Here is a 56,546-nt window from a genome sequence, read left to right as displayed (position 1 = left end):
CGCTGGAGCACTTGTCTATTCTGGATATGATCATGGTGGGGCGCAAGACGGGCATCCCCTTAGCCCGCATGCAGCATTGCTTCGCGTCCCCGAACGCGGCCGAGCATGCCAAGCTCCTAAGCGAACAGCGGGCGGCCGTGCAAGAGCAGATTCGCGAGCTTCAGCACATTGAGCAGCATCTCAACGAGCTGTATCCCATGGTGGAAGACGCAAGCCGCAACCCCAAAGGCCGCGCCTTCACTTTGGAGCACAACATCTTTCTGGAGTGCGTAACAGTCGCAGACCTCTTATCAACCGACGTCGCGGAAAGCCTCGCAGAACGCGACGAGCTCCTCCTCTTCGAGCCCGGCACCTCCGGTGAGTTCCACGAAGACGAGACGCGCGCCTTCTACCCTTTTGCGCCTGGGCACACCAGCCACGAGCCCGCGGCTGTTATCAAGAAGGGTACCCGTTGCCACACCTTCCAAGGAACGCTGAACGCCATCCGCCATCGCGTGGCCACACTGCGGAAAGGTGCGAAGCAGCCGGTCTTCGTGCGCTTCGACTACTGTCTGCCCGCCTCCGACCAAGACCATCATTACCTGTGCACGATATTCGCCTGACCACGATCATCTCATCATGACAAGGCGTTATCTGGAAACCCACGACGATGACGTGCGCCGCTTCGCCAACGTCATCGAGCAACGCCTAGCCGACAGCGTGGATATCGACGACCTCATCGCCGATAACGAGCGCATCCTTGCCGAATGCCGAAAGCACAATCTGCCATTCTGCCTCATCGACGATGACTACGAAGAGGCCCGAGACGGCATCTCCCTGACGAATTACCGGATGAAGAAAGCACTTTAGCGGAGAGGAGCCCCATGCAGTACACCCATGAAGAACTGGCTGAAGCCAAGCGGCAGATCGATTCGCTGCTCCACAAACTTCGGGAGACCCACGCCTCGCTCAGCGCCAAGGAAACCGCCGACAGGCTGAAGCCCCAGATCACGCTCGCCGCCCGCAGAATCGACGCGCTGGAAGTAGCGAACGCCCTCATCGAGCGAGAACTTGCTTGCTGCAACGATGCAGTCTAACTATCTTTTTACCGCCAATGACGGTAAAATAGTGGCGGTAAAAAGAGAGGAGCAGCTATGGCCTACGAACCGCCCTTTGAGCGCAACGACCGCATCGACTCTCTTTCTATGGAAATCGCCGAGCTCGTCGGCATGCTGTCCCCGGAAGCGCCGTTAGCGAAAAGCCCCGTGCTTCATCGTGAACTCAGGATCAAAACCATTCATTCATCACTCCTTATCGAGGGAAACGGCCTCGACGCAAAGGCCGTGACCGCCATCCTCGACGGCAAGCGCGTCTTGGGAGACAGGCACGATATCCGTGAAGTTGAAAACGCGAAGCGAGCCTACGATCTTATCCCCGACCTTGATCCCACTTCCCTCGACGACCTTCTCAAAGCCCATCGCATGATGATGGATGGCCTCGTTTCCGAAGCGGGCCGCTTCCGTTCGGGCAATGTTGGCGTCTTCGACGGCGAAAGGCTCATCCACGCAGGCACGCCGGCAGCATATGTTCCCGAGGTGATGTCGAATCTCTTCAACTGGCTCAAGACCACGACTATGCATCCGCTCCTCGCCTCTTGCGTATTCCATTTTGAATTCGAGTTCTGCCACCCCTTCGCCGACGGAAACGGCAGAACTGGGCGACTCTGGCACACTCTGCTGCTCGCGCGATGGAGACCCGTACTGGCTTGGCTTCCCGTCGAAAGCGCCATCAGAGAGCATCAGTCCAGGTATTACGAGACGCTGGCAGAAGGAGACGCAACCGGAACCAGTGGGGCGTTCGTGGAATTCATGCTCGAGGCGATTAAAGAAGCGATGCTCCCCTTTGCCAGGCCAATGAGCGAACAGGAGCAGACAAAAGCTCGAACCCTCGCCTTCTTCTCCGAGCATCCGGCAGGAAACATAACTCAGTTGGCAGACCATCTCGGTCGTCCGAAAAGGAGCGTCGAGCGCATAGTTGCCGATCTGAAGGAAGAAGGAGCCCTCGTAAGGGAGGGCAGCCCACGTTCTGGGGTCTGGCGCGTTTATCGTTAGCCGGCGCAACAGAACGTTGCTTGAAAGAGGACGCCTCGGCAGCCAGAATGAAACCAGCTGAGAAACCAAGAGAAAAGAGGCGACCATGCCGTTCAAAGAGACCCTTGCCGAAGCGCGGGAGCAGCGCGGAATGACCCAGCAGGACCTGGCCGAGAAACTCTATGTCACGCGCCAGGCGGTGTCGCGCTGGGAAAACGGCGAGACCGAGCCGTCCGTGGACATGCGCAAGCTGATCGCGACCGTGCTGGATATCCCCGTTATCCAGCTTTTCGACATCGACGTAACCCAGCTGTGCCAGTGCTGCGGCACCCCCTTCACCGTGCCCAACATGCCCCATGGCACCGATGCCGACGGCGCGGAGAACGCGGCGTACTGCAAGTGGTGCTACGACGACGGCCAGTTCGCATATCACGACGAAGACGAGCTCATCGAGAAGACAACCCCCTTCCTCATGGAGGCCACGGGCATGTCGCAGGAAGAGGCCGTCTCGTTCATGGGCGTCATCGTCCCCCACCTGAAGCACTGGCAGAAGTAGCGCTGGGGTAGCACTTGCGACCTCTGCAAGTGCTACCCCAGATCGTAGTGAGCGAGCGCGTACTGGTCGAAGAACGGCAAGAGCACGCGCACGTAGCCGCGCTCGTCTCCGGAAATGATGCCCTTGCGTATAAGGCGTTGGCGGTAAGGATTAAACTCGTTGGTGCTCAAGCCCAGCAGCTCGCGTATGTCGCCAATGCGACCGGACTTCACCTGGGCAATGCCGCAAAGGACCTCGCGATCCTTTCGCGAGAGCTCGGACCACACCTTGTCGTAGGCATACTCGTCGAGATACTGTCGCGCGAGCTGCCGAGCCGCCCGAGGATCGTCGGCGTTCTCCCAAGCAAAATAACCGAGCACCTGGAACGCAAACGAGTACCCTTTTGTCAGCTTCGCAAGAGCCAGCCCCTCCTGCTCGCCAAGCCCGAGAACCGACCGGTAGTCTTCGGCAATGGTGCCAATGTTCAAAGGGCCGAGGTGAATTTTAGGCGCCCGATAGAGGAAGGTCAGGCTCTTCTCGTCCTGAAGCGCGCTCACGTTCTCGTACAGCCCCGTCATCAGAAGATAGACGGGGAGATCTTGGCGCAGAAAAATCTGGAAGGCGGCAGCGAATGCTCTCATCTGGGGAGTATTGGTAACTTCATCAACGCTGATCAGCAGGCGCTTCCCCTTCTTTTTAAGGCTAAGGAGCATTTTTTGAAGTGCCGTCTCTATCTCGGTAATAGGGGCGGCACTCTTGACATCCAGTCCGAATCCGAAAAACGAGAGATTGATCTCAGCCGACTGAAAAAGACGCGCGAGCTCGTTTTCGCTGGACAGCTTCGCCGCAAGGCTCGTCAGCAGATCGCGCTCGGGATTGAGCTCGACGCTTATCCAATCCTTCTGTGAGGCGATTTTCCGGGCGATTTCGGTCATGAAGACCGTTTTGCCCGATCCTCGGATACCGGTGACCATGTACACCTGCTGGGCGCTCGGCTCGCCGAGAAAGGCATCGATGACCTGCTGCGACTGGGCCGCCCGCGCAATGAGCTGGGTGGGTTCCTTGCCGAATGTCAGAGTGTAAGGATTCTGCTGCTTCATAGCGCCTCCCAGAGTTTTACTGTTTTAGAATTCTTTTACTGTCGTTTACTGTTTCTGACATTTTTTACTGTCGTTTACTGTTTTGTCAAGAGGCCACCGGCATGCCCCACGAGGAGGCCGTCTCGTTCATGGGCGTCATCGTCCCCCACCTGAAGCACTGGCAGAAGTAGCGCGCCCGCGCGCACTGTGCGCGAGCTCATTGCCAGTGGCGCGGCGAATCGTTAATATGGAGCCTCAATCCCTCGCCGCCCCCGCCCCTCCGTTCTTAGGAGCGCCCATGCTTGAACACACTCCCACCGATCAGGAGCTGATAGCACTCGTCGGTGAGCCTCTTTTTGAGGTCTGGGCAACCCTCTGTTCCGCCATTGACGAAAGGTACGATATGAATCGCCAATGGGCCAGCGGCGGCAAGGCGTGGGAGTACGAATACAAGTATCGCCGGGGCGGCAAGACGCTGTGCGCTCTATATGCCCGGAAGAACTGCGTCGGCTTCATGGTCATTTTCGGAGAGAGCGAGCGCGCGAAGTTCGAGGCAGACCGTGATACCTTCTCCGAGGAAATCCAGAGAGCCTACGATGACGCACGGACGTACCGCGACGGAAAATGGGTGATGTTCGAACCGTCGGACACCTCCCTTTTCGAAGACTTCATGCGTTTGCTCGCAATCAAGCGAAAACCGAACGTTTCGCGAAAATAGAGGAGGGGCATCGTGCGGTTCAACATCGAGAACGTTGAAATTGGCGGCGACACGGGGCTCCTCGCTGAGCTGGTGGCATGCTGGCGGGCGTCGGTAGAGGCGACGCATACGTTCCTTACGCCGGATGATATCGAGCGCATCGCGGGCTATGTGCCGGACGCGATCACATCCGTCGCGCACTTGGTCGTTTGCCGAGACGGCGCCGGCGCGGTTGCGGGCTTTCTCGGCGTCGACGGCGCCATGGTGGAGATGCTGTTCATCGATCCGGCCCTGCGCGGACAGGGGCTAGGGACGCGCCTTCTCGACTACGCCACAAACGAGCTTGGCGCCACGCTGGTGGACGCGAACGAGCAGAACGACCAGGCCGTCGGCTTCTACGAACACTACGGTTTCCGCACGTTCGACCGTTCGGAAACCGACGGCATGGGAGACCCCTTCCCCATCCTGCACATGCGCCTCGCATAACGGGTGCGACAGGGGCCGGCCGCTGCGCCGCAACCCGCCGCGCTCGCAACAGAAGAGCCGGGTGCAGCGACAAACGCGCCGCACCCGGCCCCTACCTCAACCCGAAAACCAGCCGCGCGCTACTGTTGCCTACCGTTCGACAGGAACCTCGGCGGATTCCTTCGCAGGGACACGACGCACAGGATGGCAACCGCGATGAGGCCGAGGCCGCCGATGATGCCGGTGCAGGCGGGGCCGATGAAGGGGTTCGGCGTCACAGCCATGAAAAGCACCGGCGCGGAGACGCAGCCGTTCAGGGCTCCGTGGGCGAACGTGGCCGGCAGGCAACTGCCTGAGCGCAGGGTAAGCCAGCCGAAAAAGGCGCTCAGCGCCGTACAGAAGCAGATCATCGCGAAAATGCCCACAACCGGCCACCCCGGATAGCCGAGGCCGTAGTTGTGCCCGAGCACCGTGATGGGCGCGTGCCACAGGCCCCAGACAACGCCCACGACGACGATGCCCCACGTCGCAGAATGGCGCTCCATCAGATGCGGGAGCAGGTAGCCGCGCCAGCCCCATTCCTCCCCGAAGCACGTGACCACGTTCAGCAGCGGGCAGACGAGCACGAGTGCCAGCTGCATCCCCATCAGGGCCTGCGCCTGCGCCTCGTCCAGAGGCGGCTGGCCGGCCGCCGCCAACTGGGCGTTGAGCGTTTCCCGGAACAGCGGGCACGACGGGTCGAAGTCACCCGGGAAGATGAGGAAGAACACGACAGCGCCCAGCGCCACCAGCAGCATCGGACCGAACCACCCCGCAACCCAGTACTTCCATGTGCGTCGGAACTCGCGCGGACGCACCCACGCGCCACGGAAGCCCTCGCCGGTCAGCAGGCGCGTCAGCACAACGCCAATGGCCGGAAAGAACATGCCCGCGCCGACGAACAGCGTTACCGTCGGTCCGCTCAAGGGGTTTTGCCCGGCCTGCAGCAGCGGAATCGCCGCAGGGTACACCGTCGCGAACCAGAACGCCCAGGTGAGAGCGAAGGTCACGACGCAGAAGGTGCCAGCCCGATGGGCGGCCAGAAACGCTCTCAGTCGGCTCATCGCGCACCTCCCTCGTCCGCCGCGCACGCGCCGTGGGTGCAGGTGCCGGGCACGCATTCGCCGCGACCGACGGCAAGCGGCTCGGCGTGGAAGCGTTCGACGCACCAGTTCTTCTCGCCGCAGCACGGGCAGGTAAGCTTGCGCGTAGTGGGGGTATGGCACGCCACGAAGAACGCACCCAGATTCGGCCGGAAATCGGCCCGGCACGCCGGGCACAGATAGGTCGTGTGGTCGTTGAAGTGAACGACCAGCCAGAAGCCCGCAGCCGCCACTGCCACGAGCGCAATGGGGAACGGCCACCACACGCCCGTGAGTATGCCGAGCACCAGGGTGCCGATCCACGCCACATCCATGAGGATGCCCACGAGGATCATCACCGCATGCCAACGCCTTTCCGCTCGCTTGTCTTCCATTCGCCTCACCATGGCGAGCTTGCTTGTTGCCGTCAGAGTGCCGTAGCGCCTGATGTCATCGCCCATCGCCTCAATGGCGCGCAGCCGACTTTGGAGCTCTTCGGCCTCCTCGCGCAGCGACCGCGCACTCTCGTCCAGCAAGTCACCTAGGATGACGTGACGGTGCGGGCTTTCGAGAACGCCCTTAATCTGCGCCAGGGAAAGCCCCAGCGCCTTCAGCATGAGAATGAAGTGGAGCTGGCGCGCATCGTCGGCAGCATAGAGCCGCCGGCCACCCTCGGAGTAGTCCGAGGGCGAGAGCAGCCCCTTGCCATCGTAGTACTGCACGGTTCGCACCGTGGTCCCGCACGCCTCGGCCAGCTCGCCGGTGGTATAGCGGGTCGCTGCTTCCGAGGCTCGCGCGCCGAGCCCAGCCGCGCCGCGGCGTTCCTCGCATCGTGCTGTTTCGTTCTTCTCGACCATGGTGGCACCTCCTTTCCTCCTCGTTTCTACAACACGACGCTGCGTCACGAGCAAGAACTTTTTCGGAAAAACCGCGTACCGCGCCTAGGCGCGCTCGCAAAATGCCAGGCGCTCCGCCATCTCGCCGAGCGAGTCGCACATCATCGTGGGGTTCTCGGCGGCAAGGGCCTCGCGCGAGAACATGCCCCAGAGCGCGGCCACCGTGGCGCAGCCGGCGGCGTTGCCGGCCTGCATGTCGAAGGGACTGTCGCCCACATACAGGCAGTGGGACGCATCGAGTCCCATAAGCTCGCAAGCACGAAGGATGGGCCCGGGGGCCGGCTTGTGCTCGGGCCAGTCATCAGGCGCGATGAGCACGTCGAAGAGGTCGCCGATACCGCTCATATCCAGCCCGCGCTGGGCGAGCGCGTGACGCTTCGAGGTGACGACGCCCATGGGAATGCCGGCGGCCCGCAACCGTTCCAACGCCGCACGCGTGTCGGGAAAGGCCCGCACGCCGGCATCGTGCACGGCCACGTTGTGCTCGCGGTACGTGCCCAGCAGGTGCTCGGCCAGAACCTCGTCGCCTTCCGCGAAGCCGAGCATCTGGTCGTACAGGGGCGTGCCCACCCCCGCCATAAGCGCCTCATCGGGCAGATCGCGCCCCAGCACGTCGTTGATGGTGTAGCGCATAGAGGCGAGAATGATGTCGTAGGTGTCAATCAGCGTGCCATCCGCATCGAACAGCACGCCCTGGATATCGTTCATAGGAGCCTTCCGGTTAAGCCCATCAGTCGGTAGCCATTGTAGAACAGCTGGGACGTGTTACCTACAGCAGCGGCAGAATGCCCTCTTCGAGGCGCTTTCTCAGAAGACGCTTGTGCTCCGCGCGCATTGGCTCCGACAGGAGAACGATGCCATAGGCTTCCTCTGGCATGCTATCTATGAGCGCGTCGACGGCATCCACATTCACCGCCGCCGCGAAGCGCGCAATGGCGGCGGCCAAATCGGGATTGGCCGTTTTCGCCATGTACTCGAAGGGATGAATCGCGGCGCTGCCGCCCTCGCCATCCGAGAGCCGATAGCAAGAAATGTTCGTCCCGAAAGCGTCCTCGTTTTCCGCCGTCTCGTCCCCCAGCCGACGCGCCGCCACGCTGGGACTGCGCTTGCTGAAGAGCGAGCTGCCCATGTCGTAGACGGGCGCGAGCTCGTAAGCCATCGGCGCCGTCATGAGAACGCCCCAGTTCCCGTTGTTGCGATCGGGGTTCTTAATGAAGGCATCCACCACGAACATATCCCAAAAGCGCTCGCGCACGCCCGGCACCGTCTTCAAGACATCGGATGTCTCAATGGCGGCGAGCACATCGCCAAGAAGAATGACCTCTCCATCCGATGGCGCCGAGCTGAAGCCCGCATTGTCATCGGAAAGAGCGTTCTTGATCTCCTTGAACTCGAAGAGGCGCGCGTTCGGGAAAGTGAAGTCGCGGCACGCGCACACGATCTTGCCGGCGCGGTACCCGAGCATCGTCTCATGAACCGGGACGCCCAACAGCCCGTAGATATGCGAGCCCAAGTATTCGGAAACGGGGCTCGAAGTATAAGACGGCAGATGCTTGCCCGCCAAATCGCGCGTCGTGCGCGGATACTTGGCTATCCAAGGCTCCCCGTTGATGAGAATTCCCTCTTTCTGTCCCGCCCGGCCGCCGTAGAAAAGGCCACTGGGGGCGCAATCGCGAAGATCGGCGATTTCTATCACGAAGACCCTCCTTCAACGCCGGCGGAAACAGTGGGAAACATTGTAGCACGGCGGAAAGTCGACCCGCATACCCGCAGTATAATCTGGAGGTCAACGAGCAGCGTGCACCAGAAAGGTCGCCCCTTCCATGAATCCCCAGAGCCATAGCGCGGCACTCCGAGGGCCCCGCCCGCAATTCGCCTTTGGCGACGGGGGCGGGGCCAACCGCTTAGCACGAACCCTTCTTGCTCTCGGGTTAGCGGCGCTCCTGTGCTTACCAGCTTGCAGCTTTACTCCCGACGAAGCCGAGAGCGCGTCGTCCCGCAATACGCCCGCCGCCGAAGCCACCTCGCACCTCACCTTCCGCACCGACGAGAAGTTGCAGCAGCACTTCGAGAAGCACGGCTGGGAAACCGGGTGCGCCACCACCGAGGAGTACCTCGCCGCCGCCAATGCCGTCATCGCCGACCCGGCTTCCCTGCACAAGCTGCAAGCCGAAGACGGCGACGACCTCTACTTCCTGGAACGCACTGGGGAATTCGTTGTGGTGTCCCCCGCCGGCTACATCCGCACCTACTACCTCACCGACCGCGACTACTTCGACCGACAATAGGGCGCAGCCCACACCGTTGCCCATGGAGCATCAAGGAGAACCCCCACAAGAAGCGTCGGCTGGGTCGCGCTGGGTGGCCACTCTGGCTATGCGACGCCTCAGTCGTACAGCGCGTCGCGCAACAGGGAGAACAGCGTCTCATCGAGAGGCTTTTTATGGCGGGCAGCGTCCACCATGGTCTCCCACACCAAATCGCACACACGATCGGGCGTCAGCGCACCCACCAGCTTCTCGCGGCAAACAGCCGAATCACGCTCAAGAGCCACCTGCAGTCCGCGGCGCACATGAGCGAAACTCGCCGCTTCGCGGCGACGCGCCACGGCCAAATCGTACGAGCCCAGCGCGGTGAGCCCATCAAGGAAGTCGGCACGAAACTCTTCCAGAGCCCGGCTCATCTCGCCAGACAACCGACGGCAGAACGCCACGAAGTCATCGCAGCCGGAAGCTGCCGCGTCGCGCGCCCCAAAATCGCCGACATCCCCCGCTACCTCGCCTTCCGCGGCCTCGCCCGCCACGCCCATGCAGCCGGACAAAGCTCGCTGCCAGAACCGTCCCACCACATCGTTGACCAGCTCAGACTTCGTGGGATACGAGTTGTACACCGTGCCCACCGCCACTCCGCACGCTGCCGCCACAGCGCGAATACTCAGCGCGCCCAGACCCTGCGTCGTGGCAATCTCGTAGGCAGCGTCCAAAATCTGCTCTTTGCTGACAACGGGGCGATTCCCCATGGCCCGTCCTTTCCGGCGCGCAACATGAACAATGCTCATTATGAATGTCCGCAGCGTGACAAACCTGTGAAAACCTTGCGAATCCGCACAATCGCCCTTGCCCCTGCCATCAGCGCCCTCTATTCTGAACATCGTTCATTAATGAACACTGTTCACTTTAGCAAGCCGGCGTACGCGCCTTATCTGAGAAAGGAACCTCATGTCCGTCGAACTCATCGTATCCACCGTGGCCATTTCGCTGGCGCTCCTCTTCTACACGTGGGGCGTGTTCGGCGAGCGTCGCCACGGATCGCTTAACCTTAAGTACGTCCTGCTGTTCTGGGCGGGTCTTGCCTGCGACACCACGGGCACCCTTATCATGAGCAACATCGCCAGCCAGTCGAACGCCACCGGCTTCGGCATCCACGGCCTCACCGGCACGCTTGCCATCGTGCTCATGATCGTGCACGCGTTGTGGGCCACCGTCACCTATCTGCGCGGCAGCCAGCAGGCGCGTCGCCGCTTCCACACTTTCAGCACCGTGGTGTGGCTGCTGTGGCTCGTGCCCTACATCATCGGCATGCTCGTGGGCATTCCAGCCATTCACCTGAAGGCCGTCTGCGCCATCGGCACGGCCATCGTGGTGGTGGGCCTTTTGGCCGCCTACCTGTTCGCCCGCGATCGTAACGACGACAAACCCCGCCCGTCGGGCCGCGGCCACGGTCCCGCAGCATCTCGCTAGTTGGCAATGCGAGCGCCCATCCCGCAATTCGCCTGCGCAATAGGATGGGCGCCCAGCATCAACGACAAAAGAGGCAAGCCGCCGCGAATATGCCCGGTATCACCCTCAGCTCCGCAGTCTGCGCCGCGCCATGATACGGGAACGGCAACGCCCCCATCTAATCGTCGAGCGCTTTCTGCACTCGCAGGCCGAAAAGGGTTCGGCAACGATGCCTCAAAGCGCCGTTCCGCGCCTGGGAAGGTAAAGACCGCCCGCATCAACCCCTTCGTGCTCGAACAGCCACATCTTGCGCGCCAAGCCGCCCGCGTAGCCCGTAAGGCTGCCGTCGGCGCCAACCACGCGGTGGCACGGAATGATAATCGAAAGGGGATTGTGCCCCACGGCTCCTCCCACCGCAAGGGCCGACGCCTTGCCGCGCTCCTCCTTGAGCGCCTGTGCGATTGAGCCATAGGTTGCCAGCTCACCATAGGGAATATCGATGAGCTTTCGCCACACCGCCTGCTGAAAGTCGCTTCCTCTAGGAGCGAGGGGCACGTCTTCTATCGCGGGTCGATTTCCCGCAAAGTAGCCGTCAAGCCACGCGCGAAGCTCGCTAAAGCCCGCCGCTGAATCATCGCGCACCAAAGCTTCGGGCACTGTGGCCCCGTGGTACTTCTGCCCCTCGAGCCAAAGGCCGCAAACCGCCGCCCCGTCGCTCGCAACCGTGAGCACGCCCACCGGCGACTCATATTCACTGTAGTAATACATGCCCCTCCCTTGTCTAGCATCGCCCAAGGTGCAAACAGTCGCTCACTCCGAAGGGACTTCTCCGCCTTCTCATATAAGCGACACCCCAATTGTAACGCCTGCGACGGATTCCGGCGGCAAAGCGGCTGCTTCCGCAAACCAGCTATCAGCCTGCGGAGCACTCCAGCCCTCCGTTTGCGCGCCAGCACCAACGCCAACGCCAACACCAGCGGCCGCTCGACGTCGACGCTTCTCGAGCTTTCGGCAAATCGGCCAAATAACGGCGATATGGACACTGCGAAGCTGGTCTTGGGCAGTTTTCGGAATGTTCCGCCGAAGAAACACCGGGTCAAAGCCTCGCGGATTTTCAGAACTGCGAGCGGCCGTGTCCATATCGCCGGTTTTTGCCCGAATTTCTCGACTCGATGCCAAATAACGCCGATTTGGACTGCTCGCCAGCGAAACCCGCCGCGATTCTTACGTTTCTTTTCGCGGCGGCCACAGGTCGGTGGCAACGGAGGCAGCGGGCGAGCCGCGACGCGTCCGAGGGCCTAGGATAGTTGTCGGGCGCAGACACGGCCAAGGCGGTGCGGCGCCTTCTCTACCCCTGCGAGAAAGGAGCCGTCATGGCCACTATTTCCGATCCGTTTGTTATGGAAGTACCCCGCAAGCTGACCGACCAGGAGCTCATCAACGCTATCCGCCAGGATATCATCGGCGAGCTCGAGGCCATCCACGAGTACGACGCCCACGTTCAGGCGACCGACAACGAGGACGCCAAGAAGGTGCTGGCCGACATCCGCGACGAAGAGCGCGAGCACATGGGCGAGCTGCTCGAGCTGCTCGAGCGCCTGGCGCCCGACGAGAAGGGCCTCCACGACGAAGGTCGCGACGAAGTGCGCGCCATGCTGGGCAAGTAGCGACACACCCCTCTAAACAAGTAGACAAGCGGCACGGGCAAACAAGCTCGCGCCGCTTTTGCATTGCGCGCAAACCTGCATCGGTCCGCAGCCTCGGCTCAGCCCCTACAATGCTAGCCTGTCCGCTCGTTCTCGCCGCCAAACGCTCACGCCTCGATGCGCAATTCCGACTCGGCAAGCCTGTTCGCATTGCTTTTCGAAGCGGCGCCGGACGAGGCCGACGCCGCGTGCCATCGCAAGCCCACCGTGGTCGGCGGGTCCTTCCGGTTCTTCCCGCCGGCCCCGCTTCTGCTACCATGGCAGAAACGATCAAGGAGGCATCTGTGGCTGACGTGCTGTTTGTGGAACACCCGAAGTGCTCGACGTGCCAGAAGGCGAAAGCGTGGCTGGACGAGCACGGCATTGCCTACGACGACCGCGACATCGTGACCGACAACCCCACAGCCAACGAGCTGCGCACCTGGCACAAGCGCAGCGGGCTGCCCCTGAGGCGCTTCTTCAACACGAGCGGCATGCTCTACCGCGAGATGGAGCTGTCGAAGCGCTTACCCGAAATGTCCGACGACGAGCAGCACGCCCTGCTCGCCACCAACGGCATGCTGGTGAAGCGCCCCCTGCTCGTCACCGCCACGACTGTCATCCCTGGCTTTCGCGCCCCCATCTGGGCCGAAGCCCTTGGCGTAGCAGAGTAGCCGCACGCTTTGCGTTACACCTTACTTGCTTTCCTAGAACCCTCGTACCGACAAGGCAGGCTTTCATGGTTTCCTTCGAAAACGATTACTCGACGGGCGCCCATCCGCTCATTTTGGAGGCGCTGGCCGCGACGAACCTCGAGCCCGCGCCGGGCTACGGCACCGACCGCTTCTGCGCCAGCGCCGCCGAACGCATTCGCGAAGCCTGCGAGGCTCCCGAGGCTGACGTATTCTTCCTCGCGGGCGGAACGCAGACCAACGCGGTGGTGCTTTCGGCGCTGCTCGCTGGGCACGAGGGCGTGGTTGCCGCTGAGACCGGGCACATTGCCGTGCACGAAGCGGGCGCCATCGAAGCCACAGGGCACAAGGTAATCACCTTGCCCGAGCACGATGGCAAACTGGATGCCGCCGAGCTGGAAGCCTGCCTGGAAACCTTCTACGCCGACGACACTCACGATCACATGGTGTTTCCCGGGACGGCGTTCATCGCCCATCCGACGGAGCTGGGTACGTTGTACTCGCTTGCCGAGCTGGAGGCGCTGTCTGCCGTCTGCCACCGCTTCGACATGCCGCTTTACCTGGATGGCGCTCGCCTTGGCTACGGGCTAGCCGCCCCCGCTGCCGATGTTACGCTACCCGATATCGCGCGCCTGGCCGATGTCTTCTACATCGGCGGCACGAAATGCGGCGCCCTGTGCGGCGAGGCCGTGGTGTTCCCACGCGGGAACATGCCGAAGCACTTCCTCACCCATGTGAAGCAGCACGGCGCCCTTATGGCCAAAGGCCGCCTGCTCGGCATCCAGTTCGATACGCTGTTCACCGACGAACGGTACGAATCAATCGCCCGCAATGCCCTTGAGCGCGCCGAAGACCTCAAGAGCGTGTTGGCTGCTGCCGGCTGCACGTTCTGGCGCGACTCTCCCACCAACCAGCAGTATATTGTGATGGAAAATGCCCAGATGGCCGCCCTTTCCGAGCATGTTCGCTTCAGCTTCTGGGAGCGCTTCGACGATACCCGCACCGTCATCCGCTTCGTCACCAGCTGGTCAACCACCCCCGAGGACATCGCCGCTCTCAAAACCGCCCTAGAGGCAATCAGCTAGCAACCCCACCGACAACGCCTTCTTGAAAGGCCCCGCATCTCCTCGCGCGGGCCTGCGCCCAATTATGCCGCTATTCGTCGATAGCGGCGCTTGCTCCCCTTTCCGTTGCTCTCGCGACTATTATAGGCTCGCACGGAAACACAGCCTCTTGACCCTCACGCTTCGTGAGGCTTTACACTGCTTTGCGGCAAGAGCGAACGGCCGGATGCGCCCACGCTCGGACGCACGCGAAGACGAACTTCGGAGCAATTCGAAAGACAGAGAGGACCACATCTTTGAAAAGCCGCACCTATACCGTCGGCGAGCTTGCCCGTTTAGCCGGGGTGACTGTCCGCGCACTTCATCATTTCGAAGATACGGGGCTGCTGCAGCCCGAGCGCGCGACCAACGGTTATCGGCTCTACGGTCACGACGATGTCGTGCGCCTCCAGCAGATTCTCCTGCTTCGCTCGTGCGGCCTTACGCTGGCGGACATTCGCAGCGCGCTTGAGAAGAACGCCTTCGACTACCGCGCCGCCCTTGAACGCCACCTTGCCACGCTGCGCGCACAGCAACAGGAACTCGACAAACTCGTAGAGACGGTGGAGAAGACCATCGCCTCACTGGAAGGAAGATGCACGATGACCGATAAGGAACGGTTCGAAGGAATGAAAGCGGCTCACATCTCCGAAAACGAGAAGCGCTTCGGGGCCGAAGCGCGCGCGACCTACGGCGATGCGGCCGTAGACGCGGCCAACGCCCGCGTCGCCTCGCTGACCGAAGAAGAATGGGTCGACAAGGAGGCGCTCGAGGGAGCGATTATCGACGCCCTGGAGAACGCCATGGCCGAAGGCGATCCGGAAGGGAACGCCGCCCAGGAACTCTGCGCCATGCACGCGCGCTGGCTGCAGCTGCACTGGGGCGAGGGAACGTATTCTCGCGAGGCCCATGCGGCCCTTGCGGAGGCCTATGTTGCCGACCCGCGCTTCACGGCCTACTACGACGAGCGCGCTGGCGAAGGCGCAACGCGCTTTCTGCGAGATGCGCTGAAAGCGTGGTGCAGCAGAGAGCACGGCGTAGCTGAGAATGCGGTTGAAGCTGAGGGCGCAGTCGCTCGACCAGTCAGATGCACCTCCCGCAAACGCTACCCCAACTGAATGTCGCGGCGCAATGCGTACTTCAGCACGCAGTAGTAGACGACGCCTACGAGAATCCACGCGCAGCCAACCACGAGGGCCACATCCTTCACCGACAGCATGATGGCGAAGCAAATGACCGCACCGAGCGCCGGGAAAATCAGGTGGCGAACCACCGCCCGCACACCCTTGCGCTGCTTCAGCTGGAACCAACACAGCACGATGACGCTCACGTTCAACAGCACGTAGGTGGCCAGTGCGCCGAAGGTGTTGATCTTCGCGATGGTGTTCATGTTGATGCCCGCGAAATGGAACACCAAAATCAGCACCGCCGACAACACGCTGATAAACAGGATGGCGTTAATCGGGGAATTCGTGCGCTTGCTCATCTTCCCCATGAACTTTGGAAGCGTGCCACCCCGGGCCATGGTGAACATAACGAAGGCGATGGACGCCTGCTGGGCGATAGCCGTGAACAAACCCTGAGCCAACGCCACGCCCACCGCGCACAGGATGGACAGCCATGGACCGGCTACCAGGCGGGCAATCACGTAGAAGGCATTATCGGTGTTGTCAGCGAAAGCGGCGCCCGTCGGGTCGACGCACGTGGCGACAAAGCACTGCAGCGCATACAGCGCGGCCAGCACGAACACCATAATCATCATGGCGCGCCCAGGGCCCCTCGTGGGGTCCTTCGCCTCCTGCGTCAGCGTGGCAATGGCGCCGAATCCCACAAAGGACATGGCTGCCAGCGACACCGACGACATGGTGCTGCTAACATCGAACGCCTTGGGGTTGTAGAAGTTCGTCGCCGAGAAGCTGCTCGTCTCCGGGTGCCCAATCACGTAGGCCACGCCGAAGCCGACGAACAGCGCCAGGATAATCAGCTGCGCCACCAGGGCAATGCGATTGACCGCCACGGCCGTCTTCATGCCAATGAGCGACACGACGCTCACCACGATAAGGAAGGCGAAGCACAGCGCGAGCACGGGCAGCTCGGGCACAATGGAGTGAATGGCGATGGCCGCAATGAGATACACGAGCGCCGGCGCCACCAAATACTGCAGCAGCATGAGCCAGCCGGCAATGAAGCCCATGAACTTGCCCATCACGTGGCTTACATAGGTGAAAATAGAACCCGACGAGGGAAAATGCCGAATCATAATGGCGAAAGAGAACACGGAGAACAGCACCGCCACGAACCCGACGAGGAACGCCAGCGTCGGCATGCCGTTCGAGTCGGCGAACACGCCGCCATAGATTGCCATCGGCGAGATGGGCACCATGCAGATGAGGCCCCAGACCACCATGTCCTTCACCGTGAAGGTGCGCTTGAACGTGTCGCCGCCCGCCTGGCTCGGCGCAGCGGCCACGGTCCCGGCGCCTGCCTTCGCGGGCGTTCCCGTCGCACCGGCGTTTTTCGGCGTCGCTAACGGCACCGGCGTCGAACCTACCGTCGATGCCGTTGGCGCTGTTTTTGCTGTCGTTGCGTTTCCTCTCATGGCGATCACCTCGTTCGGCGCGAATAGGAGCCTTGGTCGACCGAGCGAACCCTGTCCCGAGGCCGCTTTTCATAATGAACGCTTTAAGGTCACCAATCGCTCTCCTCCCCGCTATGTTGACGCCGCGTTGCACGACGGTTTTCCGCTATTCACCAGGTATCACTCAGGACGTCTTCGTCGTAGCCCAACTTCACAGTCTGCTTTCGAATGCCGAAGGCAGCGCAGGGTATCGCGCGGTCGTGGCATCATGGGCACTGCATCGAAACCGCCGGAGCCACGCATTGCGCAGCAGCCTCGGCACGACACCCGGGAGGGCATCATGGACAAGTACATCTGCGACGTTTGCGGCTACATCTACGACCCCGCAGTGGGCGACCCGGACGGCGGCATCGAGCCCGGCACCGCCTTCGAAGACATCCCCGAGGATTGGGTTTGCCCCGTGTGCGGCGTGGACAAGAGCAACTTCTCGCTCTACGAGGACTAGCTCCTCGCACGGCGGGCTCGCAAAACCTATAGCCCACTCGAACTTGCAGGGCGGCCCTTCGGGTCGCCCTTTCCTTTTCCGCTTGCCCTTTTCTGCACGCTCGCTACACTGAACTCGGCTGGCAATACGAAGCGCCGCGCGCACCGAAGGGGGAGCCATGTCCCAAGCCAAACCGCATCGCCTGCTGTATTTCTTCGTGGCCTTTGTGCTGCTCATGTTCTTCGGGCTCATTTACGCCTGGTCGCTGTTCGTCGACCCCCTGGAAGAGGAATTCGGTTGGGACCGCTCGGCCACCTCGGTGGTATTCACCCTCTCCATCATCACGTTTTGCGCCGGCATGCTGGTGGCAGGCGTCCTGGAAGAGCGCACCTCGCCACGCATCGTCATGCTCATCACTGCCGCGTGCCTGGGGCTTGGGCTTGTCGCCTCGGCGTTCACCGAATCGCTGCCGTTCATTTACGTTACCTACGGAATTCTCGTTGGGGCCGGCGTGGGGCTTGGCACCGACGTGGTCATGTCAACGACTCTGAAATGGTTCCCCGACAAGCAGGGCCTGGCCTCGGGCGCCATGCTCATGGGCTTTGGCGGCGGCACCATGTTGCTCTCCTCCATCGTTACCGCGATGCTCGGCGCATTCGGCTGGCGCATGACCTTCGGCGTGCTCGGCGCGGTATTCGTCGTGCTCGTCGTGGCCGGTGCGTTCATTTTGAAGCTGCCGACGCCGGAATACGTGAAGCCGCTGCTTGAGAAGGCGCGTAAGTCTGCCACCGTGGCCGCCGCGGATATGAACGGCGCGCAAATGGTGCGCACAAGCTCGTTTTGGACGTTCATGCTTTACCTCATGCTCGTGACCTGCGGAGGCCTGGCGCTCATCAGCCAAGCGGTGCCGGCGGCCATGGAGCTTCTGGGGGCCGCAGGGCTACCCGAGGCAGAGGCGCTCATGATGGCCACCGCCGCCATGGGGTCGGTGTCGGCTATGAACGGACTGGGGCGCCTGGTCAACGGGTTCGTATGGGACCGCTTCGGCTACCACGCATGCCTCACCTGGATTGCCGTGGCCTTTGCCGCCGGCATGCTGTGCTGCGCCTTCGCCATGACAAACGGCGCTTTCGAGCTGCTCGTTGTGGGCTTCATGCTGCTCGGCTTCATGTACGGCGGCAACATGTGCTCGATGTCGGCCATGGCCAGCACGTTTTTCGGAACGAAGTACTACGGCATCAACTACGCCATCGCCACGTGCCAGATGATTCCCGCGGCCATCATCGGCCCGCAAATCCTGGCCCTCTCGCAAATGGACTCGGGCAGCTACCTGAGCGCGTTTTGGGTCTTTTTCGGCGTCGCCTTGGCCGCGCTTCTCGTCTCGTTCTTCATCAAGCGTCCGAAAGAGGCGAAGGCGAGCTAGCTCGCTTCTGCTCGGTCCAGCCCCTCCTCCTGCAAGAGCCAAGAGGGTCTTGAGATTCACGACCACTTGCAAATTCGTAGGGGCCGAGGCACCGTAAGTCCGTGCTATCATGCTCGGGCAAATTAAATAGGTACTGCAAACGACACATGTAGCGCTCGGCGCGTAAATCTGATTACGGCACAGGAGAAATCCCGGGTCGTGGTGCAGGTACCGCCGAGCGCTTTCTCTTTTGCCGCGACGATGGGGCCGGCGCTGCGGAAAGAGAGGAGACTCATGGCAGCAGACACGACAGCCGGCACGACCGCTCAGACCGCCCCCGCCCGCAAGCCGGCGGCTATCCTGGCCGTGGCGGCCTTCGCCGCCTTTTTGGCCACCTTCAACGAGACCTTCCTGAACGTGGGCTTCGCGCCCATCATGGCCGATCTGGGGGTGGACGTGTCCACCGTGCAGTGGCTGGCCACCGCTTACATGCTGGGCGCCGCCGTCATGGTGCCGGTCTCGGCCTTCGCCTATCGGTCCTTCCCCACCCGCCCCTTGTTCTGCGCCACCGCGGCGCTGCTGGTGATCGGCTCGGTCATCGGAGGCGTGGCCACCAACTTCGCCGTGCTTCTGGTGGGCCGCATCGTGCAGGCGCTCGGCACGGGCATGCTCATTCCCATCGGCATGAACATCACCCTGGAAATCGCCCCGCGCGAGAAGCTCGGCACCTACATGGGCATCATGGGCGCCATGACCACGCTGGGCCCCTCGTCGTCGGTCATCCTGGCCGGCCTCATCTTGGCCGTGGCGAACTGGTCCATGTTGCTGTGGGTGTTCGCCGGGCTTTCGGCTTTGTGCCTGCTGTCCGGCGCCGTTATCCTGCGCGACATCGCACACCTCACCCACCCGCGCCTCGACGCCGCCTCGGTGGCCCTCATCGGCATCGCGCTCATCGGCATCCTCTACGGCGTGTCCACGGTGTTCAGCGGCAGCGTGCCCGTGGCCTGCGTGGCAGCCGTGGTGGGCATCGTGGCGCTCGTGCTGTTCGTGAAGCGCCAGGGCAAGCTGACCGAGCCGCTCATCGACCTGCGCCCGCTGAAGATCGCGCCCTTCACCGTGGGCGTCATCGTGAACATGCTCTCGCTGCTCACCATCTTCGCCATGAACATCATCGTGCCCACCTTTATGCAATCGGTGCTGGGGACCGAGCCTTTGGTGGCCTCGCTCACGCTGTTCCCCGCTATTCTGTGCTCGTGCGTGGTGTCGCCTTTGGCCGGCCGCATCTACGACAAGCAGGGCCCGGGCATCATCCTGCCCGCGGGCTTTCTGTGCATCGCCGTGTTCTCGGTGCTCACCGGCGCCTTCATCGCCACGGCCTCGCCGGTGGTGCTGGCCGTTATCTACATTCCGGTTATCTGCGGCTCGGCCCTGGTCATCGGCCCGGTGCAGAGCTTCGCGCTCTCGAGGCTGCCCTTCGAGCTGAACCCCCACGGCGTAACCATCATGTCCACGGGCTTCCAGATTGCCGGCTGCATCGGCTCGTCGGTGTTCACGGGCGTGTACGCCGCCGTGAGCGCTGGAGCCATGGCCGGCGGCGCGCCCTTCGGCGATGCCTGCGCCCAGGCCATGCTGGTGACGGGCATCCTCGTGGGCGTGGTGGGTCTTGCGGGCCTGGCGCTCGCCCTGTGGGTGCGCGGGCAGGCCCGCAAGCCTTCCATTGAAGTGGCCGGTGCTGCAGCTGCGGCCGCAGCCGACGAGCTGGCGGCCGAGCCCACGGTGAGCGCCATCATGAAGACCGAGGTGTACACCCTGCTCGAGACGGCACTGGTGGCCGAGGCTCTGGAGCTGTTCGCCGCCAAGGGCATCTCCGGCGCGCCGGTGGTCGATGGCGCGGGCCGCGTGACCGGCTTCATCTCCGACGGCGACGTGATGGCCGCCGTAGCCGACCAGGTCCCCGCTTTCAAGAGCGCCTGGTCGTTCGTCGTGGAGCGTGAGAACGCCGATTTCGACCGCACCCTGCGCGAGACCATGGCCGCGCCCGTGAGCAGCATCGCCACGAAGAGCGTCATCTGCGTGAACGTGAACGACGACATGGGCAAGGTGGCCCGCGTGCTGTCCGAACACCATCTGAAGAAGGCCCCGGTGCTCGACGGCGACGTGATGGTGGGCATCATCAACCGCTCCAATATCACTGGCTACGCCGTGCGCCGCTACCTCAGCGAGCAGCGCGCCTAGCAGCGGGGTCCGGGGCAAAGGGCATCCGGAACGACGCCGGGATAACGAGCTCCTGGACCGGCGTCCGAGACGACAACCTCCTCGGATGCCGGATTCCCTATCCCCAGTGCTTCTCATCAAATGCCTTCCATCGGCACCACCCAACCGCAAAAGCGGCCCCACGGGGCCGCTTTTTTGGCAATCTGAATACTTGAAAAGGTTAGCAAGATACGCGATTTGAATCGAATAGTGGTTTGCAAAGTACCATTTCCCCTGATAATATAGGTTTGTAAAATACATAACAGCAGGTCATATAAGGGTAATGGTAACGCTTATGCTTAAGAGAAAAGCCGAGGAGCTGCTGCGAGAATGGAAGAACACGAAAGGCACTGAGGCCCTTCTGGTCATGGGCGCGCGTCAAGTTGGCAAAACCTTCCTCATCGACAAGTTCGTCCGCGAGCATTACCGCAATGTCGTCAAGTTCGACTTGATTGATCAGACAGAGGTGCTGAACGCATTCGATGCGGCTCGCTCCTCCCAGGATCTGTTCCTGGCCATCTCCGCGTACGCCGATGCGCCCCTCGAGAAGGGCCGCACCGCCATCTTCATCGACGAGGTGCAGGAGTGCAAAGAAGCGCTCACGCTTGTCAAGTACCTCACGCAGCGCACCGACTACGACTACATTCTCTCGGGTTCTCTCTTGGGCGTTGAGCTGAAGGGTCTCCGCTCGGCGCCCGTCGGCTATCTGCATATCGTGGAGATGCATCCTCTGGACTTCCAGGAATTCTGCTGGGCGAATGGAGTGGGAGAAGAAGCTTGGGCCGAAATTGCAGACGCCTTCACGCAAAGGCGTCCTGTCAATCAAGCTGTTCACGACCGGTTTCTCAAGCTCTTTCATCGCTATCTGCTCGCGGGGGGAATGCCGCGCCCCGTGAGCGGATTTATCGAAGATTACGACGTGCAGGCCCTTGTCAGGCGCCAGAACGACATCATCCAGCTCTATCGATACGACATTGCGAAGTACGCGAGCGGAAACAAGAAGCTCGCCATCCGCGAGATATTCGACGAGATGCCGTCCCAGCTTGATTCGCAGACCAAGCGCTTCAACTTCTCGGCCATCGCCCCTAGGGGAACCTACGAGCGATACAAGGACGATTTCATCTGGTTGGTGGATGCCGGGGTCGCCATCCCGGTTCGGAACGTATCCGAGCCCAAGCGGCCGCTTCGGCTCGTGGAGAACCGAAGCTTCTTCAAGCTCTTCATGAACGACGTCGGCTTGCTTTCAGCGGCATGCGGCATGGAGGTCGTGCGGGATCTCGTGTCAAACGACTTCAGTGTGAACTATGGAGCGATTTACGAGAACGCGGTCGCGCAGGAGCTTCACGCCCATGGCCACGGAGGCTTCTTTTTCCGCAACCGGAAACTCGGAGAGATAGACTTTCTCGTTCAGGACAGGACCAGCGTTCTGCCCATTGAGGTAAAGTCTGGGAAAACCTATAAGCGACACAGCGCCCTCACGCAACTTCTTGCGACCGCGAATTACGGGATAGAGCAGGCAGTGGTTCTCTGCGAGTCGAACGTCGAAGTGAATGGCGCCGTAACCTACTTCCCGGTGTATATGGCGGCCTTTCTGTGATCGCCCAGGTATTTTCTCCTCGATTGAAAGCGTGGGAGACCGCATACGGCAAACGCGGCGTTCAAGCGAAGGGCGAGCCCCCTGAAGGTGAAGTCCTCTCACGTCGGCATCTGGCGACCGAGAAGGCCTTCTCGTCAGTTCGCCTTTTCCGCATGAAGGATAACCATTTGCGCCTCCCCATCGCCAGAAGGGGCTCCCTGTGCGTTCGTGCTAGGTCGACAAAAACCCGCCTGGGACAACCAGCTTTCCAGCTGCTGCTGCGTGCGGGCGGCTTTCAGGCTGTCGCCCTCGGCGTAAGCGGCGACCAAATCTGCCTCAGTCGGATTTTGGGCCGCCACTGGAGCTTCCATCACCAGCAGGCCATCCGGCACCAGCACGCGCGCGCATTCGCGCAGCACGCGCGGAAAGTCGGCGAACAGCACGCAGACGTTGTTGAGATACACCACATCGAACGACGCATCAGCTAGGCCGGCTGCGGCCAAATCTTCCGGGAAGGCTTCGCGGAACTCCATATTGCTAGTCGCCAAACCGCTGCGCCGAAGGGCGGCCGGCACCGCCAACCGGGCCGCATTCACGAAATCCGGCCGCCAATCGACGCCGACCACATAGCCGTCGGTGCCCACCCGCTCACTCAGCTTGAAGACGCCCTTACCGCGACGGCAGCCCACATCCAGCACGCGCTTTCCCGCCCACGTCACCCCTTCCAACGCCATAAAGCATCGACTGGCAGCGCCGCCTTCTGCGGGCAACCCGGCATAGTGACTTTCCCAAATGGCGTTCATCGTCCAACCTCCTTATAAAACGGGGCGGCGAAACGTTACGCATTCCGCGCGCGACTTCGCTTTCTCATGCCATACCGCCCCCTTTGTTCACCATCGGCGATGTCGCGACGACGTCAGGGGCCCAGCGCGGCTACGCCGTTAGCGTAGCCAGCGGAATAACATAGATACCATCTTCCTTGCGACGGCGAGCATAGGAGCCGGCAGCCACGAGCACCGCTAGAAACTCGGGTTCCTTGTTGCGCGCGGCTGGGTTAGCAGCGACCTTCGCCCGAAGGCGGTTGAGGCTCTTGGCTGCAGCGTCCACCTTCGACTCGCCCATTTTCACCTCGAAGGCAGCCCAGCGGCCATCGCGCAATTCGATGACAAGGTCGACTTCCAAACCGTCCGCGTCCGCATAGTACCTTACGGGCGCTGCGCCTGCAGTGGGAAGCAGACTCGCATACACCGCCAAATCGTGATAACACAGCGACTCGAAGAGCACGCCGAACAGCTGACCATCGCCAAGTAGGCGCGACGAGTCCACCGACAGAAGCGACGCGGCCATAGACGGGTCATCCAAGTAGCGCTTCGGCTTCGTGCGCACTCGCGAACGCGATCTCACCGGCGCGTCCCAGCCAGGCAGCTCGTCCAAAAAATAGTTAAGGGAGAAGTCGGCAAGATAGGCGGCAACGGTCTCCTCCGTGGGTGCCCGATCGCCCGCTGCGGCGTCATCGCACAGTGTTTTCAAGGTGGCCGCCGTCCCCACATTGCGCGCAAGAGCCACCGCAACGCGACGAGCAAGAACGGGGTCGCGGCCCATCTTCTTCATGCTCACATCGAAAAGCAGATCGAGGTATTCGCCGATGGTCCCTTGAGCCCGCTCGTCGGAAGCGCCCAACAGTGCGGGCCATCCGCCGTGGCAGATGATGCCCGCATAGTCTTCCAAGGTCGCACTGTTGGCAGCTGGGGCGAAGCTGCCATCGAAAAGCCCCCTCAGCGAAACGGCACCATTGGAAACTCCGCGCTCGGCCAACGTCATGGTGCGCATGCGAATGCGGGAGATGCGTCCAGCGCCGCTATGCAGCTCCCCTTTTTCAGGAGGAGTGGAAGACCCTGTGAGAATGTACTGGCCGGGAGCGTTGGCAGCGTCATCCACGGCATGGCGCACGTGATTCCAAATAGCAGGAACGTCCTGCCACTCATCTATGGCATGGGGGCGCTCGCCAAGCAGCGCCAGAGCCGGGTCCTCCTCGAAGAGGCCGACCCCCTCATCGATGCGCACGACACTCTCAGCGAACGCACGCGACGTCCACGACTTCCCCGACCAACGCGTACCCCGAATCTCCACCGCGCCGAACTCAGCGAGACGCTTTTCAACCAGGGCGTCAATCTGGCGAGGAAGATAGCCCTGTGGCTTCAATCGCCCATAATGCGTCATGACTTAGCCTTTCTCCAGTTCGTTATTGTGAATCATAGCACAATCGTGTTTTTCGAGGATTTCCAATCGTGTTTTTCGAGGATTTCCAATCGTGTTTTTCGAGGATTACTAGCTGGAGAACTGGCGCGGTCGTGAAGTGTCGTCCTTGAGCGCGAAGGCGCGCCGGAGCCAGTTGGCTCCGGCGCGCCTTGGGATACATAAACGGTCACGAGGTTGAAGAGTTGTGAACAAGCGACCTAACGGTCTTTGTTCGAGCAGAGGAGCAGGATACCGGCCACCAGCGAGCAGAAGATGAGGGTGCATACGCCGAAGGCGACGGTGTTGGCCTTGGTGCCCTTGTAAATGCCCCAGCTGATAACCGACATGGGAATCATCCACGCCAGCGGGATGATGAGCCAGCACGAGCCCACCAACGACAGGACGCAGAAGATGAAGGCCACCAGACGCAGGTTGCGATCGGTGTCGGTCATGGGATACAGCTGCGCCGGCGCCGCGGCGGCCACCGGCTGGGCGTACACCTGCTGATAAGACACCTGGGGCTGCTCGTAGGTAGCCTGATAGGGCTGCTGCGGCTGGCTCTGGTAGGGATCATAGGCGCCCTGGCCGGCGCCGTAAGGCTGCTGCGCGGCCTGCCCCTGGCACTGCGCGCTATCGAAGGCCTGGGACGGATCGGGCGCCGCGGGCGGCTCGGGCATGCTGCTGAAGGGGTTCTGCTGGTCGGTCATGGAAGATACCTCCTGTATCGAAAATTCATGCTGCCAGTATAGCCCCTTCTCCGTGTCCGCGCCTTACCAAACGGCTTTCATTGTTGTAAGACGAAGAGAGCCCGCGCAAGCGGGCTCTCGAGGGGATGTCGCCGGGATGCCCACCGCGGGAAACGGCAAGCGACCGTCTCCACGCTAGCAGCCACATGCTGCCAGAACGGCGGCGCGGGCCTCGTCGTCGGGAGCGATGCGGGCGAGGTCGGGCCAGGCGGGAGCGAGCAGGGCTTCGGCATCGTCCAGCAGGTAGTCGCGCACCACCACCAGCGCATGGGGAAACGTCGCCGTAGGTCCTTGGGCGAGCAGCGCCACGGCTTCGGTGAGGCCGCCGCCGCGCCAGATTTCCAAACGCCCCAGCTCGTCCACCACAAGAAGGCTGGGGGCCTGAGGGAGATCCTTCGGCTCCGCGCCTTCGGCGCTCCGCTCAGGATGACACGAGGGTGCAACATCGTTTCGCTCGGGATGACACAGGGATGCGGAAGCGCTCTGCTCAGGACGGCACGCGGGTTCAACGGCGAGCTGCTCGGGGGCACGCGAGGACACGGGGGCACCCTGTTCGGAAACGTGCGAGGCAAGCTGCGCGAAGTGCGCGTTCACGCGTGCAATGGCGTCGTCGGGAATATGCCAGGCCAGCTCCGCCCGGGCCGCCTGGCTGCCCTCGTCGAACGAACCTTCCGCTCGGGCCAAGTCGCCCCGGCGAGCGAAGGGGATGTGCTCGTCACCGGGCAGGAGCACGTTATCGATGCCGAGCTTCTCGTAGCCGTTCGCATCGGCACGCTCGCCGGCAGAAGGCACCCACTGCCCCGGCGCCAGTACCCCCGCGCAGGGCACGCCGCGCGCGTACAGCTCCGCCACCAGCGACTCCAGCCAGCGGGTCTTCCCTATTTGCACCTCACCCGTTAGAAGAAACAGCATCCCAGAACCTCTCGGAACATTCCGCTCCTAATCCTCCGGCGCCAGCGAAATCTCGTCGTACACGAGGCCCAGCTCATCTTCCAAATAGTGCAGTGCTTCCGCCGCGGTCATCGCCCTCACGGGGCTCTTATCCGCCAGCTCGCTATCGCGCGTGATAAAGAGCTCCGCGCCGCTACGCAAAGCCGCATGGGCGATCAGGTAATCTTTCACATCGCGCCACTCCGACTGGAGCGCCGGCTTCAAATCGGCAGCGAACGTCCCCGAGACGAGAAAGAACTCCAGTGTCGCGATAAGCGCCTGCTTGACCTCCGACTCCGAGGCGCTTCGGCACAGAACATAGTAGGCGTCGGCATAGGATTGCGTGGTCGTCCAGAGCTGAACGTCTCCGAAATGGGCGGCGAGGCAGAGCCGCCTCACATCTGAGGCATAAGGTTCACGCGGCGCCGTCAGATCGATAAGGGCGTTGGTGTCAAGAAACAGCTTCATACTTGGCCTCCCGCGCTTCGTGGGCCACCTTCTTGGCGTAGGCCACATCGGAGGGGATGTCGATGCCCAGCTGGCACGACGACAGCTTGGCCGAGAACAGCCGCCGTTGCTCGGGAGAAAGCTCCTTCCGAACCGCCTTTTTCTTACTCGACGGCGCATACGGCAGGGATCGCTCCGCCAGCAGGTAATCGAAAGCGGCCTTGACAAGCTGGGTCTGAGTTGCCCCCAGCTCCTCCAAGCGAGCGCAGCCCTGATCGAACAGGGCATCGGGGATACGCGCGGAAACCATTCTGCTCATAGAACCCCTCCTGCCATCAAGAATGTCTGACGTATGACATTCTATGGCAACCGAGAGTAGTCGTCAATCATCTTGATCGTGTCAGCCGCAGAATGTCCTCGCGGGAGGATACGTCCAGCTTGCGGTAGATGTTGTGGATGTGCGTACGGGCCGTGTTCGGCGAGATGAACAGCACGCTGGCGATGTAAGACCCGTTGTGCCCCTCGGCCAAATACGGCAGAATCTCGCGCTCGCGAGCCGTCAGGCCATGCGCGGCGGCCAGCGCAGCGCACCGTTGCGCCAAGCTGGCGGCTTCCGCGACAACGGATGCGCCCGAAACTTCGGGAGAAAGAGCGACGCCCATTTCCGAAGCAGCGCCATCGGCAGGGCCGCCGCCCCAAACGGCTCGATCCTCCACCGGCAAGGCGCCATCGGCTTCGGACAAAGCGCCTTGCGCCTCCGACCGCCGACGCACATAGGACACCAGCACCAGCGCAAAGGCATACAACGTGGTAGTGACGGTAACGGCTACGGAAATCATCTCGTCGGGCAGCGCCCCGCCTACCTGCTGACCGATAAACGATGCGCCGCAAAACGCGCACAGCGCCACCGAGAACACCAAGTCGGCCGAGAACTCCCCCGCATGGGCCACGGCGCACAGCGTGGCCAGGGTCAGCACAGCAGCCACCGAGTACAGCCCGTAGGTCAGCCAATCCGACACCGCCGCCCCCGCATCCAACGTGGCCGTGATGCTGCCGCCCGCCAGCACCACCAGGGCGCAGATGGGCAGAAAAGTCTGCTGCAGGCCGCCGGGCAGCAGAAAGGGCCCGCGCTTCAGCAGCGCGAAGACCACGATGCCCGCCCCCGACAGCGCCAAGGCCCCCAGGTACGCGCCCTGGCCCTCGTTGAAGGCCGTGCGCATCACCGCCATAACGAAGGCGAACGCCACCAGCCCCAAGCTGGACATCCCCGCCACATCGAACAACGACGCCAAAGCCGGGCGCGACTCGAGCGTGGGGTGGCCCTCTTCCGGCGCGCTGGACACCGCGTCCGAAAGACTTTCGGACTCGAAGGCCCCTTCCGCCATTTGGGGTTCGTGAACCGCCAGGGGAATCACAACCGCCAGGGCCGAGCACACGAACAGCAAAGCCAGCATGCCTTCCAGCGGCAGGCAACCGTACAGAAAATCAATCCCCGCCGACAACGCCGAGGCCGCTCCCACCATCACAAGCGCCAAGCGCATGGACAGGCGCCGGGCGCACACGCGCCCCCACACCAGCACCAGCCCACCGTCGGCCACACCCGCGGCAACGCCCAGCAAAGGGTACACCGCCGGCACGTCAACGGCGAAGTAGCACGCGAATCCGAAGCCCAGAGCACAGCACAAATACGCCACGGCAGCGCAGGCCCCCAAAGCCGTGAAGGGGATGGGTCGAATACGCCGGGCGCTTACCGCCACCAACGCGACGCCCACCAGAGTGGCCACGAGCAAGGTAGTCTCGGCGAACAGCCCCATGAAACCCGCAGGAGCCACATCGATTCTGAACACGGGAAATCGCAAGAAGCCGATGACCGTTCCCGAATAGATGAGCAGCGACGAGAACAATCCCGCCAACCCCAGCACCAGCAGGACCAACAGCCCGCGGGACGGCCGGGGCCTCACGGCCGCCGCAAAGGACTTCGTCATCATGCGCCTCTCCCTCTCCCGCGCGACAATTGCCGAACTGCGCGACCTTCCCGCATCGCAGCCCCGCGCGCGGATCTTCCCACTCCCAAACCATCGCCCGAGCGCGCAGGAGACAGCCCGGTGATGCTCGGGGCATTATACCAGGCATTTGCTCAAGATTATTCCCTGCAACTTGCCTCACCTGGGAAAACTCCGAGACTCAATGAGAAAATACGTAAAAGCGTTGAGGCGTTCCAACCACCTTGAACGGGAAATATCGACGCTTTTTCGGATGGCAGCGCACGAGTCGGCGCGGCATGATGGGCGCAGCGCAACGGATTCGCCGCTGCGCGACCCGCAGCGAGGCCGGCTTCAACCGCCGCGCTGCCGATTCCGATAGTCGATTGATAAGGAGAGGGAATCATGGAACTGTCTCGTAGGAACTTCATCGTGGGTGCCGGCGCCGCAGGCGTGCTGGGCGTGATGGGTCTGGCCGGCTGCGCGCCCCAGGCGAAGACGGAAGCCGCCGCCACCGGCGAGCTGAGCACCACCGGCACTGCCGCCACTCGCCCCGACTTCTATATGTGCGACGAGGATTGGCTGGGCGCCGCCCCCGAAATCGCCGATGTTGCCGACACCCAGGACTTCGACGTAGTTGTGGTCGGCGGCGGCCATGCCGGCACCCAGGCAGCCTTGGCCGCAGCCCAGCAGGGCGCGAAGGTGGCCGTCATCGAGAAGCACAACGACGGCGAGATCGTCTACCGCGGCGACGACATCTGCTCCTACAACTCCGAGCTGCTGCAGAGCTGGGGCTTCGGCCCGTACGATCTGGACGAGATCGTGAACGAGTACGTGCGCCGCGCCAATGGCCGCTGCAACACCGAGGTCATCCGCTCGTTCGTGTACAACTCCGGAGAGATGATGGACAATCTGGCGTCGCTTATTCCCGACACCTCCAACGTGTTCGACTACGCGGGCAACGAGTGCATCGTGCAGATCGCCTACGACAAGCCCAACGGCTCCGATTACCCGGTGGAGATTTCCGGCTACAAGATGTGGGCCTCCACCGTGCAGACCGTGGGCACGCAGAACGCCCAGCCCGTGGGCAAGGCCGGCCTGACCGGCATCTCGCGCCTGACTGAGATCGAGACCTACTGCCGCGACGCCGCCGAGGATCTGGGCGCCGTATGGAACTGCGGCATGACCGCCGTGCGCTGCGTAAACGACGAGTCCGGCGCCGTGACCGGGGTTATCGCCCAGGACGCCGACGGCAACTACGTGCAGTTCAACGCCGCCAAGGGCGTCATCCTGGCCACCGGCGACTTCGGTGCCAACACCGACATGGTGTGGGAGCTGTGCAGCGAGTGCGCCGAGAACGCCATGCGCCACGGCGTCGATCGCGAGATGCTGACCGGCATGACCGACTGCGACGGCTCGGGCCACAAGATGGGCTGCTGGGCCGGCGGTGCCATCGAGAGCCACCCGCGTCCCGTGGCCGGCGACGCTCCCTCCATCTCCTTCGGCCCCTGGGGTTCTACGCCCTGCCTGTGGCTGAACTGCAAGGGCGAGCGCTTCATGAACGAGTCCTTCGCCGGCCTAGTGCTGGCTCAGTCGGTGCGCCAGCCCATCAATCTGGAAGGCGCCATGCGCGGCAACTTCGCCATTATGGACAAGAAGCACATGGACTACATTAAGGCAGGCGGCCTGGACCACGGCGCTCCCAACTGGGGCTTCCCCGAGGGCATCGAGGAATATCAAGCCCAGATGGATGCCGCTGACCCGGCGGCCGGCACCGTGAACGTGCGCGGTCTGGAGATCGCCAACCGCGGCATGGCCATGACCAACGACGTGTTCGTGGGCAGCACGGTGGAAGAGGTGCTGAAGAACGCCGGCTTGGAAGGCGAGGCCCTGGAGAACGCGAAGGCCGCCGTGGAGCGCTACAACGAGCTGTGCGCCGCCGGCAAGGACACCGACTTCGGCAAGCCGGCCAATAACCTCATCCCTATCGACGAGGCTCCGTTCTACATTGCCGCCCAGAACACCCCGAACCTGTACGGTCCGGGCCTGAACACCCTGGCCGGCCTGTGCGTGAACGGCAACTACCAGGTGCTGACCGCCGACAAGAACGCGGTGATTCCCGGCCTGTACGCCGTGGGCAACACCATGGGCGAGCGCTACGGCAACGCCTACAACTGCCCCTCGGCCGGCAACAACATGGGCAACGCCATGACCAGCGGCCGCGTGGCCGGCAAGCACGCCGCCACGAACTAGCGAGCAAACGCGAATCAGCGGGCATCCAGCCGCGCAGGCCATCAGTTCGCTGATTCTCCGCCGTCGGGCGCAGGCCTTACGGCCGGCGCCCGAACGCTCGCCTCAAAACTTACCCTCCCCCTCCAAGCGCCCCGCCCCTCCGCGGGGCGCTTCTTGCGATCGGGCTTACCCCAGAAGGTCGGACACCTTGCCCAGCAACGGCTCGAAGCTTACGCCGCGGGCCTCGAAGTTAGGCTGCTTGGCAGACACCACCATGGCGTCGGCCGTGAAGTCGGCGGCGAAGCGCGTGGCCTCGGCCAAATCGCGCCCGGCCATCACCGCGGCCAGAAGGGTGCTCGCGAACACGTCGCCGGTGCCGTGGAGCATGTAGGGCAGCTTGGCGTTGGTGGTCTCGGTGAAGTCCACCGAGTCGCCCCACACGTAGTTGTGGATGAGCCCGTCGCCGTGCTCGATGCCCTTCAGCACCACGTTCTTCGCGCCGCGCTCGCGCAGCTCCAGCATCATGGCGCGCACGGTTTCCTCATCCACGTCGGCGCCTTCCCACTCGCGGCCCAAGATGATGGCCGCCTCGGTGAGGTTCGGCGTGAGGATGTCGGCCCCGTTGGCCAGCTCGCACATGGCCGCCACCAGCTCGGGGGTGTAGGTGGGATACACCTTCCCGTGGTCGGCCATGACCGGATCCACCACGCGCAGGGCATCCGGGTAGGTGTCCCACACGTGCCGGATGATGTCCACCTGCTCCGGCGCGCCGAGGAACCCGGAGTACACCGCGTCCAACTCCACGCCGATGCCGGCCCAGGCCGCCAGATAGTCGCCCAAAATGTCGGTGGTGTCGTGCATGTACCAGCCGGGGAAGGCCGTGTGGCTGGAGAACAGGCCCGTGGGCACCGGGCACACGTCGCAACCAGCCGCCGACAGCACGGGAATGGCCACGCCGAGCGAGCACTTGCCGTAGCCGCACAGGTCGTGGATGGCAGCGACACGGGGGATGTAGGCACCTTCGCGTTCGTAGAGGTTTGTCATGAGCGTCCCTTCGAAATCAGCCGGCCGCATGGTCGGCACCTGCAGGCTCAAAAAATCGCTCCCCATTCTAGCCCTCTTGAACCCGGTGCGGCCTTCGCTTTTTCCGATGGCACAGCGTCGTTTTGCTCTAGCGGTTCTCTATGGAGCCGATATTCTTGAGTGCGATTTCAATGCGCCCGTCGGGGGTGCTGAAGAACTCGATGAAATCGGAGTTCTCGCCGTACTCGGCGGGGAAGGTGACCTCGATGCCCGTATCGGTACGAATTTTGTGGTTGCGGGTCACGCGCTTGGCCACGACCTTCTCCACCACGACGCGCTCGGGGATAGCGCCCTCGCCCACGGCGCGTTCGAAGCGCTCGGCCACGCGCGGCTGGTCGGCGAACACCTCGCGACCCAGCTCGTGTGCGTCCACCTCATCGGATTCGTCGGCGTTTTCGGCCACGTAGGCCTTGGCACGCGATAGGGCCACAGCGGTGTTGGCACCGAACTCCTCGGCCACCTCTTCCACCACCGTGGTCACCGCCTCAAGCACTTCGCGCGACGAGGCTTCCATGGAGCACTGCAGTAGGTCATCGGGAATGAACCAGCGCTTCTCGCCGGCGATTTCGCGCTCTTTGTCCACGAACCACACAGCCATGTCATCGGCAGAAATGAGCGCGAAGGACGCCACCTTCTGCGACGGATTCGGCAGAATGGCATGATGCCGCGCGATGGTGGTAGCCGTATCGCCGAAGTCATTGCTACCCACCTCGTGCATGTAGGCCTGGCGGCTCTCCAGCAAGATGATGGCGAAGTAGCGCGGACCACGGGCCTTGTAGGCAGCCTCGGCCTCCTCGTCGGTCATCTCGCGCACGGTTTGGTCGGTATCGCCTTCGAAGTCGATGACGAGCAGGTCGGTGGAGGGAGTCTTCTCCATGCGCGACAGCTCGCCCACAACAAACTCGCCAATTTGCTGGGACAACCCCACGAAATCGCGCTCGCCGCGGAAGTAGGCGCGCAGCTCCTCGGCAAACAGGCTGTTGGCCGCGAAGGTGCCGCGCTTGCTATCCAGGTTGCTCAGCGCGCGCTTGGCCTGAGATGTGACGTAGCGCTTGGCCGTCTTGTTCGCGAAATCCATCGGCGCTTGGGCGAACACGTTCACGCAAGACACGAAATCGAACACGTGCAGAATGGCGTTGTTGATGATCATGGAGCTCTCTTTCCAAGGGTATGCGCCTCAAATCGACTTTTTCTGCCATCGAAAAACGAGCCTCTGACCTGCTGTTATTCAGCATAATGCCTGGTCAGAAGCTTGGCAGAAAATGACGATTTGAGGCGCACGCAAACCGATTCGTATAAATGCCATTATAAAGAAGATTCCCTTATTGCGGCTCCAGCCACAGGTTGAGGTCGACGTCGGTGGGGATACCGGGAACCGAGCCGGCGTTGGTGTACTGCCAGATGACGAAATCGAACGGTGCCGTCGGGCTTTCCGCGCCGTATTCGGCAAGCCACACGGGGTAGGCCTCGCGCAGCTCGGGCGAGAGGCGCAGCAGATCGCGCTGGTTTCCGTAGAGCAGGGGCTTATAGCCCGCCGCAGCGATGACCTCGCAGAAGACGCGAGCGTTGGCGGTCAGCTGGTCGCCGGACAGCCCGTTGGCCCGAGCGCCGTCGATTTCCACCGGTTCGTGGTCGTAGGCAACAGAGACGAAGGTGGCACCGGCGGCTTCGGTTTCGCGCAGGTTGGCCAAGGCGAATTCCGCTTCCTCGCGCGCCTCGTCCTCGTTAATGGCCTGGGAGAAGAAGTAGGCGCTCACCTCGATGCCCGCCTCGCAGGCGCGGATGGCGTTTTGGTAGAAGAACTCGTCGGCGGAAAGCGCGCCCTCAGTAGCGCCGCGATTGCCAATACGGGCGAAGGAGAACTGCACGCCAGCGTCGGCTACGGCAGACCAGTCGATGTCGTTGCCCTGGTGCTCCGACACGTCAATGCCCCAACGCGAACGAAGCTCGCCATCTTCGAAATACTCCAGCTTGTCGCCGTCGCGGGTGAGGCCCGCCCAATCGTAGGGGCTCACATAGGGCGCGATTTCGGCCACCTTTGACGGCTCGGACGAAGAGCCGCAGCCGACGAGAAGCCCCGCCATAGCGCACGCAGCTCCGGCAACAAAGCTGCGACGGGTAAGGCGCAGGGATCGCTGCGGCAGGGTAATATCTCGCTCGTTCGAATTCATGAGCGCCATTGTAATCCAGGGTTTAACCTACTTCCGCAAGTTCCCAAACAGTCCACGCAAAAGCTGGCGGCTGGTCTCGCGGCCGATTTGCCCGATGACGGAACTGACCGTTTTCATAGCCTGGTCGCGCTGCTTCTCGGCGGCGCGGGCCGCACGCTCGGCCTCCTTTTCTGCGGCCTTGGCAGCGCGTTCCTCTTCTTTGGCCGCGGCCTTGGCGACGCGGGCCTCTTCGGCGGCTTTCTGCTTCTCGAACGCGGCACGCTCCTTTTCCAACTGGGCTCGCTCAGCGGCCAGCTCATCGGCCTCGGCGGCAGCGCTTTTTTCGGCGGCAATCTTCTCGTAGGCGCTCTCGCGGTCGATAGCCTCGCCGTACTTCTCTACGAGCTGAGCCTGGGCCTCGGCCACCTTTGCTAGCGTCTCGGCGCTGGCGGCTCCCATATTGCACTCCGGCGGCAGCACCTTGGCGCGCTCCACCACGCACGGCTGACCATCCTCGTTCAGCAGCGACACCAGCGCCTCGCCGGTTCCCACTTCCAGAAGCGCCTCGGCGGAATCGAAGGCCGGGTTCGCGCGGAAGGCCGCTGCGGCCGCCTTCACCGCTTTCTGCTCGGCGGGCGTGTAGGCGCGCAGGCCGTGCTGGATGCGGTTGGAAAGCTGAGCGAGCACCTCGTCGGGAATGTCGGAGGGCGATTGGCTGATGAAGTAGACGCCGACGCCCTTGGAGCGGATGAGCTTCACCGTCTGCACAATCTTGTCGGTGAGCTCCTTGGGCATGCCGTCGAAGAGCAGGTGGGCCTCGTCGAAGAAGAACACGAGCTTGGGCTTGGGAAGGTCGCCCGCCTCGGGCAGCATCTCGTAGACTTCGCTGAGCATCCACAGCAGGAACATGGCATACACCTGGGGAGACGCCATGAGCTTTGCCGCGTTCAGGATGTTCACGGTGCCCTGACCGGCCTCGTCGGTCACGAGCCAATCAGTGATGTCAAGGGCCGGTTCGCCGAAGAAGATGTCGCCGCCCTGTTCCTCCACCGTGAGCAACGCACGCTGGATGGCGCCGACGGACTGCGACGACACGCGCCCGTAGAGGGTTTCCACCTCGCTTGCATGTTCGGCCAGGTAGCCCAGCATGGCGCGCAGGTCCTTCAAGTCGATGAGCAGCATGTTGTTATCGTCGGCTAGGCGGAAGGCGATGGCCAGCACGCCGCGCTGCACATCGGTGAGGCCGAGCAGGCGGGCCAGCAGGTCGGGCCCCATGTCGGAGATGGTAATGCGCACGGGAATGCCGGCGCCGCCGAGCATGTCCCACAGGCGCACATCGCAGCCGCGCGGCGTCCAGCCCGCAGCACCCAGAGAGGCGGCGCGCTCGCGAATCTTCTCAGTATCCTCGCCGGGCTCGGCCATGCCGGTGACGTCGCCTTTCACGTCGGCCATGAACACCGGCACGCCGGCCTGGGCGAACCCCTCGGCCAGCACCTTCATGGTGACCGTCTTGCCCGTGCCTGAAGCGCCCGCGATAAGCCCGTGGCGGTTCGCCTGGTTCAATAGCAGATAGCAGGGGTTCTCCCCCTGTGCTACCTTGATTTTGTCGCCTTCGAGCATGAGGTCCTCCTGACACGAGGGGATAAGCGTCGTTGCCCCCATGATACGGGAGCCGTCCCGCCCCCGCGCCCGCCCCGCGAACCCGTTGGCATACCGTTTCGCCTGGGGCTTGAACAAAAAACCGCCCGGCACAAGGCCGGGCGGCTCGTCAAAATCGGAGGCGCCAGGGAGGGAGAGCGCCTCGTTCGCAGAAGGCGGTTACAGCTCTTCGTTCGACTCGTAGGCCTGGCATTGCGCCAAAGCCTCGGCATAATCGCGCTGGTAGGCCGCCACTTCCCGCTTGAGCCCGTCCAACTCAGACGCGGGCATCAGCGCCGCCTTCGCCTCCTCAATCGAGGCAAAAGGACTGGCCTCAAGCGTCCGGGCCAGGTCGCGCTCAGCGTTCTGGAAGGGCCCGATGCGGTAGCCGCGCTCCATACCGGCGAGCATCACCTGGCGGTTCAGCTCGTAGCGCTCCTCGTCGGGCGCCTCTTCGGCCACTGCGCGCTCCAGCGCTGTCTGGGCAGCGACCACATGGGCCTCCGCCTCGGTCAGCTGCGCCTTGCGGGCCGAAACAGCCCGACGCAGCCGGTCAATCTCCTGGGCGGAGAGGGCGCGTGCCAAAGCAGCGCCCTTCTCTTCCATCGCCGGCAGCTCGTCATAGAGCTGCGAAAGTCGCTCGAAAGCCTGATCGACCGACACTAGATCTCCTGGTACACGCCGGCCAGCTGCTCGCCGAGGCACTTGCCCTCAACCAGGCAGCGGCCGTGGCTGTTGCCCTGGATGTTGATCGGGTAGTCCACCGCGTAGATGTCGCCAGCGCAGTTACCGATAGCGTACAGGCCGGGGATGGGCTCGTCTTCGGCGGTGAGCACCTCGAAGTTATCGGAGATGTGGATGCCGCCCACAACCGACAGCAGACCCGGAGCCACCATGCAAGCCGTGAAGGGGCCCTGCTCAATGGGGAACAGGAAGTGGTTCTCCTTGAAGAAGTCGGTGTCCTCGCCCTGCTTGCACAGCTGGTTGTAGCGCTCGACGGTCGCCTTCAGCTCGGCCGGGTCCACCTCGATGAGCTCGGCGAGCTCATCGAGCGTGTCGGCGCGCTTGTAGTAATCCGGCACGTCGGTCAGGCCGTTCTCCACCGTTCCCGTGTGGCCGTCGACGGCAGCCTGGTAATCGGAGCCGTAGGGGCGGAACGTATCCCAGAACATGCCGCCGCCGTGCTCCAGCGAGCCCAGCAGATCCTTCTGCCAGTTGGCATCGAAGATGGACCAGGCGTGGTCAGCGCCGCCGTTGTACATCACGCCCAGGCACTTGCCCTGCACCCAGGTGGCCTCGTTCATGAAGCGCTTGCCGTCGGGGTTGACGAACAGGAAGGGGCCATGGAAGGTGGCGGCTGCCTGCGGGTGCATCATGGTCGGCCAGGGGCCCTCCTGGAACGCACCACCGGCCCAAGCGGCCATGTTGTGGCCGTCGCCCACGTTGCCCTGATCGGAGCACAGGCGAGTGAACACGCGATTGGCCACCGGCGCGAATTCCTCGATGTACTCATCGTTGTAGCTGATGTCTCCCGTGGCGAGCACGACGCCGGCAGAAGCGTTGTACTGCACGTAGTTGCCGTCCTTGTCCTGGCAGATGGCACCGGTCACACGGCCGGACTCGTCCTGCACAAGCTGCACGGCGGGCATCTCGTAGACGAACTCGGCGCCGGCCTTCAAGGCCTCAGCCTCGAACATGTACTCGACAAAGTCGGCCATGGAGTGCTCTTCGAAGATCGGGCCACCGGACATAAAGTGATAGCAGGCAATCTCGGGGTGCACCGTGGAGTTGGAGCCCACCGTCACCATGCAGTTGGCGCCGTTGGCCTCGGCCATGTCCAAAAACCAGTTCATGCAGCGCTCAGACTCGCGGAACCACTTGCCCACAAGCGACTCGCGGCAGCGATTGCCACAGGTAGACACCCAGCGCTCCATCTCCAGCGACTTATCGAACTTCAAACCCAGATCATCCAGGGCACGAGAGGCGATGGCGCCCGTGCCGCCCACGCCATGGCCGTTGAGTACGGCGTCCTTCTCAACCAAGATGACCTTGGCGCCGTTCTCAGCAGCGCTCAGCGCGCAGCAGGTGCCGGAATAGCCGCCACCAATAATGAGGACCTCGGTGTCGACGGTCTCGGAAATCTGATCGGCCGCGATGGGCTCGGGCTTCACTTCCCAGGTGTGCTTGGCGGCCTCACCGGTCTCGGACAGAGCGGCGTCGCTCTTGGCGCCCTCGGTCTGCGGAGCGCATCCGGCCATGCCGAGCGCAGCCACGCCGGCGGCGGAAAACGCAGCGCCCTTGAGCAGATTACGTCGAGAAATGCTCGTAGTCATTCTTTCTTCCCTCCATATTCTTTCGAACAAGTCGCTCCCACGCCTTGTGTGCGAAGCGACGGCTTCGAGATTCCTCACGCCCGAAGCTTGCGACTACTATGCCCTCTCGCATGCGCAGACGTAAGCCACATAATTGGGTAATTTCGCACTAAAACCTCTCCGACCTAAAGCGCGGCATCACCCTTTTAAGGGGGACATATTTTGGGTTGTTTTTAAGTTTTGCCAGCTCAACACTAGATTAGAGGAAATCATTCCTTATAAGCGTCCGTCATCGCTCCCCAGCGCAGCTGCTACAATGAGCGCGGGAGGAGAAATGCCAATGCAACGTGCCAAAAGGCTTTTGGAAGGACTGCGCGTCCATCATCTCGGCTTCGGGTTCTTCTGGACCGTCACCTTCATCGCGCTTTCAAGCTTTCAGGACACTGCCGGCGGCCCCGATCTGTGGCGCACCTACGTTCTCGCCGAGCAAACCGTGCTGCCCTTTGCCGTAGGTACTCTGGGTACCCTTTGCGCGCTTCGGCAGCGCGAGCTTCCCTACTGGACAGCCTCGGCCGCAAGCTTCATGTTAAGCGGCGCCGCGCTTCTGTACTTCCTCATGTTCTCTTTTGCCCAAGGGGACGCGGCCCTCGCTTTTGTGGCGGGGGTTCTCATGGGCGCCTCGTGCGCGTTGTTTTTCCTGCTTTGGGAGCTGTTCTATGTGTCCGAGGGACAGCAGCGCGCGCTCATCTGCATCCCGCTTTCCGCCGCCATGTCGGTAGCTCTCTACCTTCTCGTCTCGCGCCTCCCGCTGATTGCCGTCGTCTTCATCGCCGTCGCGCTTCTCCCCTTCCTTGCGCTCTTCAGTCTGCAGAAGAGCCTTCAGGAAATCGAGATGGACTTTGTGCCCCCATTCACGCGGGCAACCCTCTCCAAATCGATCAAGGACCTGTGGCGGCCCGTGCTCTGCGTTGGCATCCTCGGGTTTTCGTGGAAGCTCATGGCGGGTTTGGGAGGCTCGGGCAGCGAGGCCGGATCGCTCCCCGTCCTCATCGCCTTTGCCACCGCGGCGCTCCTGGTTGTGGCCCTTGAGCTTTTCCTTTCGAAAGGCTTCGACATTCTGCACATATACCAGCTGCTCTTCCCTGTTCTCACCATCGTGTTTCTTCTGCCTTCGCTGCTCGGGGACCAGTACACCGCCCTGCTCAACACCTTCCTTATGTTCGGCTTCGAAACGGTGAACCTCCTTCTTATCATCACCTGCGCGGTCTATTCCGTGCGAAACGGCCTGCCTTCTTCGCCGTTGTACGCCCTCGCCATTGCGCCCGTTCTGTTCGCCATGTCGGCAGGCAGCATCACAAGCATGGCCCTCGGCCCCGCACTTTCCAACGATTTCGCCCACAACGCGAACCTGGTATTGCTGTGCATTGCGCTGCTTTCCATCGCCCTTATCCTAATTACCCGGAGCAAGCAGCGTGTGCCCGCCTCAGTGACCGACGCGGAACTGCTCGATGCCGCATCGCTGAACCTTTCGAAGCCTTCGCAGAAACCATCTAGCACCGAGGCGATGGCTGAAGCGTCCGCCGATGCGCCCGATACGACAGAAGACGCTCGCCATCTGCGCATCCGGACTTACCTGGACGAGCGCGGCCTCTCTCCTCGTGAGACGGAAGTGGCCGAGCTGCTCATGAAAGGGCACAGCGTCTCGGCCATTTCCAACAAGCTGTTCATTTCGGAGAACACCACTCGCGGTCACGCGAAGAGCATCTACAAGAAACTCAACGTACACAGCCGCCAGGAACTGGTCGATTTGGGAGACCAACTGTCAGAATAGGGTGCCAGCGGAAGCATCACTGCCCCAAGAGAGGAGCCCCTCATGACCGACCAAGCACTTGCCAGTTTTGAAGCCAAAGACGGTACGGGCACCTGGGAGGTTTTCACTTGGGGGCTCATCGTTGACGGCAGGCGCTATCACTTTACGAAGCAGTCGCATATCGTGTGCGCCGGCCTGCCCGGACGTACCGAGAAACGCGTTTACCAAACAGAGGAAGAGGACGATGGCTTCGGCGCCATTGCGGCCTTGGCGGTTTACCAGGAAACCGGCAGCCTCACCGACGCCGGCCTGGCCGCCTGGGCCCTCGGCGGCTCGCGCGTTCGCACCAACATCGACACCCGCGAAATCCCCGGCAACGTGACGCTTTCCATCGGGCACTTGCGCATCGGCCGCCGCAAGGACCTGTCCTTGCGCTATCGCGAAGACGGCCGCTGGGTGCAAGTCGGCACCATCCAGCACTTCGCCGACGCAACCCTCGCCGCCATCCGCGCCTACCGCGCAAGCGCGCTGTAGGCGCTCAGCTTCCTAGCACGCCGGTAGAGGCAGACGTCCCCGAAATCAGGCCACAACGATTCCAACGCATTTGCTCTGAATGACTACACCAGAAAGCTCATAACAAGCGAAACCATGATTTCCTTTTCATCTGGTTTCGATTCGGCGGTCATGATGGTTGTCGCCACCAGTGCGCTGTCGCTTACGATCTTCTGACCATCTTTGTAGAGGAGGCCATTCTTCTCCAAAAAGTAGAGGAAAACGGTAGCAGCGATGCGCTTATTCCCATCGGACCGGCACAGGTTCTGCACCAACTGAAAGTGGCAGCCAACTACAGCAAGCCGGCCATGCACAAGTGCGGTCTGCGCAGCTTCACAAACGGGAAGGGCGCGTTGGTGAAAGTGCTCTACAGGTTCGGCGACGGCAAGCTGTCGCCGAAGAAGCTGAAGGAACGGCCTCGGCTAAGACGGCAACGAGATCGTTAGCGCGGCCGAGAAGGTCCAGAAAACCGGCTATGTGCGCCTCGCTACCAACAAGAAGGGCAAGGCCACGGGCGTCGACTACGGCACCATCGCCGTCAATGGCTGCCACGACCGCAAACCTGGCCGCCATCACGACCGGGGATGCAGCCGACCCTAAAAACAGCGTATAAGAGGGCTACCGAGCAAGCGAACTCGGCAGCTTTATTGCTATTTTTCCCAAAGGGAGAGCTGCTTGATGGCTCTATCAAAATCGCTTTCAAGCTGTTTCATCTCTCGGTCACGGTATATCTCGAATTCGCGTTGCGCCTTCTCCAGCGCCTGTTCGTGAGATATGCTTCCTTTACCTTCTAGCAGCTTTCGCCTTAATCGCACAATCAGGTCATCTAAAGCTTGAACCCAATCTTCCATTTTCATAGGAACTTGCTCAAGCGCTTGGAATTCGGCATAGTCGAGAAACTGCGACACCAGCAGATTGAGACGCTGCAGCTCGGCTTCACTGAGATAGTTCTTCGCTATCTTCACATCGTCCTCGGTAACATAAGAGCCCTTGAAGTTGGTCATGCCCACATAGGGCTTCTCGTTGTCCACCCTCCGGCATATAACTTCAGCAGCGGTATTCTCATGAACGGCATAATGCAGCTTATTCTGCACAGTCGCGAAAAAATTCCTCGTCGTAACAGATCGCGGATCATAGTCAATGGAGGTGGCGTAGATGTCTGTCACCTGTTGATAGAAATTGCGCTCACTCGATCGGATATCACGAATGCGCTGAAGAAGCTCTCTGAAGTATCGCGCCCCGCCCTGTTTAAGACGTTCGTCGTCAAGTGCAAACCCTTTCTGGATGTACTCGTGCAGCCTTGCGGTTGCCCATCGACGAAAACGGGTGGCAATGGGAGATTGAACGCGATACCCTACGGCAATGATCATATCAAGGTTGTAGTGTTCGATCTCACGATTTACTTGGCGAGACCCCTCCTTTCGAACTAACAAGAATTTCTTGTGAGTTGCTTCCGGAAGCTCACCGTCCGCATAGATAGATCGGACATGTTGGCTGATATTCTGCTGCGTCGTTTGGTAAACCTCAGCCAATTGGTCCTGAGTCAGCCAGACGTCTTCGTCGCTGAACAGCACCGAAACGTTAGTTTCTCCATCCTCGTCACGATAGAGCATTAACGTATTTTCAGCTTTCGTCATAATGCCCCCAGGCGCCCAAAGCTCGCATGATATAGCAAAAGCCGCCGAGCGAACTCGGCGGCTGACATTTCTTGGTCGCGGGGGGCGGATTTGAACCACCGACCTTCGGGTTATGAGCCCGACGAGCTGACCAGACTGCTCCACCCCGCAATGGGTTGCCTCAAAGGGCAAGGATATATATTACTCGCTCGGGTGCGGATTGCAAGCCTCCGAGCGAACTTTGTCCCATTCGGCACAAATCCTGCACATGTTTACCGCCCCAATAGTCTCCACGGCAATTTGTCGCATCGCACACGAACGACCATTCTGCTCCGTGCTATGATGCCGCCTATGCTTACCTTCATCAGACAACACGGCATTCCCCTCTGGGTCTACAAGGCGTCGCTGCTGTTGGCGGCGGCTATCTGGGGCATGGGCACCGTGGTCATCAAATCCACGGTGGACGAGTTCCCGCCTTCCTGGCTCGTGGGCGTGCGCTTCACGGGCGCGGGTATTATCCTGGGCATCGTCTGTCTGGGAAAACTTCGCGACCGCCTTTCTGCAGAGGGGCCTCAGCATCTGCGCGACGGCGCCATTCTGGGCGCATTGCTGTTCCTGTCATACTGGACGAACTCCACCGGCCTTACCGACACCACCGCTTCCAACAGCTCGTTTCTCACTACACTGTACGTGGTGATCATCCCCTTCCTCGGCTGGTTCATCATTCGGAAGAAGCCCACGCGCTTCAACATCGCGGCGGCGCTCGCCTGCGTCGGCGGCGTGGCCTGCGTGGCCTACACGGGCGCCGGCGCCTTCTCGCTGCGCTTCGGCGACGTGGTCACGCTGTTCTCGGCGCTCTTCCTCAGCCTGCATGTGCTGTACACGGCGAAGTTCGCGCCGGGCCGTTCCATGACGGTGCTCACCGTCATCCAGTTCATCGTAGCAGGCCTTCTGGGCTTCGCCGTCGGCGCCATCACCGAGCCCACCCCGAACTTCGCGAACCTCTCGCCCGACACCTGGATAAGCCTCGTCTACCTCACGGTACTCGCCTCCTGCGTGGCCTTGGGCCTGCAAAACGCCGCCGTGGCCCGGGTGGATCCAGCCCAGGCGGCCCTCTTCCTCTCCACAGAATGCGTCTTCGGGGTCATCTTCTCTATTCTGCTGCTCGGAGAGGTGCTCACGCCCTCGCTGTTCGCCGGCTTCGCCCTCATCTTCGCCGGCATCGTGATCAGCGAGTACTTGCCCCTGCGCGCCGAGAAGAAGCGCGCGCAACGGGCAGCCGAAGAAAAAGCGCCGGCCTCTTGCGAAGCCAGCGCCCCAATACGCGATCTGGAAGAGGCCGACGCCTTCATGCGCTAAGCAATGCCGAGGCAAGCTACGCCAACTCAAGCTCGCAATCCGTGACGGCCCCACGACCACCCGAGGACGTTCTCCAATCGGCTGCGACATAGCGAACCTTAGCCCATCGCGCGATGCGCAAAATGACGTAGAGCAGAAACACGCCCATGTAGACCGACACCGAAAACGCCGCCGAACCGCCCGTAAGACTTGCAGGAAGCAACAGCACCACAGCATGCGCCGTCACAAGGCCGAAGAACGCATAGGCCGCTTTCTGCACCACTTTCCACGTCTTGCCCCGCATGCGATGGCGCACGAAATTGAACGACGTCACCGTGAGCACACCCAGAATCACGCTTAGCGCCACCGCCATCGCCAAAGACGACGCCGTCGATGCCGACGCTGTGCTGAAGCCGCCGAGCGCAACATTAAGATAAACGCCCAAATAGCTCACGCCATGGCAGAGCACCAGCAACGCGGCAACAATGGAAAGCGGGCCTCGCGCCGGCTTCAGGTACTGGCGAAGACACGATGCCTCGGGCAGCACGCCCATGTACATAACTACCACGAACAGCGCATAGGGAAAGATGCAACGTCTCAAGAAGGGAAGCAGCTCGCGATTAAGCGTCGGAAGCGCTTGCCCCAAAATCCCCGAGAGGAAGAGCAGAGCCACGGCCACAGCAAGCACGTAAAACACGGCGGGCATGCGGATGAGCGGCGTGCGAAAGACAAGCGCGAACGCTACCGCCGCGCCAAGAGCAATGAGAATATCCATTCGAACGTATCTCCTTTATCTCCTGTCGGCGAGCCCCGTCGCCGACACAGCGCCAAGCACCGCCAGCGCTCCACCGAGCAGGGCCGCTGCTAGAAGCACGAAAACCGAGCCCTGCAGATACGCGAGAGAAAGAGCGCCGAGCCCAAGCGAAGCTGCCACCGTGCAGGGATAGAAAAACGCTCCGTACACGCAGCCGACGGCAAAGGCCTTTCGCGACTCGCCCTTTCGAAAGCCACCATAGGCCAGGGCAGCCACCGCCATGGGGGCGAGGGAGGATACCCCCATGACAGGGCTCATAAGGGACAGCAGCAGCGAAAACAGCACCACCGCCCCCGCAACAAGGGGGAAGCGCAGGCCTTTTCGCAAGCTAAACGTAAGCGCGAACGCCGAGGGCAGAGCCACCAGCACCGCATGAAAACCAAACACCCGCGGAAGCGCTAAGGCAGCCGGTCGCGTGACAAGGCCGAACAACACCAATGCCGCGAAAAGTGCCAGCGTGCCCAAAACCTGACGAAGCACGCCTCGCCCGCCAACGCTCGTCATCAGCGCGCCGCCCGCGACGCTAGCGCAGCTGCATCCTCGGCCATGAAACTTCGTACGAAGTCGGCCCAGCCGCCGTAGTAGTCGCCCGGCGCCTCATGCAAACGGTCGCAGAACAGCTCGATCCAGCAGCGCAGGTGCTCCTCGAGAAAGCGCCCCTGATCGTTTTGCCAGCGCTTTGCAGTCTCTTCGTCGGCCGCCTCGAGAGCCTCGGCCTCGCGCCGGGCGAGTGCCGCCATGAACTCAAGCTCGTAGCCCAAATGATCGTCAGGCACACGGTTGCGTTTCGCGACCGAAAGACCGCAACGCTCGTAGGCGTCGCGCACACGCTTCGTCGTCTCCGACAGCAAGCGCCGCGGATACCCCACGTACATCGATTCGTAAAGCGGCGCCAGCGGAGGACGCGGACCCACAAAGAGTTCAGCATACTCGCTGCGCACCCGCGTTCCCAGAGCATCCTCCTCAGCATCGAAAGAAGCGAGATGGACTAAGAGCTCACGCTCGCAGGGAAGGGTCCAGCCCTCCCCCGCCTCCAGGGCGGCCTGGGCGGCAACGATGCTCGCCTTCAGCTCTTCATCAGAGGGCTCCTGAAGAAAAGTCCGGGAAGCCAGCCCGTACAGCGCCGCTCGCCACCGCGCATGCTCGGCGCGCTCGCTGGCATCCATGGTTTCGAACTCATTCATAACTGACCCCCCGAAAACGATTTAGGCGATAGGAATGAAGCGGATGTTGGGATCGGTGGCCTCAACGGCGAAGCCAACGCCCTCGACCACGCCTCCCTGGGCTTCCAAATCCTCAATAGTGCCGACGGTGAGCACCTTCACCGGGCAGGCATCCACGCAAGCCGGGTTCTCGCCCTTGTCCAGGCGAGCCGCGCACATATCGCACTTCACCATACGGTCGTTCAAATCGTTCTCCTGGGGCGCACCGTAAGGGCAGGCCTTCTCGCAGGAATAGCAGCCGATGCAAACCTCAGGATCGTGCACCACGATACCGTCCTCGCGCTTGCTCACCGCGCCCGTAGGACACACATCCACGCAAGCCGGGTTGCTGCAATGGTTGCACGCAAGGGAAATGTAGGGACCGCGCAGCTCAATCTGAGAGCTAGATGCCTGGCGCGGGTACACGCCGGGAGTCAGGCCGTGGCGGGCGCGGCAAGCAGCCTGGCAGGTCTGGCAGCCAATGCAGTACTTCTGGTCGAGAAGAAATCCCATCTGGGTCATTTCAATATCCTTTCCGCAAACAGGCGCTTAGGCCTTGGCAATCTCAACGAGGCAGCTCTGGAAGGCGACGCCGCGGCCGAAATCGGCCTGAGAGTCGGTCGTCACACAGTTGACGTTCTCCACGCCGGTCACCGTCGACCACGTGCTCTTGTAGGTGCAAGCGGTGCCGGGAGCCATAACGCCCTCAACGATGCGGGCCTTGCGGCTCAGCGAGCCGCGATCGTTGAACACCGTGACCTCGTCGCCATCGCTAATGCCACGCGCCTGGGCGTCGGCCTCGTTCAGGAACACGTAGCTCTCACCGAACAGCAAGTTGTTGTCCTCCATGTTGCCGAACACGCCGTTCAGGAACTCCTTGGCGCTGGGGCTCACCAGATACAGAGGGTACTTCGCAAACAGCTCGGGAGCCTGGGAGGCGCTCTCGGGATCGGGGGTGTAGATCACCGTGCGCGTGCCGTGGTCGGCCTCAAGCTCATCGCAGGCGAACTGGAACTTCTTGGAAGGCGTGCCGAAGCCCTCTTCCAGCTGAGCTTCCCAGGTCTTGGGGGCCACATCGTACCAGCCGTTCTTGACAAGCTCGTCGTAGGTGTAGTCCTTGCCGTCCAAGAACAGGGCGCGCATATCGTCATAGGTGCGATTGAACACCGCGTCGTTGTAGCCCATGGCCTGGCCGAGCAGGTTGCACAGCTCCAGGTTGTCCTTGCACTCGCCCAAAGGCTCAATGACCTTCTCGTTGAAGCAGTCGTAGTTGTGGCCGTAGCCGCCGTTGAATTCCTCGTACTCGAAGAAGGTCGGAGCCGGCAGAACGATGTCGGCGTACTCCACCGTAGGCGTCACGAAAATATCGTGCACCACGGTGAACAGATTCTCGCGCTCGAGACCCTCGCGTACCAGGTTTTGATTCGGATTGGAAACCATGGGATTGCCGCCGAAGATCATGATAGAGCGGATGGGGTTCGTGGCGAAGTCGTGGCCCTCTCCGTAGTTTACGCCCGTCAGCACCTTGCCAAGCGCCGGCGAGGAGTAGTTGCGAATGGTGGAGGCGTCGGAAGACTCGGAAGGCACCGTCTCGGTGAACATATCCAGGTTGGCCGCCGTGTTCACACCATAGCCGCCCGAGCTCGTCATGTTGAAGTAGCACTCGGGGTGACCGATGAGGCCCGTGAGCATCTTGATGGAGATGTGGCTCATGCCGCCGTTGTTGCGACGACCGAGCTGCAGTCCGGTCTTCAGGCAGGCGTTCTCGCGGTTCTCCCACAGAAGCTCGGCGAACTGGCCCACCTGCTCGGCGGGAATGGCGCACTCGGCGGCCACCTTGTCGGCAGTCCATTCCGCAGCCGACCGAGCATAATCCTCATAGCCGATGGACCACTCGGCGATGAACTGCTCGTCGATCTTGCCAGCATCCATGAGGTACTTGGCTACGCCGAGCGCAAAAGCGCCGTCGGTGCCGGGCAGCAGCTGCACATGCAGATCGGCCCACTCGCATTCAGGAACGCGCACGGGGTTCACCACGGCAATCTTGCCGCCGGCCTTGTGCATCTCCTTGATGAACTTCATGGTATGCAAGCTACCGGCGGCAGGGTTATGCGACCAGGAGATGTACAGGTCTTTGTTGGCAATATCCTCGGCGCGCATAACGGTGATGGAGCCCGTCGTGTAGGGCAGCGAGAACACATACCCATTGTTGCACATACTCGCCTCGTGATAGGTAGCGCCCATCTTGAAGAAGAGCGGCTCCAGGCAACGGCGATGGATGGCGCCCTGGTTGCCCTGATAGCGGAACCAGGTGATGGCCTCGCCGCCGTTCTCGGCGATGATCTGCTTCCAGGTATCGGTGATGGTCTGGATGGCCTCATCCCAACTGATGCGCTCGAAGGTGCAGCCCGGGCCCTTCTTGCCCGTGCGCTTCATGGGATAGAGAATGCGGTCCTCGCGGTAGACGTAGTCAACATAGTTCTGCGTCTTCACGCACAGGCCACCAGCGGTGTAGGGGTTGTTCTTGTCGCCGCACACCTGCACAAGGCGTCCATCGACAACCTTGCTCATAATCATGCAAGTATCGAAGCAGTTGCGCGAGCAGGCGCTGTGATGCCATTCGCCCTCGGCCGTCTCGGCCTCATACTGATAACCAACAGCAGAAGTGGCGCCCTCACCCGTATCGGCCAGCTCGTCGCCTGCCTGCTGCTTGGGCGCGCAGCCCACCAGGCCCGTGCCGGCAACGCCCAGCGACAGGCCCGCCAAAGCCGATCCCTTCAGGAACCCGCGGCGGCTCACCTTTCCTCCTTGAACAGAGTCGGACATCAGAGTAATGTCCTGATTCTCTTTCATCACTTCTCCTCCTCACGTCTTAGGTACGTTAGAGTCGCGGCCTCTCGTTCCGCGTCTGGGGAGAAGTATTGCTTGGAAGGTATTTTCGCACATCCTCGCGAGTTTGGGATTTTGCATTTCTACGATGTCGACTCATCCTAAAATCCCTAGGATAAGTACGAGAAACGCCTGTTCAGAGCATCCCTAATAAAGGGATTCCGAGCCTTTGGCAATGAGCTCTTGGCGCGTGCGAACACCCACTTTCTCGTAAATATGCTTGACGTGGGTTTGCACAGTGGACTGACTAATGGTGAGCATTTCCGCAATGGCGGGCACATTGCGCCCCGAGAGCAGCAGCTCGGCTACCTCGGACTCGCGCGCCGAGAGACCGTACGTCTCAACCCAGCGAGAGGCCACTGCGGCAGGTGTCATACCAGAACGCTCAGGAGCGCCCAACATCGACGCGGCCATCGAACCTTCCCCCAATGTCTCCGCTCCCGAAGGGGCCTCCTCTTTCTGGCGTGCAAGCGCCATCTCCAGCTCAGCTTTCTGGAAGGTCGTATTCACACGCATAATGGAAAGAATGACCGCGATGACGATGACGTTAGCGCACACGAGCAGCAATACCGTCATCACCGAAGACTCGAAGGGCACAATGGCCACACCCACCAGCAACCCCACCACTTCGGCAGCGCTTAAGATGGCAAAGGCGCAGCCGTGAAGCATGCGCGAGGAATAGCCCCGACGGCGACAGATGGCAGCGAAGTGCGTCGTCAGCTGCACTTCCGCAATGTTGTGGGCCGCGAACACCATAGCGAAGGCGAGTACCTGAAGGTTCGAGTCGATGACGGCCACAACGGTGATACCCGCAAACGTGAGGGGCACGAAAACCCAGAAGGTTTTAACAGCCGGAAGACGCAGCACATAGGTGAGCACGGCAAGAACCAACGCCACAATGGCCACGAGGGCGGCCACCGAAAGCGAGAAACTGAGGAACAGCCGTCCATCGTCGAAAAGCCGCGTTACCGCCAAAGGCCACATCAAGCCAAAGGTGAGCCATAGAACCGCTGTGTACGAGGCAATCTTCCATTTGGTAAATCGGCTCCGATCCGGCTCTTGCACCTGAGAGACCAACGGCTTCAGTTCGGCAGCATCGCCCAGCGCCTCTCGACGGGACAAATCATGGAGCAGCACGGCGCCGCATGCGACAGGCAGTAACACGAGAACAGGCAGGGCGACGGCCGGTGCGTTGTTCACAATCAGCGCGTAAATCACGGCAGCCAAGGCCATGGCAAGAGGAACAACTCGCATGCTCAAACGCACGCTCAAGCTTCCGTACATTTTCCCAAACGCCAGGGCAAGGCAAGCGTCACCCACGCCAGCAACGAAAAAACCTCCGTACGCGAGCACGGCGTTCCCGCCAAGCAACGCGGTTCCGGCCAAGAGCGCGAGCACCCCCAAAGAAGCCGCCCCCGTGCCAAGGCAGATAACCGCCTTGTCGGAAAGCGCGCGGGACTGGTTGCGCCCGCAAAGAAATACACCCCACGACCCGAGGGCGAACGCCGCCAAGAAAGCCAACCGCCCACCGACCAGCGTCTCATAGGGATGGGCCGCGTAAACCACTGCCAACGGCGAGAAAAACAATCCCATGCGCCAGGCGAAGAGAAAAACCTGGCCGCACAATCTCAAAGGCGGAAGTGAGAGTCTGATATTCATGGGACTAGCATAGCATCCTCATCCTTTTCAGGCGACCAGAACTTGCCCGCCTCAAACCCCTCCAAGCCAATATCCCTATTATTTTAGGATGCCCGCAAAAGACCCCTCAACCCACGGCGAACACTGAACCTGTAAAGATTCTTGTCAGATTTCTCCGAAAACTGTAAAAATTTCTTACAGATTCGCCCTACTCCCGGCCGTCCCAACAGTAGGCGCAAACCTTCTCCGTATCGATGCCGATGGCTTCTAGCATGCCGAGAAAGCTCTGGCGCCCCAAGGAGTCGAAACACTCTCGATTTACTCTCGAAACACTCTCGATTTACTCTCGAAAATCGAGTCTAAATCGAGAGTAAGTAGAGTGCTCGCATCGTCTATTCGGTTAAAGCCTTCCCGCCTACTTGATTACGTACTTCCTCGAAGTGTCTGTCGAAGAAGCCGTGGGCACCACCAATCCTTCGGACACTAAGTGAGCCATCTGAGCCCTCAGCGTCGCAATTTTTCGACCTGTCATCTCGGCAATTTCCCGCATGCTCATAGGAGATTCAGCATTCTCCAGCACGTCGATGATGGCCTCACGCGCTGACACTTTGGGCGTTTTTGGCAACTCGCCATCATCGCGGAAAAGCTCGTATTTATCTTTCGACACTTTCTTCAGAAGACCATCGCCTTCGAGAGCCCCCAGCGCCAACCGTATTTCATCTGAATCATATCCGAGGCGCTGGTGCAACTTCCGCACCGAAACCTGTTTTTCTCTCCGCGCCTCAAGGAGCACGGCCCTCTCTGCCGAACTCATCGGGCGCGCAGTCACATTGTCCATCCACTCTCGGTTGGATGCAATTTCCGCTCCCCCACGCTGCAATACAACTTTGAAGAAATCGATACCCGCCTCAAACCGTGGCTCATCAAGTGCATGAGACTGCATTTCTCGAATCATAAGACGTACTCCCGAGCCCTGGCCTTCCACAGGTGCTCCTTCAGCGGAATATTCAGTACGCGAGACAAGCTGCATAAGGGAGCTGTTGCGGCAACGGGACTGTCCGTCGCCTAGAGTCTCAAGGGTCTTGCCGCCCCACAGTCCACCAGGGTTGGTAACTTCAATTCTGTCCGCAAAGATGTCGACCGATACCGACTGACCCACAAAAAAGCTCGAATACTCGCGATGAATGACGGCATTGGCAATGGCCTCACGCAACACATCACGCGGAATCTCGAGCTCATCATGTCGTCCGGATCCCTCAATGTAAGAATAAGTTCGCAGGTTGCGCGAAACAGCAATAACAGCCTCATCCACCGCCTCACCGATGGGCCCTTCGCAAATTATCCGATCCAAAAACCGCGGCCCCTCTGGCTCCGACTTCTCAATACCCGGATGAACGGTGACATCAACTACTAATTTGGGAAAGTACTCCTGCGGGTAAGCTCCCAAGCCCATCAAACCAGCAAGGCTCAGAGCACCCGATGCGGTGGTAACATTGAGTCGCTTCAAGTGCACACTTCGATCATCTGTGCCCCGCAACGCCCGCGACCCTCGCTCCTTCTCCCTCGTGAGCAAGCGATCTACTAACATTTGATCGAGGTCTTCCACTGACGAATCTTTTACCGCCTCGCGATCGGCGGGAGAGGGCTCGAATAAATGTTGCAGCTCGAATATTTCAGTAGGCGATAGCTTGATGTCTTTATCATCGACGCGCTTAAAAGCCCCGTTCGATAGGCCCCTGTCACGTAGGTAGCAGGGCTTAAAGCGAGCTTCCACCTCGCTAATCTCTATCACCAGAACTTGCGCGCCCTCAAAGTCAATTCGCTCCAAATCGTACTGGGGCATATTGCGAATCTTCGGCTTTGCATTGCCGCCCTCTTCCAGCCCAGAGACAAACTGATCCCTCACTCTATTGAGCTTGAATCCGGGTACGGGTCTGAAGCCTTCGTTTTCCTCCAGGCCCAATATAATAATGCCGCCGCGAGTGTTGCCGAAAGCGCTCACGCTCTCCCAGACATCTTTCGAGAGAGCATCGCGACATGCCTTCACCTCCACTTGTGCATCATCGCATCCCTGCCTGCGAAGCCTCTTTACGATACGCTCAAGTTCTTCAGGCGTCATAATGCAAACCTTTTCTCAGGGCCTATCTCAGAATAGAGCGCCGCATCACACTAGATGAAACAGCTCTCTACCTGCTCTCTAATCACTCTCGAAATTATACTGCAATTCGAGAGTGATTTCGAGAGTAGATAGAGAGTGATTAGAGAGCCGTTCCTTCTGCAAAAAGCGAGGGCGGGTCGCTCGGCGGCCCGCCCTCTCAGTTCGGCTTCTGCGAAACCGCAGCGTCGACCGATTCGCCCGTCCCGTAGGGCGGGCGGAGCCGGCTACTCCCGGCCGTCCCAGCAGTAGATGCAGATCTTCTCCGGGTCGATGCCGATGGCCTCGATCATGCCCTGGAGGCTCTGGTAGCTCAGGGAGTCGAAGCCCATGTCCTCGCAGATGGTCTTCAGCAGGCACTGGCCGCGCTCGGTGTTCGCGTCGGCGTACTCGGCCAGACGATCCAGGCCCTCGTCGCCCTCAAGCTGGTCCACCACGCGGCGGGCGATGAGGTCCATGTCCGACTTGCTGGACGAGAAGCTCAGGTACTTGCAGCTGTACATGATGGGCGGGCACGCGCTGCGCATGTGCACCTCGGCGGCGCCCGAGTCGTACAGGAAAATTGGCAAACAGCCCCATGCACCAGGCGAAGAGAAAGGTCTGACCGCATAGCCTCAACGGGGGAAATGGGAGTCTGGCATTCATACGCGTTGCATAGCATCCTTGTCGTTTTCAGGCGACAAGAACTTACCCAGCCCAAGCCCTTTCAGGGCCAATATCCTTATTATTTTAGAATGCCATAGTTCCGGATTCCTTGAGAGGAGGCGAGTTGACTCGTTGCGACAACTTGAAATGAGCCAAAAGAGCTGATAGCAAGGTGCCCTTGTGTAGACACAAGGGCACCGCGACAACAAGCATTTAAGGGGCAAGTGCTATAGCGGCAAGACAACCTAGAGGGGAGGGGATAGGAAGCATCCGGCCAAGCACCTGAAACCTTAATGCTTTTGCGAAAGGAAGAGCAGCTGCAGCCGGTTACACGCTATGGCATGTTCCACATTCGAAAACATTATGATGATGGCAAGTTGAGCACTTGTTCAGGGCATTTTGAGCAATATCTCCATCGCTGCTATGCATCTTGTGGCAATCACCGCAAATAATTGCGCTATGATCCTCGCTTTTGGGCAGAGCGTGAGGATTTACCACTGTGCCGTGCTCGTCGACAAGACCTTGATAGCCCATGGTCTTCTGAGCAAGCTCCTCGTAACTCCCGTGACACGAGAGACACTGCTCCTGGTCAACATTAGTTTTCTTGAGTTTCTTGGGCATCTTATCCTCAGACGTCACGCCGTCGTGTCGTTTTGCTAGCCCATCAGTATCAGAGTGGCAGTCTATGCAATTTGTAGCTGCATGCAAAGACGCTACACAGTTCGCATCAGCGCGGGATTCCTCTTCTACCGTATGGCACGTCGCGCAATCGGATTCGGGAGACCATTCTACGGTGACGGTTCCAACAGCAGCCTCTTCGCCCTTTTCGGCTGAGCCCGTGGTCGACAAGGTCTTCGGAGCGCACGCTGTGGCCAGAGCGAGCATGGCGCCCAACACAATGACCGGAAGAACCTTCTTCAAAAAAGACTTGCCTTCCATGACTATTCCGCCTTCTGCTCCCAAGACTCCAGCGTGGCGACATGATTCGCCGCAATGTAGCCAACAATGTATCCATTGGCTGTCGTGCATCCACCCCAACCATATCCGGGGCCCATGATGTTGGCGATGCAATTCGACCCTGCGTACAAACGCGGAATAGGGTTACCTTGAACGTTCATGACCTGGGCATTCTCGTTGATTACGAGACCGCCCTTAGTCTGCATGAGTCCAGGATAGAGTTTCATGCAATAGAAGGGGCCCTCGTTAAGCGGCGCAAGACAGGGATTTTTCAGCTCGCCGCTCTCCACGCGGGACGGATCGCCACACGTAAACCTGTCCCAAGAGGAAACACCACGATTCCAGTCGAGATCGACACCCGTCTCGCAGAAGCCGTTATACCGCTCAACGGTGGCAAGCAAAGCGCTTTTATCGATGCCCTCGCCGTCAGCAAGCGCCTCGAGAGTATCATATTGGGCGACATAATCGGGAATCGGCTCCCCCTTCTCTGCCAACTGCTGTAGCGTCGGCATACCGTTTCCGAGAAGCCCCTTGTAAGTCTTGTCGAAAATGAGGAAGCCAGGAATGTTGCGCCATTCCTTCCAACCAGGATCATAGAGTTCGAATCCTCGGCCGAAGCAATCATAGGAGGTGGACTCATCGACAAACCGCTGACCGTGCCGATTGACCACGATGGAGCCAGCCTGCCCAGGACCTAGCATCATGCGACCAGTGGACTGTTCGGTATTGACAGTCTTTCCATCGTCGGCGCTCAAATCAGTAATGGCATAGTTCATCTCTTCCTCAATAGGCGTAAAGGCCATGCGAAAGCTTTCCTTCATGTTGCGTAAATCAGCACCAAGTTCCATAGCCATGAGGTGGCCATCACCCGTGTTCGTCTCAATAGCGTTGGTGGCATACATCGGATTGGGAATGAAGGCCTCCATCATCGCCTTGTTGTGGTCGAAACCGCCTGTACCCAGAATTACTGCATAGCGGGCCTTGACGGCAATGGTGCCATTTTCGGTTTCTGCATAGAGGCCCACTACTTCGCCATCTTCCAATTGAGGATTGCCGTTGTAGATGAGCTGTTTGGCGGCTGTGCCCATAAGCACTTCGATACCGCGCTCATCAATCGCGTCCTTGAAATAGGCCGTCCAGGCACGACCGAGCATCTTGCCATCTTCGGTGGGTTCTACGCCGACATGCCCCTGAACGCCACCGAAGTCCTTGTCCAACACGCTCAATGGCGTGTACACGGAATAGGGCATGGTGGTGCCGGAGAAATAGCTGATGGGAAAATCGCACTCATCCGCAAGGTAGTCAATGGCCGGTACATAGTTCTCAAGCATAGCCTCGAGAACCGTATCGCTTGTCCGTCCCTCGGAGGTATCGACCATGTACTCCTTGCAAAGCTCGCGCGGAATCTCAGGGGCACCGCTCTCGAGCGCAACCGTGCTATTCGGGCAAGAGCAGCCACCACCATGGAAATATGACGTACCGCCAAAATGCGTGGGGTGTTTCTCGATAATAAGGGTCTCAAGCCCCGAATCGTGTGCACGTAGAGCTGCAGGCAGAATCGTGCCCGTTCCCACTACGATAACATCGACCTCGCGATCCCACTTCTCCGGTAAAACTCCTGTAGCCGCCCCAGTAGCAGCCATCGGTTGCTCCGAAGAGCAGCCGGCCATGGTCAAGCCGCCGAGCGCAGCAACGGCAACACTTCCCTTAAAGAAGCTTCGACGACTAAGTGTGTTGACTTCCATTTCTCCTCCTTGTTTTCTAAGGGCGCATCACTATCGGCGTCAATCAGTTATCTGCCCTTTGAACAATGCACCAAGAGAATCGCAATTTACCTCGTTTTCATCGACCTCCTTAAAGGGCGTTTCCCCATTTTTGTCTCGCCCAAAAAGGGCGAAATTAACCTTAAACTGGGAAAACATGAAATTACACGTTTGTGTCACGCATTGGTTCGTGTCATACTATTTGGCATTAACAAGGGGGCTGTTCAGCTATGCAAATTGCGAAGACGATTTAAAGTGCGGATATTCTCTTCTTTACACCAACGTCTGAACCGGCTTGTCCACGAGCAGGCCAAAGCCAACCTACTCCTGGCCTCTTTTATTCTCGGTATAATCTGGGGATGGTATATCTATGCTGGCAACGTTGGGCAGCAGGTGCTTGGCGTTTATCTAAGCGAACCGACGCTTTTTAAGGGATGCTCGGTTATTACCGCCGCGTTCATCATGTTCGTATATCCATGTTTTCGCCTGCGACACGACTGCGATCGGCAGTTCGTGCTCCTGGCCGTTGCATGCGCCGGGCTCTGCACCGTCTTAACATGGGCGTCTACTTACTATCGTGTCTTCGAGTTGCTTTTGACATGTACTGGAGGTTTTGCTGGAGGCTGCACTTATGGGATTCTATTTGCCCACTGGATCGCCAGAGTGGCTCCAAGGGAGTTTCCCTTGCTCATCTTTGAGCTTAGTCTTGCTTCTATTATCATGATTATCTGCTATTTCCTACTTATTGCGCTGCCCACGTTTGCTGCTCCCTGGATCGCCCTGAGCCTTCCGCTCACTGCGGGAATGATTGCCCTAAGCCCAACGAATCCAGAGGAACGAGAGACCTCTCCCAAGGCTGCAGCAAAGCAAACCCCCAATATCCCTTTGTTTGTTGCTTCGATATTGCTGAGCGGCGGCATCTCCAAAACCCTTCTCACCAATAACTGGGTTGCTGCAGATTCGTTCGGTTGGCTTTGGGCAACAATTCCACTCGGAATAGCTCTCTGCTTGCTTTCGGTTTTCGCCTCCGCAAAAAATGCACCGATTGTTACATA

At 60.8% G+C, this 56,546-nt stretch carries 56 protein-coding genes and 1 tRNA gene (2 of these 57 cut by a window edge); 23 read left to right on the top strand and 34 right to left on the bottom strand.

The features are described from left to right. From VJ923_RS03525 to VJ923_RS03505, 5 genes are all read left to right on the top strand, one after another. Positions 1 to 602 carry the 3' portion of a MerR family transcriptional regulator gene (locus VJ923_RS03525; protein WP_326438590.1) on the top strand. 148 nt of this gene lie to the left of the window's left edge, so only the last 602 of its 750 coding nucleotides appear in the window; its start codon lies beyond the left edge, outside the window; its stop codon occupies positions 600 to 602. Between the two features lie 16 nt (positions 603 to 618). After that, positions 619 to 849, top strand: coding sequence for a hypothetical protein (locus VJ923_RS03520; protein ID WP_326438588.1), 231 nt, complete (start codon positions 619 to 621; stop codon positions 847 to 849). A gap of 14 nt (positions 850 to 863) precedes the next feature. Continuing rightward, positions 864 to 1,076, top strand: a complete 213-nt coding sequence (locus VJ923_RS03515) for a hypothetical protein (RefSeq protein ID WP_326438586.1) — start codon at positions 864 to 866, stop codon at positions 1,074 to 1,076. A 57-nt stretch (positions 1,077 to 1,133) separates the two neighbouring features. After that, positions 1,134 to 2,090: a Fic family protein gene (locus VJ923_RS03510; protein WP_326438584.1), complete on the top strand. Its 957-nt coding sequence runs from the start codon at positions 1,134 to 1,136 to the stop codon at positions 2,088 to 2,090. An 85-nt stretch (positions 2,091 to 2,175) separates the two neighbouring features. Continuing rightward, positions 2,176 to 2,625 (top strand): zinc ribbon domain-containing protein, encoded by a 450-nt coding sequence (locus VJ923_RS03505; RefSeq protein ID WP_326438582.1) that lies wholly within the window; start codon positions 2,176 to 2,178, stop codon positions 2,623 to 2,625. Positions 2,626 to 2,657: 32 nt separating this feature from the next. Here VJ923_RS03505 and VJ923_RS03500 read toward each other — a convergent pair whose 3' ends face one another. Then, positions 2,658 to 3,704, bottom strand: a complete 1,047-nt coding sequence (locus tag VJ923_RS03500; RefSeq protein ID WP_326438580.1) for an ATP-binding protein — start codon at positions 3,702 to 3,704, stop codon at positions 2,658 to 2,660. A 277-nt stretch (positions 3,705 to 3,981) separates the two neighbouring features. Between VJ923_RS03500 and VJ923_RS03495 the strand changes: the two genes are divergently transcribed. After that, positions 3,982 to 4,401: a DUF3788 domain-containing protein gene (locus tag VJ923_RS03495; protein ID WP_326438578.1), complete on the top strand. Its 420-nt coding sequence runs from the start codon at positions 3,982 to 3,984 to the stop codon at positions 4,399 to 4,401. A 12-nt stretch (positions 4,402 to 4,413) separates the two neighbouring features. Further along, positions 4,414 to 4,866, top strand: coding sequence for a GNAT family N-acetyltransferase (locus tag VJ923_RS03490; protein ID WP_326438576.1), 453 nt, complete (start codon positions 4,414 to 4,416; stop codon positions 4,864 to 4,866). Positions 4,867 to 4,985: 119 nt separating this feature from the next. On the opposite strand, the gene VJ923_RS03485 is transcribed toward VJ923_RS03490, so the two are convergent. The 4 genes from VJ923_RS03485 to VJ923_RS03470 form a co-directional block, all read right to left on the bottom strand. Further along, positions 4,986 to 5,948 carry a CPBP family intramembrane glutamic endopeptidase gene (locus VJ923_RS03485; RefSeq protein WP_326438574.1) on the bottom strand — a complete coding sequence of 321 codons (963 nt, stop codon included), beginning with the start codon at positions 5,946 to 5,948 and terminating at the stop codon, positions 4,986 to 4,988. Further along, a complete protein-coding gene (locus VJ923_RS03480) occupies positions 5,945 to 6,823 on the bottom strand; it encodes a MerR family transcriptional regulator (RefSeq protein WP_326438572.1) in 879 nt (292 codons plus the stop codon). The genes VJ923_RS03485 and VJ923_RS03480 overlap by 4 nt, the downstream gene beginning before the upstream one ends. Before the next feature lie 84 nt (positions 6,824 to 6,907). Continuing rightward, complete coding sequence (locus VJ923_RS03475) at positions 6,908 to 7,570, bottom strand: HAD family hydrolase (protein WP_326438570.1); 663 nt, start codon at positions 7,568 to 7,570, stop codon at positions 6,908 to 6,910. 61 nt (positions 7,571 to 7,631) lie between these two features. Continuing rightward, a complete protein-coding gene (locus VJ923_RS03470; protein ID WP_326438568.1) occupies positions 7,632 to 8,558 on the bottom strand; it encodes a HipA domain-containing protein in 927 nt (308 codons plus the stop codon). Positions 8,559 to 8,685: 127 nt separating this feature from the next. Here VJ923_RS03470 and VJ923_RS03465 point away from each other — a divergent pair, with 127 nt between their 5' ends. Beyond that, on the top strand, positions 8,686 to 9,150 hold the full coding sequence (locus tag VJ923_RS03465; protein ID WP_326438566.1) for a hypothetical protein: 465 nt from the start codon (positions 8,686 to 8,688) through the stop codon (positions 9,148 to 9,150). Between the two features lie 98 nt (positions 9,151 to 9,248). Here VJ923_RS03465 and VJ923_RS03460 read toward each other — a convergent pair whose 3' ends face one another. Beyond that, on the bottom strand, positions 9,249 to 9,881 hold the full coding sequence (locus VJ923_RS03460; RefSeq protein WP_326438564.1) for a TetR family transcriptional regulator: 633 nt from the start codon (positions 9,879 to 9,881) through the stop codon (positions 9,249 to 9,251). Between the two features lie 199 nt (positions 9,882 to 10,080). Between VJ923_RS03460 and VJ923_RS03455 the strand changes: the two genes are divergently transcribed. Continuing rightward, positions 10,081 to 10,602, top strand: a complete 522-nt coding sequence (locus VJ923_RS03455; protein WP_326438562.1) for an HsmA family protein — start codon at positions 10,081 to 10,083, stop codon at positions 10,600 to 10,602. Between the two features lie 213 nt (positions 10,603 to 10,815). Here VJ923_RS03455 and VJ923_RS03450 read toward each other — a convergent pair whose 3' ends face one another. Beyond that, positions 10,816 to 11,349 carry a methylated-DNA--[protein]-cysteine S-methyltransferase gene (locus VJ923_RS03450; RefSeq protein WP_326438560.1) on the bottom strand — a complete coding sequence of 178 codons (534 nt, stop codon included), beginning with the start codon at positions 11,347 to 11,349 and terminating at the stop codon, positions 10,816 to 10,818. Between the two features lie 605 nt (positions 11,350 to 11,954). Between VJ923_RS03450 and VJ923_RS03445 the strand changes: the two genes are divergently transcribed. The 4 genes from VJ923_RS03445 to VJ923_RS03430 all read left to right on the top strand — a co-directional run bounded on the left by VJ923_RS03445 (position 11,955) and on the right by VJ923_RS03430 (position 15,179). Beyond that, positions 11,955 to 12,248, top strand: a complete 294-nt coding sequence (locus tag VJ923_RS03445; protein WP_326438557.1) for a ferritin family protein — start codon at positions 11,955 to 11,957, stop codon at positions 12,246 to 12,248. A gap of 323 nt (positions 12,249 to 12,571) precedes the next feature. Beyond that, positions 12,572 to 12,940 (top strand): arsenate reductase family protein, encoded by a 369-nt coding sequence (locus VJ923_RS03440; protein WP_326438555.1) that lies wholly within the window; start codon positions 12,572 to 12,574, stop codon positions 12,938 to 12,940. 65 nt (positions 12,941 to 13,005) lie between these two features. Next, the gene (locus VJ923_RS03435; RefSeq protein ID WP_326438551.1) at positions 13,006 to 14,043 is read left to right on the top strand and encodes a threonine aldolase family protein; all 1,038 of its coding nucleotides are present in this window, start codon (positions 13,006 to 13,008) and stop codon (positions 14,041 to 14,043) included. A 275-nt stretch (positions 14,044 to 14,318) separates the two neighbouring features. Then, complete coding sequence (locus VJ923_RS03430; RefSeq protein ID WP_326438549.1) at positions 14,319 to 15,179, top strand: MerR family transcriptional regulator; 861 nt, start codon at positions 14,319 to 14,321, stop codon at positions 15,177 to 15,179. Here VJ923_RS03430 and VJ923_RS03425 read toward each other — a convergent pair. Beyond that, positions 15,167 to 16,660 (bottom strand): APC family permease, encoded by a 1,494-nt coding sequence (locus VJ923_RS03425; RefSeq protein WP_326438547.1) that lies wholly within the window; start codon positions 16,658 to 16,660, stop codon positions 15,167 to 15,169. The genes VJ923_RS03430 and VJ923_RS03425 overlap by 13 nt on opposite strands. Before the next feature lie 319 nt (positions 16,661 to 16,979). On the opposite strand from VJ923_RS03425, the gene rd reads away from it, so the two are divergent. The 4 genes from rd to VJ923_RS03405 all read left to right on the top strand — a co-directional run bounded on the left by rd (position 16,980) and on the right by VJ923_RS03405 (position 22,375). After that, on the top strand, positions 16,980 to 17,144 hold the full coding sequence (gene rd, locus VJ923_RS03420; protein ID WP_326438545.1) for a rubredoxin: 165 nt from the start codon (positions 16,980 to 16,982) through the stop codon (positions 17,142 to 17,144). Between the two features lie 157 nt (positions 17,145 to 17,301). Next, complete coding sequence (locus VJ923_RS03415) at positions 17,302 to 18,546, top strand: OFA family MFS transporter (RefSeq protein ID WP_326438543.1); 1,245 nt, start codon at positions 17,302 to 17,304, stop codon at positions 18,544 to 18,546. A gap of 273 nt (positions 18,547 to 18,819) precedes the next feature. Continuing rightward, complete coding sequence (locus VJ923_RS03410) at positions 18,820 to 20,760, top strand: MFS transporter (protein WP_326438541.1); 1,941 nt, start codon at positions 18,820 to 18,822, stop codon at positions 20,758 to 20,760. Positions 20,761 to 21,073: 313 nt separating this feature from the next. Then, positions 21,074 to 22,375, top strand: a complete 1,302-nt coding sequence (locus tag VJ923_RS03405) for an ATP-binding protein (RefSeq protein ID WP_326438539.1) — start codon at positions 21,074 to 21,076, stop codon at positions 22,373 to 22,375. 134 nt (positions 22,376 to 22,509) lie between these two features. Here VJ923_RS03405 and VJ923_RS03400 read toward each other — a convergent pair whose 3' ends face one another. From VJ923_RS03400 to VJ923_RS03370, 7 genes are all read right to left on the bottom strand, one after another. After that, entirely contained in the window at positions 22,510 to 23,157 is a 648-nt protein-coding gene (locus VJ923_RS03400) for a methyltransferase domain-containing protein (RefSeq protein ID WP_326438537.1), read from the bottom strand. A 130-nt stretch (positions 23,158 to 23,287) separates the two neighbouring features. Further along, entirely contained in the window at positions 23,288 to 24,574 is a 1,287-nt protein-coding gene (locus tag VJ923_RS03395) for an ATP-binding protein (protein WP_326438535.1), read from the bottom strand. 236 nt (positions 24,575 to 24,810) lie between these two features. Continuing rightward, a complete protein-coding gene (locus VJ923_RS03390; RefSeq protein WP_326438533.1) occupies positions 24,811 to 25,299 on the bottom strand; it encodes a hypothetical protein in 489 nt (162 codons plus the stop codon). A gap of 174 nt (positions 25,300 to 25,473) precedes the next feature. Continuing rightward, complete coding sequence (locus tag VJ923_RS03385; protein ID WP_326438531.1) at positions 25,474 to 26,250, bottom strand: hypothetical protein; 777 nt, start codon at positions 26,248 to 26,250, stop codon at positions 25,474 to 25,476. Between the two features lie 27 nt (positions 26,251 to 26,277). Then, a complete protein-coding gene (locus tag VJ923_RS03380; RefSeq protein ID WP_326438529.1) occupies positions 26,278 to 26,736 on the bottom strand; it encodes a type II toxin-antitoxin system VapC family toxin in 459 nt (152 codons plus the stop codon). Next, positions 26,720 to 27,034 (bottom strand): hypothetical protein, encoded by a 315-nt coding sequence (locus VJ923_RS03375; RefSeq protein ID WP_326438527.1) that lies wholly within the window; start codon positions 27,032 to 27,034, stop codon positions 26,720 to 26,722. The genes VJ923_RS03380 and VJ923_RS03375 overlap by 17 nt, the downstream gene beginning before the upstream one ends. A gap of 67 nt (positions 27,035 to 27,101) precedes the next feature. Further along, a complete protein-coding gene (locus VJ923_RS03370; protein WP_326438525.1) occupies positions 27,102 to 28,703 on the bottom strand; it encodes a helix-turn-helix transcriptional regulator in 1,602 nt (533 codons plus the stop codon). 399 nt (positions 28,704 to 29,102) lie between these two features. Here VJ923_RS03370 and VJ923_RS03365 point away from each other — a divergent pair, with 399 nt between their 5' ends. Continuing rightward, the gene (locus VJ923_RS03365) at positions 29,103 to 30,950 is read left to right on the top strand and encodes an FAD-binding protein (RefSeq protein ID WP_326438524.1); all 1,848 of its coding nucleotides are present in this window, start codon (positions 29,103 to 29,105) and stop codon (positions 30,948 to 30,950) included. 165 nt (positions 30,951 to 31,115) lie between these two features. On the opposite strand, the gene VJ923_RS03360 is transcribed toward VJ923_RS03365, so the two are convergent. The 6 genes from VJ923_RS03360 to VJ923_RS03335 all read right to left on the bottom strand — a co-directional run bounded on the left by VJ923_RS03360 (position 31,116) and on the right by VJ923_RS03335 (position 38,133). Continuing rightward, a complete protein-coding gene (locus tag VJ923_RS03360) occupies positions 31,116 to 31,973 on the bottom strand; it encodes a pyridoxamine kinase (protein WP_326438521.1) in 858 nt (285 codons plus the stop codon). Positions 31,974 to 32,100: 127 nt separating this feature from the next. Next, positions 32,101 to 33,162, bottom strand: coding sequence for a nucleoid-associated protein (locus VJ923_RS03355; RefSeq protein ID WP_326438519.1), 1,062 nt, complete (start codon positions 33,160 to 33,162; stop codon positions 32,101 to 32,103). Between the two features lie 172 nt (positions 33,163 to 33,334). Next, positions 33,335 to 34,183, bottom strand: a complete 849-nt coding sequence (locus VJ923_RS03350; protein WP_326438517.1) for a glycoside hydrolase family 25 protein — start codon at positions 34,181 to 34,183, stop codon at positions 33,335 to 33,337. 27 nt (positions 34,184 to 34,210) lie between these two features. Next, positions 34,211 to 35,782, bottom strand: a complete 1,572-nt coding sequence (locus VJ923_RS03345; protein ID WP_326438515.1) for a helicase HerA-like domain-containing protein — start codon at positions 35,780 to 35,782, stop codon at positions 34,211 to 34,213. A gap of 198 nt (positions 35,783 to 35,980) precedes the next feature. Next, positions 35,981 to 36,463 (bottom strand): hypothetical protein, encoded by a 483-nt coding sequence (locus tag VJ923_RS03340; protein WP_326438513.1) that lies wholly within the window; start codon positions 36,461 to 36,463, stop codon positions 35,981 to 35,983. Next, complete coding sequence (locus VJ923_RS03335; RefSeq protein ID WP_326438511.1) at positions 36,463 to 38,133, bottom strand: FAD-dependent oxidoreductase; 1,671 nt, start codon at positions 38,131 to 38,133, stop codon at positions 36,463 to 36,465. The genes VJ923_RS03340 and VJ923_RS03335 overlap by 1 nt, the downstream gene beginning before the upstream one ends. A 133-nt stretch (positions 38,134 to 38,266) precedes the next feature. Here VJ923_RS03335 and VJ923_RS03330 point away from each other — a divergent pair, with 133 nt between their 5' ends. Together VJ923_RS03330 and VJ923_RS03325 are read left to right on the top strand one after the other, a co-directional pair. Further along, the gene (locus VJ923_RS03330) at positions 38,267 to 39,943 is read left to right on the top strand and encodes a helix-turn-helix transcriptional regulator (protein WP_326438509.1); all 1,677 of its coding nucleotides are present in this window, start codon (positions 38,267 to 38,269) and stop codon (positions 39,941 to 39,943) included. Between the two features lie 42 nt (positions 39,944 to 39,985). Then, on the top strand, positions 39,986 to 40,456 hold the full coding sequence (locus VJ923_RS03325; protein ID WP_326438507.1) for a hypothetical protein: 471 nt from the start codon (positions 39,986 to 39,988) through the stop codon (positions 40,454 to 40,456). Positions 40,457 to 40,539: 83 nt separating this feature from the next. Here the strand turns inward: VJ923_RS03325 and VJ923_RS03320 are convergent, their stop codons facing one another. Further along, positions 40,540 to 40,788, bottom strand: coding sequence for a hypothetical protein (locus tag VJ923_RS03320; RefSeq protein ID WP_326438505.1), 249 nt, complete (start codon positions 40,786 to 40,788; stop codon positions 40,540 to 40,542). A 163-nt stretch (positions 40,789 to 40,951) separates the two neighbouring features. On the opposite strand from VJ923_RS03320, the gene VJ923_RS03315 reads away from it, so the two are divergent. Continuing rightward, on the top strand, positions 40,952 to 41,074 hold the full coding sequence (locus VJ923_RS03315; RefSeq protein ID WP_326438503.1) for a hypothetical protein: 123 nt from the start codon (positions 40,952 to 40,954) through the stop codon (positions 41,072 to 41,074). Positions 41,075 to 41,124: 50 nt separating this feature from the next. Here the strand turns inward: VJ923_RS03315 and VJ923_RS03310 are convergent, their stop codons facing one another. Next, positions 41,125 to 42,111 carry a virulence RhuM family protein gene (locus VJ923_RS03310; RefSeq protein WP_326438501.1) on the bottom strand — a complete coding sequence of 329 codons (987 nt, stop codon included), beginning with the start codon at positions 42,109 to 42,111 and terminating at the stop codon, positions 41,125 to 41,127. 72 nt (positions 42,112 to 42,183) lie between these two features. Then, a tRNA-Met gene (locus VJ923_RS03305) sits at positions 42,184 to 42,261 on the bottom strand. 180 nt (positions 42,262 to 42,441) lie between these two features. Between VJ923_RS03305 and VJ923_RS03300 the strand changes: the two genes are divergently transcribed. Then, the gene (locus VJ923_RS03300) at positions 42,442 to 43,449 is read left to right on the top strand and encodes a DMT family transporter (RefSeq protein ID WP_326438499.1); all 1,008 of its coding nucleotides are present in this window, start codon (positions 42,442 to 42,444) and stop codon (positions 43,447 to 43,449) included. Between the two features lie 16 nt (positions 43,450 to 43,465). Here VJ923_RS03300 and VJ923_RS03295 read toward each other — a convergent pair whose 3' ends face one another. From VJ923_RS03295 to VJ923_RS03250, 10 genes are all read right to left on the bottom strand, one after another. Continuing rightward, positions 43,466 to 44,203 (bottom strand): hypothetical protein, encoded by a 738-nt coding sequence (locus tag VJ923_RS03295; RefSeq protein ID WP_326438497.1) that lies wholly within the window; start codon positions 44,201 to 44,203, stop codon positions 43,466 to 43,468. Between the two features lie 15 nt (positions 44,204 to 44,218). Further along, a complete protein-coding gene (locus tag VJ923_RS03290) occupies positions 44,219 to 44,722 on the bottom strand; it encodes a hypothetical protein (protein ID WP_326438495.1) in 504 nt (167 codons plus the stop codon). 23 nt (positions 44,723 to 44,745) lie between these two features. Beyond that, a complete protein-coding gene (locus VJ923_RS03285) occupies positions 44,746 to 45,426 on the bottom strand; it encodes a TorD/DmsD family molecular chaperone (protein ID WP_326438493.1) in 681 nt (226 codons plus the stop codon). A 21-nt stretch (positions 45,427 to 45,447) separates the two neighbouring features. Further along, the gene (locus tag VJ923_RS03280; protein WP_326438490.1) at positions 45,448 to 45,966 is read right to left on the bottom strand and encodes a 4Fe-4S dicluster domain-containing protein; all 519 of its coding nucleotides are present in this window, start codon (positions 45,964 to 45,966) and stop codon (positions 45,448 to 45,450) included. A 27-nt stretch (positions 45,967 to 45,993) separates the two neighbouring features. Beyond that, positions 45,994 to 48,297 (bottom strand): molybdopterin-dependent oxidoreductase, encoded by a 2,304-nt coding sequence (locus tag VJ923_RS03275; protein WP_326438488.1) that lies wholly within the window; start codon positions 48,295 to 48,297, stop codon positions 45,994 to 45,996. A gap of 183 nt (positions 48,298 to 48,480) precedes the next feature. After that, entirely contained in the window at positions 48,481 to 49,992 is a 1,512-nt protein-coding gene (locus tag VJ923_RS03270; RefSeq protein WP_326438486.1) for a response regulator transcription factor, read from the bottom strand. A gap of 394 nt (positions 49,993 to 50,386) precedes the next feature. Next, the gene (locus tag VJ923_RS03265; protein WP_326438484.1) at positions 50,387 to 52,090 is read right to left on the bottom strand and encodes an ATP-binding protein; all 1,704 of its coding nucleotides are present in this window, start codon (positions 52,088 to 52,090) and stop codon (positions 50,387 to 50,389) included. Positions 52,091 to 52,353: 263 nt separating this feature from the next. Then, complete coding sequence (locus tag VJ923_RS03260; protein WP_326438482.1) at positions 52,354 to 52,695, bottom strand: hypothetical protein; 342 nt, start codon at positions 52,693 to 52,695, stop codon at positions 52,354 to 52,356. Between the two features lie 403 nt (positions 52,696 to 53,098). Next, positions 53,099 to 53,710, bottom strand: a complete 612-nt coding sequence (locus VJ923_RS03255) for a cytochrome c3 family protein (protein ID WP_326438480.1) — start codon at positions 53,708 to 53,710, stop codon at positions 53,099 to 53,101. 2 nt (positions 53,711 to 53,712) lie between these two features. Then, the gene (locus VJ923_RS03250; RefSeq protein WP_326438478.1) at positions 53,713 to 55,473 is read right to left on the bottom strand and encodes an FAD-binding protein; all 1,761 of its coding nucleotides are present in this window, start codon (positions 55,471 to 55,473) and stop codon (positions 53,713 to 53,715) included. A gap of 702 nt (positions 55,474 to 56,175) precedes the next feature. Here VJ923_RS03250 and VJ923_RS03245 point away from each other — a divergent pair. Beyond that, positions 56,176 to 56,546: the start of a response regulator transcription factor gene (locus VJ923_RS03245; protein ID WP_326438476.1), read on the top strand. Its footprint extends 601 nt past the window's final position; the window shows 371 of its 972 coding nt (coding positions 1-371); the start codon lies at positions 56,176 to 56,178; its stop codon lies off the right edge, out of view.

Source organism: Adlercreutzia shanghongiae (assembly GCF_035830635.1).
GTDB lineage: Bacteria > Actinomycetota > Coriobacteriia > Coriobacteriales > Eggerthellaceae > Adlercreutzia > Adlercreutzia shanghongiae.
This window is presented reverse-complemented; position numbering and strand designations above follow the sequence as displayed.

Bases quoted from the DNA above. Each gene is read 5' to 3' on its own strand.
- VJ923_RS03275 (WP_326438488.1), bottom strand. From the start codon at position 48,297: ATGAAAGAGAATCAGGACATTACTCTGATGTCCGACTCTGTTCAAGGA.
- VJ923_RS03295 (WP_326438497.1), bottom strand. From the start codon at position 44,203: ATGGATATTCTCATTGCTCTTGGCGCGGCGGTAGCGTTCGCGCTTGTC.
- VJ923_RS03285 (WP_326438493.1), bottom strand. From the start codon at position 45,426: ATGAATGAGTTCGAAACCATGGATGCCAGCGAGCGCGCCGAGCATGCG.
- VJ923_RS03250 (WP_326438478.1), bottom strand. From the start codon at position 55,473: ATGGAAGTCAACACACTTAGTCGTCGAAGCTTCTTTAAGGGAAGTGTT.
- VJ923_RS03415 (WP_326438543.1), top strand. From the start codon at position 17,302: ATGTCCCAAGCCAAACCGCATCGCCTGCTGTATTTCTTCGTGGCCTTT.
- VJ923_RS03445 (WP_326438557.1), top strand. From the start codon at position 11,955: ATGGCCACTATTTCCGATCCGTTTGTTATGGAAGTACCCCGCAAGCTG.
- VJ923_RS03465 (WP_326438566.1), top strand. From the start codon at position 8,686: ATGAATCCCCAGAGCCATAGCGCGGCACTCCGAGGGCCCCGCCCGCAA.
- VJ923_RS03270 (WP_326438486.1), bottom strand. From the start codon at position 49,992: ATGAATATCAGACTCTCACTTCCGCCTTTGAGATTGTGCGGCCAGGTT.
- VJ923_RS03395 (WP_326438535.1), bottom strand. From the start codon at position 24,574: ATGACGCATTATGGGCGATTGAAGCCACAGGGCTATCTTCCTCGCCAG.
- VJ923_RS03380 (WP_326438529.1), bottom strand. From the start codon at position 26,736: ATGAAGCTGTTTCTTGACACCAACGCCCTTATCGATCTGACGGCGCCG.
- VJ923_RS03390 (WP_326438533.1), bottom strand. From the start codon at position 25,299: ATGACCGACCAGCAGAACCCCTTCAGCAGCATGCCCGAGCCGCCCGCG.
- VJ923_RS03520 (WP_326438588.1), top strand. From the start codon at position 619: ATGACAAGGCGTTATCTGGAAACCCACGACGATGACGTGCGCCGCTTC.
- rd (WP_326438545.1), top strand. From the start codon at position 16,980: ATGGACAAGTACATCTGCGACGTTTGCGGCTACATCTACGACCCCGCA.
- VJ923_RS03480 (WP_326438572.1), bottom strand. From the start codon at position 6,823: ATGGTCGAGAAGAACGAAACAGCACGATGCGAGGAACGCCGCGGCGCG.
- VJ923_RS03310 (WP_326438501.1), bottom strand. From the start codon at position 42,111: ATGACGAAAGCTGAAAATACGTTAATGCTCTATCGTGACGAGGATGGA.
- VJ923_RS03255 (WP_326438480.1), bottom strand. From the start codon at position 53,710: ATGGAAGGCAAGTCTTTTTTGAAGAAGGTTCTTCCGGTCATTGTGTTG.
- VJ923_RS03485 (WP_326438574.1), bottom strand. From the start codon at position 5,948: ATGAGCCGACTGAGAGCGTTTCTGGCCGCCCATCGGGCTGGCACCTTC.
- VJ923_RS03425 (WP_326438547.1), bottom strand. From the start codon at position 16,660: ATGAGAGGAAACGCAACGACAGCAAAAACAGCGCCAACGGCATCGACG.
- VJ923_RS03475 (WP_326438570.1), bottom strand. From the start codon at position 7,570: ATGAACGATATCCAGGGCGTGCTGTTCGATGCGGATGGCACGCTGATT.
- VJ923_RS03510 (WP_326438584.1), top strand. From the start codon at position 1,134: ATGGCCTACGAACCGCCCTTTGAGCGCAACGACCGCATCGACTCTCTT.
- VJ923_RS03495 (WP_326438578.1), top strand. From the start codon at position 3,982: ATGCTTGAACACACTCCCACCGATCAGGAGCTGATAGCACTCGTCGGT.
- VJ923_RS03350 (WP_326438517.1), bottom strand. From the start codon at position 34,183: ATGAATTCGAACGAGCGAGATATTACCCTGCCGCAGCGATCCCTGCGC.
- VJ923_RS03300 (WP_326438499.1), top strand. From the start codon at position 42,442: ATGCTTACCTTCATCAGACAACACGGCATTCCCCTCTGGGTCTACAAG.
- VJ923_RS03335 (WP_326438511.1), bottom strand. From the start codon at position 38,133: ATGACTACGAGCATTTCTCGACGTAATCTGCTCAAGGGCGCTGCGTTT.
- VJ923_RS03345 (WP_326438515.1), bottom strand. From the start codon at position 35,782: ATGCTCGAAGGCGACAAAATCAAGGTAGCACAGGGGGAGAACCCCTGC.
- VJ923_RS03455 (WP_326438562.1), top strand. From the start codon at position 10,081: ATGTCCGTCGAACTCATCGTATCCACCGTGGCCATTTCGCTGGCGCTC.
- VJ923_RS03280 (WP_326438490.1), bottom strand. From the start codon at position 45,966: ATGACCCAGATGGGATTTCTTCTCGACCAGAAGTACTGCATTGGCTGC.
- VJ923_RS03500 (WP_326438580.1), bottom strand. From the start codon at position 3,704: ATGAAGCAGCAGAATCCTTACACTCTGACATTCGGCAAGGAACCCACC.
- VJ923_RS03370 (WP_326438525.1), bottom strand. From the start codon at position 28,703: ATGATGACGAAGTCCTTTGCGGCGGCCGTGAGGCCCCGGCCGTCCCGC.
- VJ923_RS03460 (WP_326438564.1), bottom strand. From the start codon at position 9,881: ATGGGGAATCGCCCCGTTGTCAGCAAAGAGCAGATTTTGGACGCTGCC.
- VJ923_RS03325 (WP_326438507.1), top strand. From the start codon at position 39,986: ATGACCGACCAAGCACTTGCCAGTTTTGAAGCCAAAGACGGTACGGGC.
- VJ923_RS03450 (WP_326438560.1), bottom strand. From the start codon at position 11,349: ATGTATTACTACAGTGAATATGAGTCGCCGGTGGGCGTGCTCACGGTT.
- VJ923_RS03365 (WP_326438524.1), top strand. From the start codon at position 29,103: ATGGAACTGTCTCGTAGGAACTTCATCGTGGGTGCCGGCGCCGCAGGC.
- VJ923_RS03400 (WP_326438537.1), bottom strand. From the start codon at position 23,157: ATGAACGCCATTTGGGAAAGTCACTATGCCGGGTTGCCCGCAGAAGGC.
- VJ923_RS03505 (WP_326438582.1), top strand. From the start codon at position 2,176: ATGCCGTTCAAAGAGACCCTTGCCGAAGCGCGGGAGCAGCGCGGAATG.
- VJ923_RS03435 (WP_326438551.1), top strand. From the start codon at position 13,006: ATGGTTTCCTTCGAAAACGATTACTCGACGGGCGCCCATCCGCTCATT.
- VJ923_RS03515 (WP_326438586.1), top strand. From the start codon at position 864: ATGCAGTACACCCATGAAGAACTGGCTGAAGCCAAGCGGCAGATCGAT.
- VJ923_RS03385 (WP_326438531.1), bottom strand. From the start codon at position 26,250: ATGCTGTTTCTTCTAACGGGTGAGGTGCAAATAGGGAAGACCCGCTGG.
- VJ923_RS03375 (WP_326438527.1), bottom strand. From the start codon at position 27,034: ATGAGCAGAATGGTTTCCGCGCGTATCCCCGATGCCCTGTTCGATCAG.
- VJ923_RS03265 (WP_326438484.1), bottom strand. From the start codon at position 52,090: ATGACGCCTGAAGAACTTGAGCGTATCGTAAAGAGGCTTCGCAGGCAG.
- VJ923_RS03360 (WP_326438521.1), bottom strand. From the start codon at position 31,973: ATGACAAACCTCTACGAACGCGAAGGTGCCTACATCCCCCGTGTCGCT.
- VJ923_RS03355 (WP_326438519.1), bottom strand. From the start codon at position 33,162: ATGATCATCAACAACGCCATTCTGCACGTGTTCGATTTCGTGTCTTGC.
- VJ923_RS03405 (WP_326438539.1), top strand. From the start codon at position 21,074: ATGCTTAAGAGAAAAGCCGAGGAGCTGCTGCGAGAATGGAAGAACACG.
- VJ923_RS03410 (WP_326438541.1), top strand. From the start codon at position 18,820: ATGGCAGCAGACACGACAGCCGGCACGACCGCTCAGACCGCCCCCGCC.